The following is a 56899-nucleotide window of genomic DNA, read 5'->3' as shown; positions in this document are numbered from 1 at the left end:
GTCCGTCATCGCGTTTTTGGCGGCGAGTTTGGCCCCATAGGCCGCCATGTACACGAATTGATCGCGTCCGGTGACATCGCCCGCGCCGTAGATGTCGGGTTTTGTGGTGCGCATGTGGGCGTCCACGACGATTGCGCCGCCCGGGGACAGGGCGACGCCGATTTCCGCCAACCCCAACCCGTCGGTATTGGCGCGCCGCCCGGTGCAGACAAGGACCTTCTCGGCGTTAAGGCGTTCCCGAGCGTCGTTCTTGTCGATCTCAAGGGTAATCCCATCGGGGGTTTGCATGATCTCGTGGTAGGACAGTCCGCCGCGTACATCGACGCCCTCATCACGCAGGTATTCGCTCAGCGCGGCGCTGATTTCCGGTTCGGCCGCGGGCAGGAGGCGCGAACGGCAGACCAGGGTGACCCGGACCCCGGCGCGGGCGAACATCTGCGCCATCTCGCAGCCGATGTAGCCACCGCCGACGACGATCAGGGAGGTCGGCAATGTTTTCAGATCCAGGGCTTCGGTGCTGGTCAGGTAGGGCACGCCGTCGATGCCCGGAATGTCGGGGACGGCGGAAGACGACCCGGTGGCGATAATGATTTTACCCGCTTCGATCGCCTCCCCATCGACGATCACCACGCCTTCGCCAAGGCGCGCGCGGCCTTCGATGTAGGTCACGTTGTCGTACGAGGGCAACAGGTCTATGTATTTCGCTTGGCGCAATTGGGCGACGAGCGTGTCTTTCTGCGCCACCGTCGCCGCCCAATCGATGATCCGCGCATCGGCCTCGATGCCGTCGAAGCGCCGCGCCGCGCGCGCCTGATATTGGGTTTCGACGGCGCGAATCATCGCCTTGGAGGGCACGCAACCGACGTTGACGCAAGTCCCGCCAATGGTTCCCGCGCCGATCAGCGCGACCCGTGCGCCCGCTTCGGCGGCGGTGATCGCGGCGGAAAATCCCGCCGACCCGGCGCCGATCACGGCGACGTCGAACGGCTTTCCTTCCGTGGGGACTTTCTCATTCGGGTCGTTTTTCGGGCCTTGGGTGGGGGGGCAATCACACGTTAATTGGGGCATTTTCGGGCGTTCTTTCTCAGGTTCTCGGGACTCAAGCAGGGAGGCTATTTTTTCGGGGACGATGGGTAGCCCGCTTGAGTGGTGGCGTGGGTCAGGGCGGCCACGGAGGTTTTGGCGTCGTCGAATGTGACCACGGCGGTCTTTTTTTCCGACGAGACCTTCGCCTTGGTGACTCCGGGTACGTTCAGCAAACTTTTCTGCACGATATAGGGGCACGATGGGCAGTACATGTTTTGCACCGCGAGCGTCACCGTTTGTTGGGCGGCGAGGGCGGTGGTGGTGCTCAACGCGAGAAAAAGAATGGCGATCAGAGGGAAAGTACGTTTCATCTGCGGGAAAACCTTTCGGGCAAGATTTATTTCATCAGATAGGGGACGAGAGAGGGAAAAACGAGAGCGAGGATGACCAGCGCCGTCGAACCCCAAAGGGCGATCTTCAGGACCCGCTTGGAGGTTGGCGAGGCGCAATAGCTGCCCGCCACGCACGCCGTCTTCGGCTTGCGGTAGGCGCTGTAAAAGCCGCCGGCCAGGAACAGGGCGGTGATGGTGACGAAAATCGGTTTATAGGGATAAAGCGCGGTCAGATTACCGATCCACGCCCCGCTGATGCCCAGGGAAAACAGCACGAGAGGAAGGACGCAGCACGAGGACGCCGCCAGCGCGCCGAGAATACCGCCGGTGGCGAGCAGGCGGTCCTTGGATCGTGAAGAATCTTCCTCGGACGGCTGCGCGCCGCTCACATCGGGGGTCGTGGAGGGCAGGGTGGACGCGGCCATGTGTCCATCGGTTACGGTGTCGGGCATCGCGGTCTCTCCATTCCAGGGCGGCCCCGGAGCGGCCCCCATGGGTGATTTAGGGGCGATACAGGGGCGGTGATTTGATTGGAGACAGCATAAAACCTGTAGCGGCTACAGGTTCAAGGCCCTTTTGAGTTTTTCTCAAAAGGGCCTTGAAATGGCGCGAAACAGGGAAAGATCGACAATAACGGAGGCCTATTCCGCCGCCGAGGGATGGTAGATCTCGCCGCCTTGGTCGCGAAATTCACGGGATTTTTCGGCCATCCCCTTTTGTGCGTCGTCCTTCAGTTCCTTGCTGATGCGCATCGAGCAGAATTTCGGCCCGCACATCGAACAGAAATGGGCCTTCTTCGCCCCCTCGGCGGGCAAGGTCTGGTCGTGATAGTCGGTCGCGGTGTCGGGGTCGAGGGACAGGTTGAACTGATCCTTCCAGCGGAAATCGAAACGCGCCCGGGACAGCGCATCGTCGCGGATTTGCGCGCCGGGGTGGCCCTTCGCCAGGTCGGCGGCGTGGGCGGCGATCTTGTAGGTGACGACGCCGACCTTGACGTCGTCGCGATCGGGCAGCCCCAGGTGCTCCTTCGGCGTGACGTAGCACAGCATGGCGCAACCGTACCATCCGATCATGGCGGCCCCGATCGCCGAGGTGATGTGATCGTAGCCCGGCGCGATGTCGGTGGTCAGCGGCCCCAGGGTGTAAAACGGCGCTTCGCCGCAGGCGTCCAGCTGGCGTTCCATGTTTTCCTTGATTTTGTGCATCGGGACGTGGCCGGGCCCCTCGATGAAGACCTGAACGTCCTTGGCGAAGGCGATTTTTTGCAATTCGCCGAGGGTGTCCAGTTCGGCGAATTGAGCGGCGTCGTTGGCGTCGGCGATCGATCCCGGGCGCAGACCGTCGCCCAGCGACAGGGAAACGTCGTACTGGCGGCAGATGTCGCAAATATCCGCGAAGTGCTCGTAAAGAAAGCTTTCTTTATGATATGTCAGGCACCACTTGGCCATGATCGACCCCCCGCGCGAGACGATCCCGGTGGTCCGTTCGGCGGTCAGCGGGACGTGGGCGAGGCGCAACCCGGCATGGATGGTCCAGTAATCGACGCCCTGTTCGGCCTGTTCGATCAGGGTGTCGCGGAAGACCTCCCAGGTCAGGTCCTCGGCGATGCCGCCGACCTTTTCCAGGGCCTGATAGATCGGCACCGTGCCGATCGGCGCCGGGCTGTTGCGCACGATCCAATCGCGGATGTTGTGGATGTCCGATCCGGTGGACAGGTCCATCACCGTGTCGGCCCCCCAACGGATCGCCCAGACCATTTTATCGACCTCCTCGGCGACCGAGCTGGTGACCGCCGAATTGCCGATGTTGGCGTTGATTTTGGTCAGGAAGTTGCGCCCGATGATGGCCGGTTCCAACTCCGGGTGGTTGATGTTCATGGGCAGCACCGCGCGGCCCCGGGCGATCTCGTCGCGCACGAATTCGGGGGTGACGAAGTCGGGCACGGCGGCGCCGAAATCCTCGCCGTCGCGGGGCGCGCCCGTGGCCTGCTTGCGCCCCTCGTTTTCGCGCCCCTCGTTTTCGCGCCCCTCGTTTTCGCGGATGGCGACGTAGCGCATCTCCGGCGTCACGATGCCGCGCTTGGCATAGGCCAACTGGGTGACGCAGGCGCCGTCCTTTGCGCGCAGCGGGGAGGGCGCATCGGCGCGAAACGGCGGGACGACGCTTTTCTCGCCGTTGTCCTCGGGCTTGACGTTGCGTCCGGGGTAGCGCCGCACGTCGCCCCTGGCCTCGATCCACGGTGCGCGCAGCGGGGACAGGCCGCGGTCGATGCAAATATCTTGCTCGGGATCGGTATAGGGACCGGAACAATCGTAGACGATCACCGGGGCCTCGCCGCTGGACGGCTCCAATTCAATTTGGCGCATGGCGACGCGCACCGAAGCATCGGCGTCGTCGGCGACATAAATCTTCTTCGATCCCGGCAGCGCCCCGGTGGTGACGGAAAACGGTTTGGCGTCCATTGGAAAATCTCCCTGCAAAAAAACAAAAGGCGCAAGGAGGCGGAAATCTCGCCCGAACGATGAAAAGGCGGTGGCCCGTTCCAGTCCCTACGCCGGTATCACCCGGATCAGGTTCTAAGGGTGCTTCTCAGTCCCGGCGGTTATGGCCTTGCGGCGGTATGGCGGGACGCCCCTCGAAACGCACCCATGGTGAACCGGAGGCGGGCAAAGGTCAAGGATCAACATCTTCGCCGCCATGGGGAGAACGCGGGAACGCAATGGTGCACGCTTTGGTGGCGATGTGTTATTCTCTGCACGCGAAAGAGTGCGTCGATCGAGGAGGAGCGTCATGGTCCAGGTGTTGGGGAATATCGAAATTTACATGGGGCCGCGGGACCTCGGCGGCGACGACCTGGAGGCGGTCTTGGTCGGTTTTATCGACGCTGCGCGCAAGACGCTCGATGTTGCGGTGCAGGAGTTGGAATCGGTCCCCATCGCCCACGCGTTCGCGCGCGCGCGTCGGCGCGGCGTTCGCGTGCGCATGGTTCTGGAGGGCGATTACCTGACCACGACAAAGGCGCCCGCCGACCCCTTTTTGCCGGGGGCGATGAACGAAGCCAACCGGGAATTGTTCATGGCGCTTTTGCGTGCGCGCTGTGATGTGCGCACCGATTACAACCCCAAGATTTTTCATCAGAAATTTATCGCTCGCGATTATGGTTACAGGACGCGCGCGGTACTGACGGGATCGACCAATTTTACGCCGACGGGCCTTCACGCCAATCTTAACCACATCGTCATTGTGCGCAGTGCCCGCGTCGCGGCCCAGTACGTTGCCGAGTTCGCCGAGATTTGGGGCGGCACCTTCGGAGACAAACGCTTGCGCCACGATCCGCGTCCGTCGGAAATTTCGGTCTCGGGGGTGCGTGTGAAACCCCTGTTCGCCCCCGATCACGCCCCGGAAATGGAAATCATGAAGCAGATGTTAAAAGCCAAACGGCGGATCGACTTCGCCATTTTCACCTTCTCGCGCTCGTCGGGGATCGACGATGCGATGATGGTGCTGGTGCGCTCGGGGATTGTTGTGCGGGGAATTTTCGATCACGGGCAGGGCGTGCAAAAATGGGCGGCGACCCAGCCCTTGGCCAGGGCCGGCGCGGAGTTGTACACCGCCCCCAGGGGCCATGGCTTGAACAAGCTGCATCACAAATTGATGGTGATCGACGGAGCGTTGATTATCGCCGGAAGTTTCAATTATACCGGTCCGGCGAACCTTCTCAACGACGAGAACATCCTGGTCATCGGCGATCTCGAAGAAGCCGACCCCCAGGCGCAAGCCGATCAAAAAATTCTGGGCCAAGCGGTCGAGGACGAGATTTCCCGGATTATCCAGACCTTCGGTCGTCCGGTTTAGGTCCCGCCCCAAACGGCTCGGTCTCGGCCCTAATCGCGCTGCAGAACGGCGCAGTAAAAGCCGTCGGTGCCGTGATCGGCGGAGTTCAGGCGCAGGGTGTAGACGTTGGTCGGACACGGCGTGTCGAAGACCTCGCGCCAGACGTTGGCGATGGGCAGTAAAATAAAATCGTCGTGGCGATCGAGGAACGCCATCACCTGATCTTCGTTTTCCGATTTGAGCAGCGAGCAGGTGACGTAGATCAGCCGTCCGCCCGGTTTGACCAGCGCCTGGGCGGCGTCCAGCACCGCGCGTTGGCGTTCGAGGGCGCGGGCGATGTCTTCGGAGCGCAAGCGCCAGCGTGCTTCGGGGGCGCGCCGCCAGACCCCGGTGCCGGTGCACGGCGCATCGACCAAGACCCGGTCGGCCTGACCATCGAGGCCGGCGATCGCCTCGGGGCCGGGGCCGAGATCGACGCCTTCGATACCGTCAAGACCGGCGCGTTTCAATCGGGGAGCCATGCGTTTCAAGCGCTCGGCGTCGATGTCGCAGGCGATCAGGCGGCCCTGGGCGCGCATTTCGGCCCCAAGGGCGAGGGTTTTCCCCCCCGCCCCGGCGCAGTAGTCGATGACCGTCATGCCCGGACGGGCGTCCGTCAGCAGGGCGGTGACTTGTGCGCCCTCGTCCTGCACTTCGATCAGGCCGTCACGATAGGCGGGAAGATCGTCTAGGCGCGGGCGCGCGGCGAGGCGCAGCCCCAGCGGCGAAAGCGGCGTCGGCGCGGCCTCGATGTCCGCCGCCCCGAGTAGGGCGCGCGCCGCTTCGCGGGTGGTCTTCAGGGAATTGACGCGCAGGTCTACGGGGGCGTCGGTGTTGAGCGCCGCCATCTGGCGTACGATATCCGCGCCCAAGCTATCGCCGATGACCCGCGACAATGCCAAAGGAAGCTCCAGGCGCACGAAACGCGGCTGATCGGGATGGTCGAGGGATTGCCCCTCAAGATGTGCGACCAAAGCACGGTCTTCCGCCGTCAGGGCGGCGGCGGAGAACTTGCCACCGTCGAACAGGGCCTCGATGTCGGCGGCGGGCTGGGCGTTATCACCTAGGACCAGATCGGCGATGACCCAATGGCGCGGCGTAACGGCGAGGTCGGGCGCGGCGCGTTCGACCCACCATTGCAGGCGCGCCCGGTGACGGACGACGGCGTAAAAACGTCCGATAACGGCGCGCCGATCCTTCGATCCGGCATAGCGTCGGGCTTTAAAAAAATCGCGCACGACCCGATCGGCGGGGCGTCGAGTTTCCTCGCAAAGCGTCAAAAGCGTGATGGCGGCCTCGATGCGGGCGGCTGGGGTCATGACTTGGATTCCGGGGGTTTCTAGTGAATTGACCCCGACTTTTCGATCTCGAAACGTCGGGCCGCTCCACCGGGTTTCCTTTTTGATATGGTTTGCTTTTCTTCGACAAAGCCACCCGCCTGCCGGCGGACTCTTTTGTCTCGGTCAAACCGCTAGAGCTCGAAGCGGGGCTTGGGAAAAAGATAAGCCTCGTTTATCTTGCGTCCCGTAACGTGCCGGGCGGGCGGGCCAGGGGAAGGCGGAGGATGGCGACCGCCGCCTTCGGGGCGCGTTAGCTGTCACTGCGATAATTGGGTGCTTCGCGGGTGATGGTGACATCGTGCACGTGGCTTTCGCGCAACCCGGCGCTGGAAATACGCCGGAAGGCGCACTTGGTCTGCATATCGGCGACGGTGGCGCAGCCGGTATAGCCCATCGACGAGCGCAACCCGCCGACCAGTTGGTGGATGATCGTGCTGATCGGGCCCTTGTAGGGAACCCGGCCCTCGATCCCCTCGGGAACCAGTTTGAGATTGTCGGAAACCTCGGATTGGAAGTAGCGGTCGGCGGAACCGCGCGCCATCGCTCCCAGCGAACCCATGCCGCGGTATGATTTGTACGACCGCCCTTGATAGAGGAAAACCTCGCCCGGACTTTCATCAGTGCCGGCGAACAGCGATCCGATCATCACGCAACTCGCCCCCGCCGCGATCGCCTTGGCGATGTCGCCGGAATATTTGATGCCGCCGTCGGCGACCAGGGGAATGTTCTCCTTCACGCAGACTTCGGCGGTTTCCATGATTGCCGACAGTTGCGGCATGCCGACCCCGGCGACCATGCGCGTGGTGCAGATGGTGCCCGGCCCGATGCCGACCTTGACCACGTCCGCGCCGGCGTCGATCAGCGCCTTGGCGGCGTCGGGGGTGGCGATATTTCCGGCCATCACCTGGGTCGCGTTGGAATATTTTTTTACCGCGCCGACGGCGTCGATGACGCCGCGCGAATGGCCGTGGGCGGTGTCGATGACGATCAAGTCGGCGCCGGCGCCGATCAGCGCCTTGGCGCGTTCCAGTCCGTCGGGGCCGACGCCGGTCGCGGCGGCGACGCGCAGGCGGCCTTGTCCGTCCTTGCAGGCGTTGGGGTGGCGTTGCGCCTTTTCGATATCCTTCACCGTGATCAGGCCGACGCAGCGAAAATCGTTGTCCACCACCAGCAGTTTTTCGATCCTGTGCTGATGGAGAAGGCGCTTTGCTTCGTTCGCGCCGACGCCGTCCTTGACGGTGACCAAGGGTGCGCCCTCGCGGTGCGCGGTCATCAGTTCGCTGACTTTTTGCTTGGGGTCGTGGGCGAAGCGGATGTCGCGGTTGGTCAGGATGCCGACCAGGCGGTGCGAGCCGTCCTCAACCACGGGAATGCCGGAAATATTATGGCTTTCCTTGATCGCCAGGGCGTCGGCCAGGGTCGCGTTCGGGCTGATGGTAAGGGGGTCGATGACCATGCCCGATTCGAATTTCTTGACCTTGAGAACCTCGGCCGCCTGCTGCTCGAACGTCAAATTCTTGTGAATGACGCCGATGCCGCCCGACTGGGCCATGGCGATCGCCAAACCGCTTTCGGTGACCGTGTCCATGGCCGCCGAAATCAAGGGGATGCCCAGTTCGATCGATCGCGTCAGATGGGTTTTCGTGGATGCCTGCGCCGGGAGTACATTTGACTCGGCGGGGACCAAGAGCACATCGTCAAAAGTTAGCGCCTCGGTGATATTCATGCCGCCTCCATTTGTTGAGTTGGCACGCTATGTTACATAGAATGCTCTCGTTGCCAAGCGGCAATGAGGGTCTCGCGGCCATGTTCGTCGATAAAGAGCCATGCGGTGGGCGCATGGTGGCGCATGGTGGCGCACGGGGCGCACGGTCAAGCCGTCTTTTCCTCCACCCTGGCGTGGTTGGCGGCCGTGGTTATCCCGTGATCGCCGTGCACTGCGCCCTATGCAGGGGCGCGCCGATCGGCTAACCTGCGGGGGCTGTTTTTTACAAAAAAGCCTCTATCTCCATTGTATTTAAAGGATGTTTGTCCAGATGAAGCCCCGTTTCCTGCGTTTGTTCCTGACGGTGCTGACGCCGTTGATGTTTGCCGTATCCGTGTCTTTCCCAAACGCCCATGCGGGCGCGCCGGGAAAGATGATCATGAAAGACGTCGTTGTCGGCACGGGCGCCGAGGCCAAGCCGGGCACCCAGGTCACCGTGCATTATACCGGGTGGCTGATGGACGGCACGAAATTTGATTCCAGTCACGACCGTGGACGGCCGTTTACCTTCGCCCTGGGGGGCGGACAGGTCATTCCCGGATGGGATCAAGGTGTTGCGGGAATGAAGGTCGGGGGCAAGCGCGAACTGATTATTCCTCCCGATCTGGCCTACGGCGCGCGTGGCGTTCCGGGGGCGATCCCGCCGGACGCGACACTGAAGTTCGAAGTCGAATTGCTTGGCGTGAAACCTCCCGCCTATACCAATATCGACGCCGACACGTTGAAAAAGTTGATCGCGCGCGGGGTTCCCGTGGTTGACGTGCGCACCGCGCCGGAATGGAAAGAGACCGGCGTGATCAAGGGCAGCAAATTGATCGAATCGTTTACCCCGAAAGGCTTCAACCCGCATTTCCGCGAAAGTTTCGCCAAGGTGGCGGGCGCCGGGGACGAGGTGATTTTGATTTGTCGAAGCGGGCATCGTTCCCGCTTGCTGGCCGACGCCCTGAGCACGCAGCTGGGGTACACCAAGATTTATAACGTCGAGCATGGCATCGCCGATTGGATCAAGCACGGCGACCCCGTCACGCCGCCGAAAATCGCCGCGCCCGCGCAAGCCGCCGCGCCATCGAAAACCGCCGCGCCATCGAAATAAGGCCGATCCAAACGCGGGGGGGCTATTTTTCCGGAGCTATCCCGCGAAAGCCCAGGGCGATCACGTACATCTCCGCCGAGCCCGAACGGCTCGCCGGGGGCTTGGCGTGCTTGACGGTTTTAAAGTCTTTCTTCAATTGGGCGAGCAGCGTTTGCTCGCTTCCCCCCTGGAATACCTTGGCCAGGAAAACTCCCTCCGGGGCGAGCACCTGCAGGGCGAAATCGAGGGCGGTCTCGCACAGCGCCATGATGCGCAGGTGATCGGTCCCGGGATGGCCGGTGGCGGGGGCGGCCATGTCGCTCATAACGACGTCGGCGGCCCCACCGAGGGCGGTTTTCAGGCGTTCCGGGGCGTCGTCGTCCATAAAATCCATATGCAGGCAGTCGGCCCCGGGCAGCGGGTCCATTTCCTGAATGTCGATGGCGACGACCTTGCCGCCGCCGTATCCGGACGGGGAGGGTTTGATCCTTTCGATCGCAACCTGGGTCCAACCGCCCGGGGCCGCGCCCAGGTCGAGGACGCGGCTTCCCGGTTTTAGAAATTTAAACCGGTCGTCCAATTCGATCAACTTGAACGCGGCGCGCGAGCGATAGCCCCGGCGTTTCGCCTCGTGCACGTAGGGGTCGTTCAATTGGCGTTGCAGCCAGCGGGTGGACGACGTCTTGCGTCCCTTCGCGCTTTTCACCCGGTGGGTGATATCGCGTCCGGCCCCGCCGCTTTGCGCCGCGGAACCGCCGGCGGATTTTCTTCCTTGGGAAGGTTTTTTGCTCATAGCGCGACTTTCAGGATATACCGCCCATAAGTGGCGGGCGATCGCGGTGGATCATGGCGAGAAGAAGCCCTTCGCGAATACCGCGATCGGCGATGGATAATTTGGGGGCGGGCCATCGTCGGCTGATCGCCCCAAGGATGGCGCAACCGGGGATCATCAGGTCGCCACGCTGCCGGCCGATACAAGGATGGTTGGCGCGTTCCGCGGCGCTCATCGCCAGAATGCGCCCGGAAATATCGACGATGGCCTCAAGGGGCAGGGACAGGCCATCCACTTTTTTGCGGTCATAGCGCCGAAGGCCCAGATGGATACCCCCCAGGGTGGTCACCGTGCCCGATGTCCCAAGCATTTGAAACGTGTCGTCGTCGATGACGCGCGCGATCCGGTGGCGGCGTTCGAAAGCGTCGAGCTGGCTGTCGATTCGCGCGACGATGGCGTCGAAGGCGGCCTCGGGGGCGGGCATGTGGCGAAATTCCTCGGCGGCGGTGACCACGCCGTAGGGCAGCGATATGACCTCGATGGTTCGTGGGGCTTCGCCAGGGTCGAGGGCGACCCACGCGATTTCCGTGCTTCCTCCGCCGATATCGAACACCAGGGCGTGACGCGCGGTGGATGCGAACAAGGGGCGGCAGCCCGCCAGGGTCAGGCCGGCTTCCTCCTGGGCGGAGATGGTTTCCAGCTTCAAGCCGGTGCGGGCTTCGACCTGATCGTAAAAATCCGCCGCGTTTTCCGCGCGCCGACACGCCTCGGTGGCGACATTGCGTAAGCGGCGAACTTTCCAGGTGCTGATTTTTCCGGCGCACACCTTCAAGGCGTCGATGGTGCGCGCGATGGCGTCGGGGGCCAAACGACCGGACGCCGACACCCCTTCGCCCAGACGCACGATTCGGGAAAAAGAATCGACGACCGTGAACCCGCCGCCCTTGGCCTTGGCGATCAACATCCGGCAATTGTTGGTGCCCAGGTCGATCGCCGCGTAGGTCCGTCCCCCCTCCCCGCGGGGCGGCGTCGCGAAAGTTCCTTTGAAAGGGCGTCGTCTACGGCGGGTATAGGGCGTGTGCACGACGAAGGTCAGAGCCTTTCTTTTTGGTTTTTTGGTTTTTCATCCGGGGCGCGCCCGTTCAGGTGCGCGCGAATCCCCGACGCTTGAGCGCCAGGATATACCACTTTCAATCTTCCTAGAAGGGTTCTGCGGCGTTTTTTGGTTCGAAAAACGGAAGAAAAAAAGAAAGAAAAAAAGCCCCGGAACGGGCTACCCACGTCGCCGATGATGTGATAGATAGCCCTCGACAAGATCGCGGCGGCGTTTTATACAGTGACGCACCAACGCCGCCCGACAGCGTCGCGCCATTGCCTCCGGGAGGGAAACTTCCTTTGTCTCGGTCGGCATATCCCGGTGGGGGATAGTTTAATGGTAGAACCGCGGACTCTGACTCCGCTAGTCCTGGTTCGAGTCCAGGTCCCCCAGCCAAAAAAGTGACGGTATGTCAAGATGTTGCGGGTTCTTATTGCACTTACGTCACTATTCGCCGAGCAACGGTAGAACACATAGGCGGGGCCGCGAGTTTTAAGGACGAGACGTAAGGAATGCATCGAGCTTGTCGTGAAGTGTCCCGGCGTCTTTCAATTCGCATTCCCAAACAACGAGCACTCGCCAAGCGTTCCGCTCGAGGTCGTCGATGGTCTTGGCGTCTCGTTCCACATTCCGGGCGATCTTTACTTTCCAGTAACCCGTGTTCGACTTGGGTGTTCTGGCGCCGCGCTTACAGTCGTGCCCATGCCAGAAGCAGCCATGCACGAATATCACCGCCCTGCGTCCGGGGAAGACTAAGTCGGGCGTGCCGGGGAGGTCTTTTCGGTGAAGTCTGTAACGATAGCCGAGAGAATATATAAGGCGCCGAACAGTCATTTCCGGCCCCGTATCGGACGACTTCACCGCCCGCATAATGCGTGACCGGTCAGGGTCGGTCTTCGTTGTTCCCATTTTCGGGGCCATTTTCAACTTCTACCGTGTCGGCGCCGCCCAGTGCCGTATATCTTCGTTCCGCCAGCCATTGAAGACGGGTCGCTTGCGTCAACAGCACCCTGCGAAGGCCGCCTTGAACTTTACGTTCTGAGATCACTTGCGAGAGTTTGCTCATCGTCAACGCTCGTCTAGCGATACGCGTGTCGGGATGAGACCTTAGGCCATGAACCTCTTTACTCACAATACTCATACGGAGCGAAGGAGGTATGCTGACGTCCACAACAGCGGTGGGCGGGTCTTTTTCATTCAGTATTGCCTTAAATAGGCTTTCAGAAAGCGAGCTTTCATAAATAAGTCGTTCGAGAGCGTTCAGATGAGCCCTCGCGGCGGTGCATTCTTCGGATTTTCTCCCCTTGCAGGAAACATTCTCGAACTGAGGCAACGGCCATACTTCAATCTCAAGTACTTCGAAAGGGTCCAATACCGACATGGCGACGGCGTCCGTACGTTGGTTCGTTAGATGGCGTCTAATGCGGACTCTCAGCTTTTCGTTCGTCTGCCCGACATAGATGGGTTCCCCCTCATAGTCGTAAAAGGCGTAGACGCCCCATTTAAAGTCACCGACCTTTCTGGCGACGCCAGTCTCAGGGTCAGAGAACGGTTCGTCCAGAAACTCAGTGAGTTTCCGTCTTAGTTCCTTAGTTTCAAAGGGGGGTGTTTTTACCGAGTACGAAACGTGTTTCCTTGACACGATACCAACTCCACAATACGCCACAATAAATGTGAGAACCAGTGGATCATATGCATGAAGTATTGTCGAGCTGGTCTATTCTGCCGCAGCCAACATGATCCGATCGGAGGCGTCCAGAACCGGTTCGATCAAATTTTGGATCAGATGTCGCACAGCCGGCACGGCTACGCCGTCGCCGCAGATGTGGTAAGCCTCGTTGTAGTTTTTAGGCAGGATGTAATTGTCCGAAAGCCCCATCAAGCGGGCAGCCTCACGGGGAGATAGAAGGCGGCTACGAACGGCGCCATTCTCGACGTGTATGATCGTTTGGCGTGACGATCCGCCGGAAGGTGTCCGGAGGCAACCCGCAATATTATCGAATCTGATCTCCGCCCTTTGTTGTCCGTTTCGGGTGCGGCGGTAGACCCCCCCGACCATTCGTGATTTGTTGGCCTTTGTCGTCGCGATCGCATCATTAAGCTTTTGACGGTTGTGCGGAGCCATCAAAGAGACGAGGTATTTCGTTTCTTTCGGAGAGTGCCAATCGCAGCCGGTGGGTTTGTCTTCTATCAGGTCAATCAGGTGTTCTTTGCGGTCGGGTGGGATCGGCAAATTCCACCACATCCAATGCTTTTTGCACGCTTGAGACATTTCGCTCGTAGCGTCCACTAGAGATTCCGGATGCCATGTGTCGGTAGCTACGCCGCTGAATTCGGTAGGAATATGAATATCGCTACGAAAACCGACAAAGAATAATCTCGGGCGGCTTTGTGGGACCCAATGTCGGGCGTCTATGACGATGGCGCCAAAGTTATATTTGGCGCCGGACAGCGCCGAAGCGATCGCCCTGAAATCTTCACCTTGATTGCTCGTGATGGCGCCGTTGACGTTTTCCAGAACGATTGCACGCGGTCCACGACCCTCCGCCATAAGGTTCTTCATAAGATGCCAAAACGGCCAAAACGTACCGCTCCGTTTTCCGTCGAGACCTACATAATCACCCGCCAAAGACAGGTCTTGGCAAGGGAAGGAAGCCCACGTCAAATCAGCGTGGCCGGGAAGTTGATCGGACGTGACGTCGGCGACGTCGGCGACCAAGAGAGGATCGCCGCCCCAGTTAGCCGAGTAGGTCGACGCTTTCTTAGGGTCGAAATCGTTCGCAAACATGCAGTTCCAATTGGCGCCGAGGCCCGCACGCGCCATGCCGCCACCTGCGAAAAATTCATAAAATCCTCGCACAATATCTCTCCTGGCCTTCGATGTATGTTCTAGTTTTGTTCTTGTTCGTCAAGGTGACATATCAATCAAATCGTGTCCATCCTTTATACCAATTTCATACACGATATCGTGACTAACGTGAATAATAGGTTACCTAGCTGTTCACTCTTATCATGAAGCGCTTTTAATTCGTTGGATGCCTAGGCTATTCCACTTTTCGCCACCGTTCGAACTCGGTGTAATGATGCCATTTCGTTGTTGGCGTGCTTGCCCACCTTGTCGACCATCTCGATATATTCAGGCATGCTCCATCGGTGACCTCGCTGTTGCGCCAGACCCGTCGATCATGTCATATACGCGAGGACAGCGGGGTTGGGGCTGGATCCTTTAATGGCAAGAGACGACGGGGTATAAGGGTATTGGAAAACAAGAAAATCGCGGTCGTTCTGCCGTGTTTTAACGAGGCCGCCGTGATCGCGAACGTGGTGTGCGATTTCAAGACAGTGCTGCCGGGCGCCACGGTTTATGTCATCGACAACAATTCGACCGACGAGACGGCGGATGTCGCGCGCCGGGCGGGGGCGATCGTGCTGCACGAGGCCTTGAAGGGCAAAGGCAACGCCGTGCGCCGGGCCTTTTGCGAGATCGAGGCCGACGTTTACATCATGGCCGACGGCGACGGCACCTATGACCACACCCGCGCAGCGCAATTGGTGCGGACGATGTTCGATAACCATCTCGACATGGTCGTCGCGACGCGCCATACCGAAAGCAAGGACGCCTACCGGCGTGGCCATCAGTGGGGGAACATCCTATTCAACGCGGTGCTGAGGTTTTTGTTCGGGGAAAAATTCACCGATATTTTCTCCGGCTACCGGGTTTTTTCCCGCCGCTTCGTGAAGACTTTCCCGGCGCTGTCGTGCGGCTTCGAGATCGAAACCGAACTGAGCGTGCACGCCATCCAAATGGGCATTCCGTGCCGGGAAGTGCCGACGGTCTATTTTGATCGGGCGGCGGGCACGGTGAGCAAGTTGAAGACCTATCGCGACGGTTGGCGCATCTTGCTGACGATGGTCAAGTTGATGAAGCACGTCCGCCCGATGGCGATGTTCGCGGCGATCGGCGGCGTTTTGGCCGGGCTGTCCTTGTTGATCGGGGCGCCGGTCATCGTCTATTTTCTGCAAACGCATACCGTCCCGCGCATCCCCAGCACCGTCGCCGCCGCCAGCCTGATGATCTTGAGCGCGATCAGTTTCGTCACCGGGATTATTCTGGACAGCATCACCTATGCCTCGACGGTCAACAAACGTCTGATGTATCTGTCGCATCGTTCGCCCTATGAACTGAAGCAAGAGGCACCCGTCAAGGGAGACGGTGCGTAAATGTCCTCTTCCTTGGTGATGTACATTGTCGTCGGCGGCGTCGGTTTCGTGATCGACGGCGGCATCATGTCGGCGCTGCATGGGTTTTGGTCGTGGTCCCCGATGGCGGCGCGCGCGGTCAGTTTCCCGGCGGCGGTCAGCGCGACCTGGATGTTGAACCGCCATTGGACTTTTGGGCGCGGTGGCGTTATCGCGCCGCGCCGGCGCTATGGGCCTTATGTCGCGGTTCAGGTGATCGGCGCGCTGATCAACCTGGGTGTGTTCGCCCTCGCCGTGCGCTTGAGCGAACCGTTGGCGGCCTATCCCATCATGGCCTTGGCGGTGGCTGCGGTTCCGGCGTTGGGGTTTACCTATGGCGCGTCCCGTTTTTTCGTTTTTCGCCAACCCGTTTCCTAGGGTAAATCTCACCCTAAAAGGACAGAACATGCCCTCGAATTGGACCTACTCCGGCGTCGATAATCTCGAGGTGATGAAAAACGCCCGGCGTTATAACGCGTATCTGGTGGCCTTGGTCAATCGCTTCGCCCCCCGGCAAGGGACGCTTTTGGACTTCGGCGCCGGGGCCGGAACGTTCGCCCGCGCCCTCGGCGCGGCGTCGCGCACGGTGGCGTGCGTCGAGCCCGATCCGGCGCTGCGCGAAAGGCTCGTCGGGGACGGTCACGCCGCCTTCGCCGATATCGCCGACATTGCCGACGGGCGCTATGATTTCGTGTATTCCCTCAACGTCCTCGAACACATCGAAGACGACGGCGCGGCGGTGCGCGAGCTGCTGCGGGTGCTGAAACCCGGTGGGCGCTGCCTGATCTATGTGCCCGCGCTGCAAATCCTATATTCGTCGATGGACAGCAAGGTCGGCCATTTCCGCCGCTACACCAAGGCGGGCCTGAAAGACCTTTTGCAGGGCGCCGGATTTTCCGTGCAGTGGGCGGGGTATGCCGACAGCCTCGGCTTTTTCGCCACCCTCGCCTTTAAAATGTTGGGCAATGCCGACGGGGCGATCAATCCCGGGGGGCTGGTGCTCTATGACCGGCTGATTTTCCCTCTAAGCCGGGCGCTCGACGCGATCGCTCATCCTTTTTTCGGCAAGAACGTCGCCGCCGTGGCGGTCAAGCGCTGAGGGAGCGTCCCGCCGAACGCCCGCCCCAGGGCGGATAAGAGGGCGTATAAGAACTGCGCCATGATCAGGGCGTAGGGGATGACGAGGGCGAGGTTGTAGCGGTGGATGCTGACCGATACCAGGGCATGCACGCTGACCATCAAGGTCAAGGGGAGGGCGATCAGCAAGATGCGCCGACGAACGCGGGCGTTCGAGAAATAAAGCACCGGCCCCGCCAGCACCAGCCCCACCAGCCCCATCAGGTTGCCGACGAAGACGCCCCGCCACGCCAGAAGGGCGGTCACCGCCGCGCTTTTGAACGGGGCGTTGAAGAAATTATGGCGCAGCAAATAGCCGCCCGCGCCCTCGGGCGAACTGGCCATGACGGCGTGATGGTGCAGGATATCGCGCCCGTATACATAATAGCTGTCCGGACCCCAGGCGAGCCGATCCACCCCGGCGTGGCCGAATAGGGCGCGGGCCGCCTTGTCGCCGAAATCGGGCAGATAAAATAGCCACCCCCGGGCCCATTCGGCCCAGGTCATGGCGTTGTAAGCGGCCCGATGGGCGAGCGAAATCCCAAGATAGGAGGGATCGCTCAGACCCCAATGGTTCAGTTGGATCACGTTGCGCACGAACAGCGGGGCGAGGACGAGGACGGCCCCGAAAACGAAGACCGCCGCCGGACGGACGGCGCGGGCCCGCCGCGCGGCGGGCCGCAGCAGGGAAACCCCCGCCAATACGCCGAGACCCGGCAGTAGCGCCGCCCAGGCCGGTTTCACCAAAACGGTCAGCCCCAGCGCCGCGCCGCACCACAGCCAGGCTTTTAGGCGCTCGGGGCGCACCCAGGCGTAAAGCCATAGAAGCACGAACAGCGCCGCCGTCATCATGTAGGCGGGCTCGGATAAAATTGTATTGGCGTAGGCCCTGGTGTCCTTGAACGCCAGGGACAGCAGCACCGCCAATGCCGCCTTGATGTCGTTAGCGAAAACCAGGCGGGCAATAAAAAACACCGCGACGTGAAAAATGAAAATTTCCAACGTGTAGAAGACCTTCAGGGCGGGAATATCGACCGCGCAGGATGAAGCGTCGGGGTGGGTCGCGATGCACGCCAGGCTGTCGTGGGTCGTCTTGTCGATAAGGCTGGCGGCGGCGATTTCGAAGGCGGTTAGCGCCCCGCCCGCGCCGAAACCGGGTTTGGGCGGCGTGTTCGGCGCATAGCCCCGGCTCGACAGCGTACCGTACTCGGCGACGTTTAGGCCCATGGCGATATAGCGATGAGAATCCGGGGATACCGCTGTATTGGGCAAAAAGACGCGCAGCGCCACCGTGACGAAAAGGGCGATAAACAGGGCGGTTTTGAGGAAGGTTTTTGCTGTGGGCATGGGACCGCTGGGCTGTGGATGCGCATAAAAAGCCCGTCGCCTTTTCGCTTGCGCTGGGTTGGAAAAATCCGCCTTCACAATAGTATTGTGCGGGGCGGCTTGGAAAGGGGCTTTTGTTGGGGGATAAAAAGAGGCGTGGACGCGACCCTAGTGGTTTGAGTTTAACATTTGAGTCCGATGCAATTGGACACAAATGTGTGAAGAAATCAAACTGCAACAAAAAGATAGATAGTGGTCGGCCCGATGGTTCGCGGGAGCGAAACGTCGGAGTCGATCCACTAGCGGCGAAACGCGGCGGCGTCGAAGGTTTCGATGAACGTGCCGATCACGTCGATGGCGGCGGCGGCGTCCACCGCGCTGATGCTTTCATCGGGGCGGTGGCTGACGCCGTCCTTGCAGCGCACGAACAACATGCCGGTTTCGCAAGGGTCGATCATCGCCATGGCGTCATGGCCCGCGCGCTGGGCAGGCGATGGGGGCGAAGGCCGTGGGCCGCGATCGCATTCTCCAAGGCGTCCATGATCTTGGGGCTGAGGTCGCAGCCCTCGGCGGCATACACCGTTTCGATGCGCACGGCGACGCCGCGCTTTCGGGCGATGCCGTGGATGGCGTCGGTGATCGCCTTGATGGCCTTGCTGCGCGCCGCCGCCGGGGCGCGCACGTCGAGAGAGAAGACCTCCGCGCCGGGGATCACGTTAATCGCCCCCGGCGCGGCGTCGATCATGCCGGCGGATTTACGAAATGCCGCAACCGGAATTGCGTCGGCGCGGGCGCAATTACCAGATCGAATTGCTGGATGCGCTACGCGTCGGCGATCCCGACCGCGCCCGTTTGGTGATGTCCGAGCACATGTGCGAGGCCGAACGCCTGATGGTCGAGCGCGAGGCGGTGATCGAAAACCGTTTTTTCCGCGCCGAGGATTTTTAAGGCGGGTTACCGAATTGTAATCGCGCAGACATGCGTGCGTTAAGCGCACTCATCCATCATGTGGAAACCGTCCGGGTATTCCCGGCACTCCCCACCTGAAGGAAGGATCATGCGCATGCTGTCCGATCGTCGTATACGCCTTGCCGCCGCCCTGTTCGCCCTGACGGCGTTGCCGATGGCGACAATTTCTCCCGCATTCGCCGCCCAGACCGTGGAAAAGGCGATCGCCGCGGAGAAAAACCCCCCGGGAGATATCCCCGATAGCCAAGTCTTCATCGACTATACCGCCCCCGGCGGGGCCCGCCTTCGCGTCCCCGAGGGATGGGCGCGCAGCGACGCGCCCGATGGGGCAAGCTTTGTCGATAAATTCGACGGCGTCGTCTTGAGTGTCCAACCGGCCGCCCATCCGCTAAGTCTCAAAGAGGCGAACGAGATAATGGTTCCCCGCCTGAAAAAAGAGGCACGGGCGGTTAAGGTGGCCGCCGTGCGTGTGGTTCACTTGCCCGCGGGAAACGCCGTGCGCATCGTTTACAGTTCGAATTCCGAACCTAACCTTGTCACCGGCAAACAAATTCGCCTGGAAAATGAGCGCTTTCTCTTTTTCAAGAGCGGCAAGCTGGCGACGCTTACCTTATACGCGCCGTTCGGGGCGGATAACGTCGATCAGTGGCGTTTGATGTCTTCATCGTTTCGGTGGCCTTGATATGAAAGAGCGTCAAAATATCCTGACGGCTCACGAACTGTATCGTTTTTATCATACGGGCGATGATGAAACCGCCGCTTTGCGCGGTGTCAGTTTGGCTATCGTCAGGGATGAGATGGTCGCCGTCATGGGTCCTTCTGGAAGTGGTAAATCGACGCTGCTGTCTTGTCTCACGGGGCTTGACGAGCCCGATGGCGGGTATGTGTGCGTCAATGGTCGGCGCATCAGTCGGCGTCCCGAGAACCGGCGGTCCGCAATCAGGGCGCGTGCGTTCGGGATTTTGCCCCAGTCGGGAAATTTGATCGGGCAGCTATCCGTGCGCGGAAATATCCGCCTGCAATGTGCGATTGCCGGCGTCGGCGTCGATCATGTTGACGCGCTGATCCGGTCGGTGGGGCTTGAGCGCCGCGCGGATGCGCTGCCTGGCGAGCTGTCCGGCGGGGAAACCGCGCGGGCGGGGTTGGCGGTGGCGATGGCGGCGGCCCCTCCCGTTCTTATCGCCGACGAGCCGACCGCCGAGGTCGATGAGAGCACCGAGAGTCAAATCCTTGAGATTTTCGCCGCTCGACGTAGGGCCGGGCTGGCGACGGTGTTGTCCACCCACAGCGAAGCCTTGGCCGAACATGCCGATCGCATTTTACGTTTACACGATGGGAAACTGGTAAATGTCTGAACCTTTTGTTGTTTTTAATGGGGTGTCGCGGACGTTCGTCGCCGGCGATGGCGCGGCTAACACGGTGTTGGAAAAGGCGAGTGGTGCGATCGCTCCGGGCGCCCGGATCGTGCTGTCCGGTCCGTCTGGAAGTGGGAAATCCACGCTGTTGAATATCCTGGGCGGGCTTGATGCGCCATCGGGCGGAGATGTTTCATGGCCCGCTCTTGGGCGGATCGGCGATTTGCGCCCGCGCCAACTGGCGTTCGTCTTTCAATCGCCCAGTCTTTTCCCCGCTCTCGACGTGCTCAACAATGTTTGCCTGCCCGCGATGCTCGACGGCGCCCAGGACGCGCGTTCGCGTGCGGAGGCCCTGCTGGCGGATCTGGGGCTTGAGGATGTGGCGCGTAAATTTCCCGATGATTTGTCGGGCGGTCAGGCGCAGCGTGTGGCGATCGCCCGGGCGTTGATTCTGTCTCCCCGCCTGGTTCTCGCCGACGAACCGACGGGGCAGCTTGACGGGGAAACGGCAGGGCGCGTCATCGACGTTATCCTCGCCGGTCTGGAGAAAACCAATGCCGCGCTTCTTGTCGCGACGCACGACCCCGCCGTCGCCGCCCGTTTTGCAACCCACTGGTCCATCGCGCATGGCCACCTGAACGTATCGTGAGGATGAAAATGGCCTTGATCAAACTTTGGCTTGGCGGCCTGATCGCTCATCGCGCGGTGCGGGTCGTCGGCGTTGTCGCGGGCATATCCCTCGCCGTTTCCCTGCTTATGGCGTTGGGCGCGTTCGTGGTTTCCAGCAGCGTGTCGATGAGCGCGCGGGCCGTTTCCGCCGTGCCTATCGACTGGCAGGTCGAACTTGTTCCCACGGCCAGTCCGAGCCGGGTCGAAACGGCGATAAAAAAGGCGGCGAAAATTCAGGCATTGCATACGGTTCGCTATGCCCAAGTCGCGGGGCTGGTCGCATCGCCGGGCAAGACGACCCAGACGACGGGACCGGGCAAGGCGATCGCCTTCGACGCCGGCTACGCCAAGGATTTTCCCAAGGAAGTCCGTCTTCTCGCCGGAAAATTGGATGGCGTTCTCATCGCCCAACAGACGGCGGCGAACCTTCATGTCCGTCCCGGCGATACGGTGCGCATCAAGCGGGTCGGTCTTGCTCCGGCGTCGGTTGTGATCTCCGGCGTCGTCGGCTTGCCCGACGCCGACGCCTTGTTTCAGGGTGTCGGTCTCCCCAAGCAGGCCGCCCCACAGGCGCCGCCCGACAATGTTTTGATCTTGCCCGAAGCGCAGTGGATGAAAATTTTCGACCCCCAGCGGCAGGTGCGCCCCGGTAGCGTTCGCCTCCAGTTTCACGTCCGTCTGGCGCGCGCGCAATTGCCCGCCAATCCCGAAGCCGCCTTTGTTTTCGTCACCGGCGCGGCGCGCAATCTTGAGGCCCGCGTCGCCGGCCAGGCGCTGGTATCCGACAATCTGGGGGCGCGTCTCGACGCGGTACGCGGCGATTCCCTGTATGCTCGCGTGCTTTTCTTGTTTTTGGGGGTGCCCGGTGTGGCCTTGGCCGCGATCATGACCATGGCGGTCACCACGACCAACGCGGGCGAGCGCCGCCGGGAACGTGCGGTGTTGCGCACGCGTGGGGCGTCGCGCCGTCAGATTGTTATCTTCGCCGCCAGTGAAGCGGCATTTTGCGGCATCCTCGGGGTGCTGATCGGGATGGCGATTACGGTCGGATTTCCCGCCCTGACCGGCCATGCCCCCGTCATGCCCGATGGGTTGTCGTTGGCGCTCTCGTGTGCGCTGGCCCTCGGCGTGGTGTTTCTGGCGCTCGTCCTGCCCGTGCTCAGGGAAGGGCGCAGCACGACCATCGCCGCCAGCCGCGCCGCCGCGCCGCTTCAAGGGACGCCCTTGTGGGCGCGCACCTATGCCGACTTGGCGTTGCTCGCCCTGGCGGGGTTGTTTTTTTGGCAATCGGCGAGCACCGGATATCGGATCGTGCTCGCCCCGGAGGGCGTCGCAACGACCGCCGTCGATTACAAGGCGTTTATTTCTCCGGCTCTGTTTTGGCTGGGGATCGTTCTTTTTTCCCTACGGATTACCCGCCTCGCCCTGCGCCGGGGCGGCGGCGTTTTGACGGCGGCATTGCGGCCCTGGGCGGGCGCCCTTGCCCCGGCGGTGAGCGCCGCGATGACGCGCCAGTCGTTCCGGCTCTCCTTTGGCGTCGCCATGTTGGCCCTGGCCATTTCCTTCGCCGTATCGACGTCGATTTTCAACAAGACCTACAATGGACAAGCCCGGGTCGATGCCGAACTGACCAACGGGGCCGACGTCACGGTCTTCGGCAGCACGGATCGGCCTGCGGCGGCCTATTTTAATCGTCTCAAAGCCCTTCCCGGGGTCGCCTCCGGGGCCACCATGGCCCACCGTTTCGCCTATGTCGGTGCGGATTTGCAGGATATTTACGGCATCGATCCAGCGACGATCACCAAGGCGACCCATCTCGCCGACGCCTATTTTGTCGGGCAATCGGCGCAATCAGTCCTCGAAATCCTTAAAAGGACGCCGAACGGCGTGCTGGTTTCACAAGAAACCGTGCATGATTTTCAGTTGACCCTGGGCGATACTCTAAACCTACGCCTGATGGACATGCGCACCCACCAGTATCGGGCGATCCCCTTCGTTTTCGTCGGCGTCGTCCGGGAATTTCCGACCGCGCCTAAGGATTCATTTCTGGTCGCCAACGCGGCGTACCTAGCCCAAATGACCCGCTCAAGCGCCCGCGAGGACGTCTTGTTGAAAGCCAAGGGCGACCCCGCCGCGTTGGCTGGTCGGGTTAAATCCCTGCTCCGTGACGCGCCGTCGCTGCGGGTTACGGATATCGGTCAGGCCGCGCACATCATCGGTTCCAACCTTGCCGCCGTGGATTTGCGTGGGCTGACGGGAATCGAGCTGAGCTTCGCCGCGATCATGGCGGCGAGCGCCTCGGGGCTGCTGCTCTTGCTCGGTCTTTTCGAGAGACGCCGAGCGTTCGCCGTCCTCAACGTGATCGGCTCCAAACCGCGACAGCTTGCCGTCTTTATTTGGAGTGAGGGTCTCTTCGTTCTCGCCGGAGGGCTGTTGTTCGGGGTTGCGGGCGGCGTCGTTATCGCCGCAATGCTGGTCAAACTGCTGACCGGGGTGTTCGACCCGCCGCCGGAAGTCTTGGCGTGGCCTCTGGACTATCTTGTTACGATCGTGGGGTTCGCCGCGGTGTCGCTTGCCGCCGCCCTGGTCGTCACGACCCGTCGCGCCTCGCGTTCATCCGCCGATTTGTTGCGCGAAAGGTGAACTTTGACGATAATGGATGGTGAAATCCGGTTGCGACATCGACACGGCTCGTGGCGGGAGAAGCGTTTCCAACAAGCCGTCCCGCAGGGATTTGTGAAAAATGCCCCAGGAACGTCGTCGAAGACTTTTGAAAGTGAACGGCACTTCCGGCAAGTCTTCTCCTAGGCTTGTGACATTTTTCACAAACCAGACGCATCAGATAAAGAGGCCCTGACCCTAGGGGGGGGATTTTCCTCGCTTGGCCGGACGTCGTTTGTTTGCTTTTCCCCGTTGGCGAGAAGGTGATACCGTCGCGGTGTTTTTGTTTGGTAAAATTTAAACAAGGTTAGGCGATGTGCGATAAACATGCGGGCGATCTTTTGGACAGGAATAAGGCGTGGGCTTCGGCGAAGATTGGTGAGGACGCGCAGTTTTTTAGTCGGCTTTGCGGGGTTCAAAATCCCGAATATCTGTGGATCGGATGTTCGGACAGCCGGGTTCCGGCCAACGAAATCGTGGGCTTGCAACCGGGTGAGATGTTCGTTCACCGGAACATCGCCAATGTCGTTCCTCATAGCGATTTAAACTGCCTGGCCGTCATCCAGTTTGCCGTCGAGGTTCTCAATGTGCGCCATATTATCGTCACGGGCCATTATGGCTGCGGGGGGATCGCGGCGGCGATGGACCATTGCGATCACGGTCAAATCGACAATTGGTTGGCGCACGTCAAGGAAATATATCGTCACCACTATGATGAGATCGCAATGATCGATAATTCCGAAGCGCAAAGGGACCGATTGTGCGAGCTGAACGTGGCGGCGCAGGTCCACAATGTGGCGAAGACGCCGATCGTACAAAATGCCTGGCGTCGAGGAAAAAAGGTGATGGTCCATGGCTGGGTTTATCGTCTTCAAGACGGTATCTTACACGATCTCAATGTCGGTATATCCGCCCCCGAACAGTTGCATCGGGTCTATCAAATCGACGGCGACGGGCAAACGGCGTGAGCCGCGGCCTCAAACGGTCTAAAAAATTACGATTGCTTGGAGCGCGACCCACACTTAGGCGAATAGGTTCATCACCGACCCGGGTTGAATGTCGAGGGGGCCGAAAAGCGACGACGACAATTTTTCGGTCAAGGCGGCGTTGCTTTCATAGGATAACGAAATCGCATTGAGAAACTGGCTGTACTGTCGGCGCAGTTTTTCGACTTCGTTGGCCTTCTCGGCGTCATTGGCGACGCGCACGGCCTCCAACTGCAAAATGGTGCCGTTGAGTTTGCCTTGGGTTTTCGAACGCAGGTTTTCGGCGGCGTCCTGATTGAAAGAGAGAACCTGAGAGGTCGTGCCGAGATTGTTGAAAGCCTGATTGATGGCGGCCGTGGCGTCGGCGTCGGTGGCGAAATCGCTACGTTGGGTGGCCCGGGTCTGGGTGCCTGCGTTGTTATACTGCACCAATCCGGGACTTTGAAGCTTGGTAACGCCGTCATCGACGACAATGCCGATGGGCATGCCGTTGGCCTGGGTCATCATGTCGGTGACTTGGTTGATGCTTTTAAGGACCTGATTGAAGGTCGTCGTGTCGTTGGCGGCGAGGGCGGCGCTTAAGTCGTTGAGTTTCGTCGTCAACGCGTCGGCCGTGATCATATTGCGACCATTATCGAAAATGTATTTTTCCGTTTGAAAGGAAAAATCGCTGAGCTTTTTCTTTTGGCTGCTGAGATAAGCATCGAGGGTGCTGTTCTTCAGGTCTTTATCGGCGTTGACGGCGCTGATTTTCTCATTGAGACGCTTGATGACGGCGTTCTGCAAGATATTGACCTGGTACTCCAAATTCGGGCGCACGGCGCTCTGCGCGGTTTGCGCAAATCCGGCGGAAAAATCGCCTCCCGAATAAATGTCTGCAATGCCAGCCATATCCGCCTTTTCCGATGCGGCGTCGTTTAGAAGAATGCCCTATACACACCCACAAGATGGCATATAGGGGCGCGAACCATAAAAAACAAAGCCATCATAACATATTTGGGCTTTGTTATCAGCTTTATTGTCATCGGCGGAATACACCATTCCCGTTCCCCGCTACTTACATGTTCCTTTATTTTCGGACGCTATTGAGGGCGGGTCTCGTATTTTCCATCCTGCTCGATCTTTTCTTCGAGGTAATCGTAAAATTCCAGCATGGTGTCGCGGATGGTACGCACCAGATGGGAAAATTCGTCGCGGGCGATTTCGGCGTAGACGGCGCGTTTTTCCGGGGTGGGTACGCGGCTGTAGTAATAGGTCACCAGCGACAGAAACATCAGACCGGATCCGCGTAAATAGTGGATTTCGGCGCTCTCGCCATCCTCTCCGGTGATAAAGGTGTGGATGACCTTGAAGGTGAATTCGAGATCGTGGGTGTTTTCATTGCGCCTGGCCGCGAGGGTGCTTTTATAACATTTGCGCAAGATATTTCCGGCGACCTTTTTGAGTTCCCGGCGCAGGTCGTATCTGTTCCACGACCACTCGAACAGCTCGGGGGTGTATGCGGGAAAACGTGACCAGATCGCGTCAACCGTGGCCTTTTTGTCGGTCGAGGGACCCAGCAGGACCGAGGACGACAGCTTGGGCAGCGCGCCTTTGATATGCACGCCGTCGGAACAGTTGACATACATGCGTAGCGGAAAGCGCTTCATCGCCAGTTCGAGAGTGTTTTTGGACCATAGGTAAATTTTTTCGCTTTGGACCTCGCCACCGAAATTTCCCGGAGTCGGGACATTGATCGTCGTGGTGAATTCCAATTCGCCGTCATTGTAAGGGGCGTCGGAGGCATGGTGTTTCTCCGGGTTGCGCGCGCCCAGATCGACCCCGAAAAGGTAAATCTCGCGCGCCCCGAATTCCTGGGCGAAGGAAAAACCGAGATTGGTTACCGTGGGGGTGCTGTAGGGAATGCCACACTTGGGGGCGACGGAGAAAATCGGCGAACTGGAAATTCCCGTGCGGATGTAATAAACGACCTGTTCAAAGTGCGGCGCGACGCCGGGATCTACGGTGTTGGAAGCGACGAGTTTGATGCTCGACAGGTCGTAATCCTTGCTTAAGGCGCGCATCAGTTCGGTGACGGCGGGCACGTTTTCCATTTCCATTTGGAAATCGGGGACAATGCCGTTGCGCAGCAGGACGCGCAGCACCGTTCCGCAGGACACAACGATCGCCTTGTCGGCATTGTCGCGTATGAATTTCAGGTCGTTGTCCAGTGACGGTCCCGAGCCGATAACGAAAACCGGATGGGGGATCAGCTCCTCCTCATGGGTTGCGTAGTACTTTCCCGTGAAGTTTTTTAAGTTGCGATAACTGTTTCGGATCATGTCGATCTCATCTTCGAGAAAGCCAAGGCCGATGTTGAACAGGTCGCGGTTCTTGATGATGTTTTCTTGGGCGGCGTGCATCAATGAGCTTTGGTAGCTTTGAAACAGAAGTAGCCCATCGACGAAAGCCGGGTTGTCGAGGCGGACGTACCCGATGCAAAGCTCCATGATCCGGGTTGGGTCCGTCACGTTGATAATGACGACCTCGCGGTGATGGCGGCGCGCCTCCCGGTAAAAGGCGGTCCAGTCAAACAGGTAGCAGGACCAATACAGAAACTCCAAATTGGGTTCGACCAGCAACAGGTGGCGGCAACGCGTTACCTCGGCCAGGCGGTTCAAGTGAAAGCCGAGTCCGATCCCGAAAGCGATGACATGGTAGGCTTCCAACGTGTTGGGTGCGTTGAGAAAATGGATATCGGCATCGACCGCGCGCTTCATCATGCGATAGGACGCGAGGTTCGATTCGTCGTCCAGGTTCGCGCTGTCGATGGGCGCCATTTGTAACCGTTTGAGGCCGCCGCGGACGTGAAACTTATCCATTCGTTGTTCGGCCCAGTCCAGGTGGCCCGCGTCCTGAAGCGCCGCGCCGCGAAAGTGGATATCGTACTGGCCCGCGTCGTTAACCATAAGCGTAGCGTAGGTTTCCTTGAGCGCCTTTAGTTTGTCTGCGATCTCGGGTTGTCGGCGGGCGATCGCGGCGAGGTTTTTTTTGAATAGGGCGCGGTTCAGATTCTCGGCCGGCACGGCGTGAAAGGTGTCCGGCATTATTTTTTTGGCGCGGAGGGCCTTCTTGGATTCGGTCATGTCGTGTCCGGGTCCTCTCGAAACGAAGGGATGAAACTTGAAAATACCGCGTTAACGCCCGCACGACAATCAAAAGGGGGGCATGGCAAAAGGGGGAAGGCCAAAGGCCTTCCCCCTTTTGTTGATTTCCAGGTGAGTTTTCTCGAACCCCGCGCTCCCGACCTTAAAAGTCCAGGAGACGTTGGGATTAACGGAACAACCCGAGGATCGCCTGTTCGGACTTCCCGGCGAACGACAGGGCCTGAATACCCAACTGCTGGCGGGTCTGCAACGCAAGCAGGTTACCGCCTTCCTGGTTGAGGTCGGCCAAGGTCAACTTGCCCGAACCGGAGGTCAGGGTGTTGACGTAGTTCTTGGTGAAGTCGAGACGGGTCTGCAACAAGGCGACGTTCGAACCCAGGGTCTGCGACCGGCTGCGCAGCGTCGTCAAGGCGCTGTCCAGGTTGGTGATCGCGTTGCTGAGGTCGGTGGCGTAGCCGACGCCGACCTGACGCACGCCCGCACCCTCGGAAACCGAAACCGAACTGGCGGCGATATTGAGCAATTTGGTGGTCGTCGTCGTGGTCGCCGAAACGGCGGTGAAGGTGATGCTGTCACCGATCGAATAGGTGCCCGCCGACAGCAGGTTCGCCGCCGAGCCGGTCGCCGAGGAGGTCACCGTGACGGTGAACGTCTGGGTGCCGTAAGACAGCGTGAAGGTATCGCCGACCGTCAAGGTGTTGGCGGACTGCCCACCGATGGTCACCGCGATCGAACCGCCGGCGGTAATCGTTCCCGCCGAGATGGCGCCGCGGTTGAAGTTGATCCCCTCGGTGCCGCGCGACAGCACGGAAACGTCGAGGCCGGTGCCGCCGGCGCGAATATCGACGGATTTGACGTTGAGGATGCTGGCGGTGTCGTTACTGAAGTTGACCGTCAGGGTGCTGCCGGTGCCAGCGACCAGGTTGAGGCCCTGATAGGACGCGTCGTTGACTAGGTTGTCGATCTGCGCGCGCAGATCGTTGAACTGGCTGGCGATGTTGTCGATCTGGGTGGTGGTGGTCGAGGACTTGGCGTTGGTCGCCAGACCCTTGAGCTGCTGAACCAGGGATTCGACGGCGGTCACGGCGTCGGTCGCCGCGGTTAGCGAGCTGACGCCCTGATCGATGTTGTCCTTCTTTTCGCTGAAATCGGTGGCGCGATCGGTCAGGCCTTTGGCCTGGAAGAACGACACCGGATCGTCGATCGGGCTGGCGACGCGCAGGCCCGTGGACAGCCGGTTCTGTGTGCGGCCGATCAACTGGGTGGTGGATTGCAGGGAAAGAAGGTTCTGCCGCACGGAGGCGGAAAGGGTAATATCGGACATCGTTTTTTACTCCGTTCTAGAGTTTTTGTTGTAACGGCCCATTTCTATGGGCCGTTTTCAAAATTTTTCCCGGTAAGTCCACACCGGAAAAATTAACTGGACCTTTTAATGCGCCCGAAAGCGAAAGGTACGCCATCAAATATAGAGATGAACGTCACGGGTGGCAATGAATAAACGTATCGGCGTGAATAAAAATTACTATAATGTAGTTACGGTCTTGTTTTTAAAATTCTTTTGCGATCGCAGCACGCCGCTTCATTTGAAGATTTCGGCGAATTCGACGCCGGGCCGCGCCTCCCCGCCCTTAACTTAAAGTCGGGGAGGCGTTGGGATTAACGGAACAACCCGAGGATCGCCTGTTCGGACTTCCCGGCGAACGACAGGGCCTGAATACCCAACTGCTGGCGGGTCTGCAACGCAAGCAGGTTACCGCCTTCCTGGTTGAGGTCGGCCAAGGTCAACTTGCCCGAACCGGAGGTCAGGGTGTTGACGTAGTTCTTGGTGAAGTCGAGACGGGTCTGCAACAAGGCGACGTTCGAACCCAGGGTCTGCGACCGGCTGCGCAGCGTCGTCAAGGCGCTATCCAGGTTGGTGATCGCGTTGCTGAGGTCGGTGGTGTAGCCGACGCCGACCTGACGCACGCCCGCACCCTCGGAAACCGAAACCGAACTGGCGGCGATATTGAGCAATTTGGTGGTCGTCGTCGTGGTCGCCGAAACGGCGGTGAAGGTGATGCTGTCGCCGACCGAATAGGTGCCCGCCGACAGCAGGTTCGCCGCCGAGCCGGTCGCCGAGGAGGTCACCGTGACGGTGAACGTCTGGGTGCCGTAAGACAGCGTGAAGGTATCGCCGACCGTCAAGGTGTTGGCGGACTGCCCACCGATGGTCACCGCGATCGAACCGCCGGCGGTAACCGTTCCCGCCGAGATGGCGCCGCGGTTGAAGTTGATCCCCTCGGTGCCGCGCGACAGCACGGAAACGTCGAGGCCGGCGCCGCCGGCGCGAATATCGACGGATTTGACGTTGAGGACGCTGGCGGTGTCGTTACTGAAGTTGACCGTCAGGGTGCTGCCGGTGCCGGCGACCAGGTTGAGGCCCTGATAGGACGCGTCGTTGACCAGGTTGTCGATCTGCGCGCGCAAGTCGTTGAACTGGCTGGCGATGTTGTCGATCTGGGTGGTGGTGGTCGAGGACTTGGCGTTGGTCGCCAGACCCTTGAGCTGCTGAACCAGGGATTCGACGGCGGTCACGGCGTCGGTCGCCGCGGTTAGCGAGCTGACGCCCTGATCGATGTTGTCCTTCTTTTCGCTGAAATCGGCGGCGCGGTCGGATAGGCCCTTGGCCTGGAAGAACGCCACCGGGTCGTCGATCGGGCTGGCGACGCGCAGACCGGTGGACAGCCGGTTCTGTGTGCGGCCGATCAACTGGGTGGTGGATTGCAGGGAAAGAAGGTTCTGCCGCACGGCGGCGGAAAGGGTAATATCGGACATGGTTTTTACTCCATTCTAGAGCGCTGATTCCGACGTCAAGTGCGTCGATCAGGCTACGCCCCTCTGTATTTTCTCTCGTATGCGCCATCTTCGATGGCGCTGTCACCAAGACGCCATTACCAACACGAAGGGCATACGGCATTCGCTCACATGCCTTCGTGTTGGCGCGCAGGCGCGCCCCTCTCCGTTCGACACGCCGCGAAAATGCCTCACGGCAACACGTGCGGGAAAACGAAATTATGTTCACTCGCATAGATATAGATATGGTACCGCGCACTCTCGGGGGAAACAACACATATGTGCTCAAGCGAGTGTGCTCAGGCGAGGACAACGCCAAAGGCCGGGCGATGAAGTTTTCCATCGCCCGGCCTCATCACCAAAAGGAAACTCCCGGTCTTAAAGGGCCGAGAGGTGCTGGGATTAACGGAACAACCCGAGGATCGCCTGTTCGGACTTCCCGGCGAACGACAGGGCCTGAATACCCAACTGCTGGCGGGTCTGCAACGCAAGCAGGTTACCGCCTTCCTGGTTGAGGTCGGCCAAGGTCAACTTGCCCGAACCGGAGGTCAGGGTGTTGACGTAGTTCTTGGTGAAGTCGAGACGGGTTTGCAACAAGGCGACGTTCGAACCCAGGGTCTGCGACCGGCTGCGCAGCGTCGTCAAGGCGCTGTCCAGGTTGGTGATCCGCGAGCTGAGTTCAGTGGCGAAGCCGACGCCGATCGCGCGTTTGGCCAGTGTCGCGGTGACCGTGACCGAACTGGCCCCCAGGTTCAATAGTTTGGTGGTCGTCGTGGTGGTCGCCGAAACGGCGGTGAAGGTGATCGTATCGCCGACCGAATAGGTGCCCGCCGACAGCAGGTTCGCCGCCGAGCCGGTCGCCGAGGAGGTCACCGTGATGGTGAACGTCTGGGTGCCGTAAGACAGCGTGAAGGTATCGCCGACCGTCAAGGTGCTGGCGGATTGCCCGCCGATGGTCACCGTGGCGCTTCCCCCGGCGGTCACTGCGCCGGCGGAAAGATAGGCGACGTTAAGCGGAATGCCGCCGCCGCTGTAGGCGCTGAGTTGGGCGATGTCTAGGCCCGTATTGGCGGCGCGGATATCGACGGATTGAACGTTGAGGATGCTGGCGGTGTCGTTACTGAAGTTGACCGTCAGGGTGCTGCCGGTGCCGGCGACCAAGTTGAGGCCCTGATACGACGCATCGTTGGCCAAATTGTCGATTTGCCCGCGCAAATCGTTGAACTGGCTGACAATATTGTTAATCTGAGTGGTGGTGGTCGAGGATTTGGCGTTGGTCGCCAGACCCTTGAGCTGTTGAACCAGGGATTCGATCGCGGTCACGGCGTCGGTCGCCGCGGTCAGCGAGCTGACGCCCTGATCGATGTTGTCCTTCTTTTCGTTGAAGTCGGTGGCGCGATCGGTCAGGCCTTTGGCCTGGAAGAACGACACCGGGTCGTCGATCGGGCTGGCGACGCGCAGGCCCGTGGACAGCCGGTTCTGTGTGCGGCCGATCAACTGGGTGGTGGATTGCAGGGAAAGAAGGTTCTGCCGCACGGAGGCGGAAAGGGTGATGTCGGACATGGGGTGTACTCCATTCTAGAGTGCATATAAGGCGATCCGATTCTCCGAATCGCTCACAAACGAAGCCTGACGGGACGAAAAACTAAAGCCCCGACCCTACGGCGGCCTCCCAGCCCTACGGTAGCCCCAAAGGCAAGGTAGCCACATAGTCCCGGCAAGATTAGTCTGGAAGGGATGAAAATGCAACTTTTAAAAAAAATATGCCGACATATGCACGTTTAGAGTTAGTCTAAAGTGAAAATTTGTTGTCCCGGCGAAAGAAGTTTGGAAGGTCTTATCTCAAACCTAATGCGCCAAAAAATTAAGGGAGATATGACGTCCCGTGGGTGGACGTTTAATTCAAGAAGATAAAGGGGCGTTGGCGTAGGCGGAACGAGAAAGCCGGGCGATGAGGGTACTCATCGTCCGGCGGAAGGATAGAATGAGATTTTCCGACCGATGTTAGGCCGAGAGGTGCTGGGATTAACGGAACAACCCGAGGATCGCCTGTTCGGACTTCCCGGCGAACGACAGGGCCTGAATACCCAACTGCTGGCGGGTCTGCAACGCAAGCAGGTTACCGCCTTCCTGGTTGAGGTCGGCCAAGGTCAACTTGCCCGAACCGGAGGTCAGGGTGTTGACATAGTTCTTGGTGAAGTCGAGACGGGTTTGCAACAAGGCGACGTTCGAACCCAGGGTCTGCGACCGGCTGCGCAGCGTCGTCAAGGCGCTGTCCAGGTTGGTGATCGCGTTGCTGAGGTCGGTGGCGTAGCCGACGCCGACCTGACGCACGCCCGCACCCTCGGAAACCGAAACGCTGGCGGCGCCGATATTGAGTAATTTAGTCGGTCCTGTCGATAAGGCGGCGGAAGCGATCGTGAAGGAGATCGTATCGCCGACCGAATAGGTGCCTTGAGAAAGGAAGTTCGTTGTTGTCGCCGTTGCCGTGGAGGAAATAGTCACAGCGAACGTCTGGGTGCCGTAGGTCAGCGTGAAGGTGTCGCCGACCGTCAAGGTGTTGGCGGACTGCCCACCGATGGTCACCGCGATCGAACCGCCGGCGGTAACCGTTCCCGCCGAGATGGCGCTGCGGTTGAAGTTGATCCCCTCGGTGCCGCGCGACAGCACGGAAACGTCGAGGCCGGTGCCGCCGGCGCGAATATCGACGGATTTGACGTTGAGGATGCTGGCGGTGTCGTTACTGAAGTTGACCGTCAGAGTGCTGCCGGTGCCGGCGACCAGGTTGAGGCCCTGATAGGACGCGTCGTTGACCAGGTTGTCGATCTGCGCGCGCAGATCGTTGAACTGGCTGGCGATGTTGTCGATCTGGGTGGTGGTGGTCGAGGACTTGGCGTTGGTCGCCAGACCCTTGAGCTGTTGAACCAGGGATTCGACGGCGGTCACGGCGTCGGTCGCCGCGGTTAGCGAGCTGACGCCCTGATCGATGTTGTCCTTCTTTTCGCTGAAATCGGTGGCGCGATCGGTCAGGCCTTTGGCCTGGAAGAAGGACACCGGGTCGTCGATCGGGCTGGCGACACGCAGGCCCGTGGACAGCCGGTTCTGTGTGCGGCCGATCAACTGGGTGGTGGATTGCAGGGAAAGAAGGTTCTGCCGCACGGAGGCGGAAAGGGTAATATCGGACATCGTTTTTTACTCCGTTCTAGAGCGTATGACAGGCAATTCATTTCTCTGAATTGCGTACCGCCGAGGTCCGGCAAAGCAAAACGCGGCGCGGACCCCACTTCGAACTGCCCCCCCCACGGAAAACGCCTTCTCGGCGTGTCCGCAACCGGGAGCAACCACGTAACGGCCTCGATCTTACGCCGCAAGATAAGAAAGCACAACGATAAAAAGTATTTAAGATCAATGCATTAGTTTGTATTTATTCTAAATTTGAAAGACCCATTCTCGCTGGTTTCCGTCATCGGCGGGCGGGTCTTGGAAAACTCTCTATTTTGGAACTTAATGTGTTAAAAATTCGAAGGGATGCGTTCTTTTCCGCCTTTGTTATGAGCGAGTCCTTTAACGAAAGGGAACGGGGAGAGTGATGTGAGCGATTTGCAACATCTTCTGGCGTCGGGGTTGTCCCTACATCAATCCGGACGTTTGGGCGAGGCGGCGAAGGTTTACGAGAAAGTTCTCATCGAAGAGCCGAACAACGCCGACGCCTTGAACCTTCTGGGGTTGATTTTCCAGGCCGTTGGGGAGCTAGATACGGCGATTTCATTGCTGTCTCAGGCGGGCGAGGCGGCGCCCGATTACTTCGCGCCCTTCGTCAACCTGGGCAATGTCCTGCAACAAGCCGGACGCCTCGATGAGGCGCTCGACGCCTTTCGGCGGGCCATTTTACTCAATCCCGAGGCGGCCCCGGCGTATAACAATCTGGCCAGTTGTCTGAATGCCCTGGACCGTCATCAAGAAGCGATGGAGGCCTGCGTCCAGGGGCTGGCCCATGATAAAAGCCTGTCCGACCTTTCGGTCAACATGGCCAACGCCCTGCTTGGCCTGGACCGCCCTGAAGAGGCTCTGAAAACCCTCGAAAAGGTCATGCCCCACTGCGGCGATAACGCCAATGCTTGGTTCAATTTAGGCCTTACGCATATGGATTTGGGCCAATACGAAGACGCCAGGGACGCCTTGTCCAAGGCGACCGCGCTTGAGAGCGGGAACGAGACGGCCCACTATAACCTCGCTTTGGCGTCGTTGAAATTAGACGCCTTCGACGCCGCCGTCACCGCGTTCGAGCGCGCCATAGCCCTGCGCGAGGATTATGTTGACGCCTATTGCAATTTGGCCAGCGCGCACCAATCCAAGGGCGACAGCACGGCGGCGATCGAATGCCTGCGTACGGCGTTGACCTTCGAGCCGGAAAGCGTGGACCTGCACTGGAATTTATCGTTGGCGCTGTTGCAGGCGGGACGGTACCGCGAAGGTTGGAAGGAATACGAATGGCGCTGGCGTACGCCGACGTTCGCGGCCTTCAAACGTAATTTTTCGACGCCGCAGTGGGATGGCGGCCCCTTGGCCGGGCGCACCATCGCGTTGCTTGGCGAGCAGGGCTTCGGCGACGCCATTCAGTTTATACGCTACGTCGCTATGGTGCGCGAACGGGGCGGGCGCGTCATCGTCGAATGCCGTGCCGGACTCGAGCGCCTGTTTTCCGGGATCGACGGTGTCGCGCAGGTCGTTACCCTGGGAGACCCTCTGCCGCCGTTCGACGTCCAAGTTCCGCTGATGAGCCTGCCTCATCTCCTGGGCACGACTTTGGAGACGGTCCCCGCCGAAACCCCATACCTCGCGCCGCCCGGCGAAAGCGCCGTTCCGCGCGAGCTGTTCGAGGTCTCGGGGTTGAAAGTCGGTCTGGTATGGGCAGGCAGTCCGACACGGCGGGACAATCACAAGCGTTCGTGCGCGCCGACGTTGCTGCAGGGTTTGTTGAATGTTCCGGGGACGACGTTTTATAGTTTGCAGGTCGGCCCCTTCAGGGACGACGTGAGAGCGCTATCGGAAGCGTCCCCGGGAGGCGCGAACCTCATTGATCTTGCCGGTTTTCTGGAAGATTTCGCCGATACCGCGGCGGCGTTGGATGCTTTGGATTTGGTGATTAGCGTGGATACCGGGGTGCTTCATCTGGCAGGGGCGCTGGGCAAGGAAGCCTGGGCGTTGATGGCGCAGCCGACGGGCTTTTTGTGGATGGATGAACGCGCCGACAGCGTTTGGTATCCGACGATCCGCCTTTTTCGTCAGTCTCACCCCGGAGATTGGGGCGGCGTTCTCGATGCCGTCGAGGCGGCATTGCGTGAAAAAATCGAATAATCTTGACTGTTGCGCCTCGGTGTCGTCCGTCATAGGCTTAGCCTCCTGATCCTTACCGCTTTTTTGCAATATAGTTTAGCTGTAAAAGCGATATGCCGTTCTTTATATGAAGAACCTGAAGGCCAACGTTTTTGGAGAAGCGTCATGTCCGAACAAGCGCCGTTGGGCGAAAACGACGAGACCGATCTCGCGCTCGAATGGTTTTCGGCGATGTGGGACGAAGCCATTAAGCGCGGCGTTTCGCCGCAGAGTTTGAGTTTGGTCATTCTGTCCGCCTCGGTAAGTAAGCTGGTCGATATTTATGGAGAGCAATCCGCCGCGGAAATGTTGGAGGCGTCGCGTAAAAATGTCGAAGCCGGGGGGTTTTCGAGCGCCAATTAAAGGGCCGGACGGCAAGGCGTCGTCCCCTCGGGGCGCGCCGAAATCCGAGTGCTAAATTCGGTCGCTTCGCCTCGCCGTCGGCGCTTCTTTATCGCCGCCGCCGCCGTCGCCATTTCGGAAAAAAACGCCAGCCGGCATTGCATATACCGACAGGGCAAAACGAAGGAGTTTTATTCTTGAATTCCACACCCCATTACCCGTCGTCTTTCTCGTTGGATGGAAAATCCATTTTGGTCACCGGCGGCACCGGTTCGTTCGGCCGCCAGTTTATTAAGACGGTTCTCGAACGTTTCGCGCCGCGCCGCCTGGTGATCTACTCGCGCGACGAGTTGAAGCAGTTCGAAATGCAACAGGAATTCAATCCGGCGGACTATCCGTGCTTGCGTTACTTCATCGGTGACGTCCGCGATCTCGAACGCCTGAAAATGGCGCTCAGGGACATCGAATACGTCGTTCATGCCGCCGCCCTGAAACACGTCACGGTGGCCGAATACAACCCCACCGAGTGTGTCCACACCAACATTACCGGCGCTGAAAATATCGCGATGGCGGCGATCGCCTGCGGGGTCAAAAAGGTGATGGCGTTATCGACGGACAAGGCGGTTAACCCGATCAATCTTTATGGCGCGAGCAAGTTGGCGTCGGACAAAATCCTTATCGCCGCCAACAGTCTCAGCGGGAAAGGCGGCGCGATTTTTTCGTGCGTGCGTTACGGCAACGTCGTCGGCTCGCGCGGCAGCGTGGTGCCGTTATTCCAGAATCTGATTCGGGATGGCGCGACGGAGTTGCCGATCACCGATGAGCGCATGACCCGTTTTTGGATAACGATCCAACAGGGGGTCGATTTCGTGCTGTCGTGTTTCGAGCAGATGAACGGCGGCGAGGTTTTCACCCCGAAAATGGCGAGCATGCACGTGGTCGATTTGGCCGACGCCCTGAAACCGGGGATCTCGCGCAAGGTGATCGGCATTCGCCCCGGCGAAAAACTTCACGAAATGCTGATTTCCCCCGATCATTCGCCCAATACCCTGGAATTCGACGACCGCTTCGTGATCTTGAACCGCTTGGTGTCGCAGGGGGACAATGGTGTGGGCAGGCCGGTCGGCGACGATTTTTCCTATTCCAGCGACAACAACCCCCAGTGGCTCGACCAGGATGGTTTGCGGGCGTTGATGGAACTGGATAAAAAATGAGCGCTTCGGGCCCGTTTTTGCCCTATGGGCGCCAGGCGGTCGATGACGATGACATCGCCGCGGTCGTGGCCAGCCTGAAAAGCGATTGGTTGACCACCGGGCCCGCCGTCGGGAAATTTGAAAATGCGTTCGCGGAAAAAACCGGGGCCCGTCATGCGGTGGCCTGCGCCAACGGTACGGCGGGGCTGCATCTGGCCTTGCTGGCCTTGGGGATCGGGCACGGCGATCGGGTGATCGCGCCGACGCTGACCTTCCTCGCTACCGCCAATGCGGCGCGTTATGTCGGCGCGGATGTGGTGTTCGCCGACGTCGATCCCGACAACGGGTTGTTAACTCCGCAGACACTGGAGGACGCCTTCGCCCGGGCGGGCGGCGTGGTCAAGGCGGTGCTGGCGGTTCATCTGGCGGGTCAGCCCGCCGACATGGCGGCCTTGTCGGCGGTCGCGGCTGGGCACGGCGCGGTGCTGGTCGAGGACGCCTGCCACGCCATCGGCGGATCTTACCTTGTCAACGATGATCCGAAGGGGGCGGAGGGACGTTGGACGAACGTCGGCGCGTGCGCGCACGGCGCGATGGCCGTATTTTCCCTGCATCCGGTGAAAACCATCACCATGGGCGAGGGCGGCGTGGTCACCACCAACGACGACGCCCTGGCGGCGCGGTTGCGCCGGGCGCGAAGTCACGGCATGACCCGCGACGCCGACGCCTTCGTCAACCGCGGCCTGGCTTTCGGCGTGGATGGGGCCGCCAACCCGTGGTACTACGAAATGGCCGACATCGGCTATAATTACCGCGCCACCGACATGCAGTGCGCCTTGGGGGCGTCCCAGTTGGCCAAGCTCGATCGCTTCGTCGCCCGGCGCGGCGAACTGGTCGCGCTTTACGACCGGGCGATCGGGGACCTCGGCCATCCGGCGCTTGACTTCTTGAAACGACGGCCAGATTGCCGCGCGGCGTGGCACTTATATGTCGTGCTGGTCGATTTTTCCGTCCTGGACGGGGACCGCGCGGCGCTGATGAACGCCCTTAGTGAAAAGGGCGTCGGCACTCAGGTGCATTATCTGCCGGTGCACATGCAGCCCTATTACAAAAAGCTCTATGGCGATCTCGCGTTGCCGGGGGCGTGGCGCTACTACAGCCGCTGCCTTTCCCTACCGCTGTTCCCGGCGATGGATGACGATGACGTCTTGCGCGTCGTGGCGGCGCTTGGCGACGGCCTCGACACGGTCGAGAGGGTGTGAAATGGGGGGGTGCGCCGTCATTATCCAGGCCCGCCTGGGATCGAGCCGGCTTCCCGGTAAGGTCCTCAAGCCCTTGGCCGGGCGTACCGTTCTCGCCCATGTGCTCGAACGCGCCCGCGCCATCTCCGGCATCGACGTCGTTTGTTGCGCGGTGCCCGAAGGCGTCGCGGACGATCCCGTCGCCGACGAGGCCCGCCGCCTTGGCGTTCATGTCTTTCGCGGTTCCGAAAAAGACGTTTTGGACCGCTATGTTCGCGCCGCTCGGGAGCTGAGCGCAGATGTCGTGATGCGCGTGACCAGCGACTGTCCCGCGATCGATCCCGCCGTGTGCGGCGGGGTTCTGGCGGCGCTGATCGACCGAAACGCCGATTACGCCAGCAACAACACGCCGCCCAGTTGGCCTCATGGATTGGATTGCGAGGCGGTGCGCTTTTCCTGGCTCGAACGCAGCGCCCGCGAGGCCACGCTGCCTTCCCAGCGTGAGCACGTCACGCCCTACGTGCGTGGGCATCCCGATGTGCGCCAAGCCCACTATCCCTGCCCGGTGGCGGGCCTCGCCGAATACCGCTGGACCTTGGACACGGCGCGGGATTACGATTTTTTATGCGCCCTTTTCGAAAGACTTCCGCCCGGCCCGGAAGGTTGGGATTATCGCGCCGCTTTGGCCGTTGTGGACGCCAATCCCGACTTACGGGCGATCAACGCCGGTCAGGATCGCTACGCGGGCCTGAAAAAATCGCTCGCCGAGGACGGAAAAGGTCCTTTAGGAACGGGAGGACCACGATGACGATGTTTGATCCCGACAGGACGTTCATCATCGCCGAGGCCGGGTCGAACTGGCGCATGGGGACCGCGGCGCGCGACCTGGCGATGGCGAAAACCCTGATCGACATCGCGCGGGAGGGCGGCGCCGACGCGGTCAAGTTCCAAACCTACCGCGCCGAGACGGTCTACGTCGCCAACGCCGGCAGCAGCGATTATTTGAGCAGTTCGGGGATCGAAGACGACATCCAGGATATTTTCAGCGATCTCGCCATGCCTTACGAGATGATCGGCGAACTCGCCGCTTATTGCAAAGGGCAGGGCATTGCGTTCATGTCGTCGCCGTTTTCCCCGGCGGATTTCGCCGCCGTCGATCCTTTCGTGCAGGTACACAAGATCGCGTCCTACGAGATTTCCCACATCCGCCTGATCGAATTGGCGGCGCGAACGGGCAAGCCGTTGGTGATATCGACGGGGGCCAGCACCGAGGACGACATCGCCTGGGCGGTCGGGCATTTTCGCGCCCACGGCGGCGGGGAATTGGCGTTGCTCCAGTGCACGTCGCGTTATCCCGCGCCCTTGGACAGCCTCAACCTGCGCGTCATCCCCTGGCTGCGCGATCGTTTCGGGGTGGTGGCCGGATTGTCCGATCACAGCCGCGAGCCGGCGATTGCGCCCGCCGCCGCTGTGGCGTTGGGCGCGCGGGTGATCGAAAAGCATTACACCGTGGACAACCGCCTGCCCGGGCCGGATCACGCCTTCGCCCTGTTGCCCGGCGAACTGAAGGAAATGGTCGATCACATTCGCGCCGTGGAAAGGGCGCTGGGTGACGGCGTCAAGGCGGTGCACGCCGTCGAGGACGAATTGGCCGCCTATGCCCGCCGAGGCGTCCAGGCGATCCGTGATATCGCCCCGGGCGAGCGGTTGAGAGAAGACGAGAATTTCGCCATCCTGCGCCCCGGCAAGCAAATTCTGGGGAGCCATCCGCGCCACCTCGATCGAATCGAAGGCCATACCGCCCGCCGTGCGATCGCCCAGGGCGAGGGGATCGCGCCGGACGATTGTGAACCGTAACGCCCGTCGCCGTCGCGAATCGTGGGCGCACGCGCGCCGTGGAGAAAACAACCGATGACCCTAAAATCCCCCCGCACCCTGGCCACTATCGAGGCGCGCATGACCTCGTCGCGGTTGCCCGGAAAAGTCTTGAAGCCCGTGTTGGGGCGACCGATGCTGGCGTTGATGGTCGAACGTCTGCGCCGGGTCTCGGCGTTGGACGGCATCGTCATCGCGACCACGGTGAACGCGACCGACGATCCACTGGTCGATCTTGCCGAAAATCTGGGGGTCGGCGTTTTTCGCGGCAGTGAGGACGACGTTATGGGGCGGGTCCTGGGGGCGGCGCGCGCCCATGGCGCCGACGTCATCGTCGAAACCACCGGCGACTGCCCGTTGATCGACCCCGCCATCGTCCAGCGCTGTGTCGAGGCTTACGCGGCGGCGGATGTCGATTACCTATCCAATGTGCTGACCCGAAGCTATCCGATCGGCATGGATACCCAGGTTTTCGCCGCCGATATTCTAGCCGACGCCGCGGCGCGCACGGACGATCCCCGCGACCGCGAGCACGTCAGTTTGTATATCTACAATCACCCCGAACGCTACCGCCTGCAAAACGTCGCGGCCCCGCCCGCCCTGCGCGATCCCAATCTCGCCCTGACCTTGGACACGGCGGAGGATTTGGCCCTGATCGCGGCGGTGTTCGAGGCTTTGTATCCCGAAAATCCCGACTTCCGCCTGGACGATATTCTCCGGCTGCTGGCGCGCAAACCCGAACTTAGAGAGATCAACCGCCATGTCCGGGAGTGACGCCACATCCGGCGGTGATAAACCGCCCGTGCTCAGGGCGTTGATCGTCGGCTGCGGGGCGGTTGCCGGAGGCTATGACGAAGACGGCCCGTCGGACGGCGGGATTCTCACCCATGCCGGAGCCTATCGCGCCCATCCGGAGTTTGATGTGGTGGCCTGCGTCGAGCCGGATTCCGCCCGCCGCCGGGCGTTCATGGACTATTGGGCGGTGCCCCACGGGTTCGCCACCCTGGACGACTATGCCCAAAGCGCCGTGCGCGCCGATGTCGCCAGCGTGTGCGCGCCCACCGCGCTGCACGAATCGATGCTGATGGGGCTTCTCGATATCGGGGTGACGGCGGTGCTTTGCGAAAAACCCCTTTGCGCGGACATTGCGGACTCGCGGCGGGTCGTGGACGCCTACCGGGACGCCGGGGTCGGTCTGCTGGTGAATTACCTGCGCCGTTGGACGCCCGGCATCGTGGACTTGAAAAAAGAAATCGTCGCCGGGCGCTGGGGCGCATTGCAAAATGCGGTGGGCAGTTACAATAAGGGAATCCTCAACTGCGGATCGCACATGATCGATCTTCTCCACTTTTTAATCGGGCCGATGACGCCGCGCGCCGTCCTGCGCGCGCGCGCGGGACTCGGTCCCCACGACCCGACCCTGGACGCCCGCCTCGATGCGCCGGGCGGCGCGCCGGTCTATTTGATCGGCAGCGATCATCGGTATTTTTTCACCTTCGAGCTGGAACTGACCTTCGAAAACGGTCGCGTCGCGTTCGAGGACCTGGGCCGCGCGGTCCGGGTGCGAACCTTAAGCGAGGACCGCGAGTTCCCCCAAAGGCGGACGTTGCAACGCGGCGCGTGGCGCGAAACCGGCCTCGGCGAGGCGATGGCGCGCACGGTCGATAATCTGTACCGCCATGTGCGCGCCGCCGCGCCGGTGGCGTGCGACGGCGCGGCGGCGCTCGATGCGGAAACGGTGTGCCACCGCTTGATCGCCATGGCGCGCGGCGACAAAATATCGGGCCTGGAAATCGGGCCTGGAAATCGGGCATGAGAAAGGAAACGTAACGCCATGACCGAGTTGGCCTTGTTGGGGGGTAAGCCCCTCCGCGAAAAGCTGTTTCCGGCCTACCGTCCGATCGGCGAGGAGGAACGGGCGGCCGTTGACGCGGTGATGCGCGGCGGCGTGCTGTCGCGCTTCTTAGGGGCGTGGCACGACGATTTTTACGGCGGCGATCAGGTCCGCGCCTTCGAGGCACGCTGGGCCGAGGCCTTCGCCGTCAAACACGCCGTCAGCGTCAATTCCGCGACCGGCGGCCTGTACGCCGCTGTGGGGGCGACGGCGGTCGGGCCCGGCGACGAGGTCATCGTCAGCCCCTACACCATGATCGCGTCGGCGACGGCGGCGCTGATCTTCAACGCCGTTCCCGTGTTCGCCGATATCGATCCGCACACCTTCACCCTGGACCCGGCGTCGATCGAAGCGCGCATCACGCCGCGCACCCGGGCGATCGTCGTCGTGCATATTTTCGGTCAGGCCGCCGATATGGACCCGATCATGGCGCTGGCGAAGACACATAAACTGAAAGTCATCGAAGACTGCGCCCAGGCCCCGTTCGCCACCTACAAGGGCCGCCCCGTCGGCGCCCTCGGCGACATCGGGGTGTTCAGTTTGAATTATCACAAGCACATCCACACCGGCGAGGGCGGCGTGGTGACCACCAACGACGACGATCTGGCCGAACGGGTGCGCCTGATCCGCAATCACGGCGAGGCCGTGGTCGGGGGTATGGGGCGCGCCGATTTGGTCAACATGGTCGGCTTCAATTTTCGCCTGGGAGAGCTTGAGGCCGCCATCGGTCAATGCCAGTTGGACAAGGGGCCGGGCCTGATCGCCCAGCGCCGCGACAACGTCGCCTACTTGGAGGGCCGCCTGAAAGGCATTCCCGGCCTGACGCCGTGCGCCGAGCGCCCCGGCGACCGTCATGTCTATTACGTGCACCCCCTGCTTTACGACGCCGACGTCATGGGGGTGTCGCGCGAGACCTTCGTCGCCGCCGTGAAGGCCGAATTGCCGGCCTCCGAGATGCGTGAAAAGGACGGACCCCTGATCGGCCAGGGCTACGTGCGCCCGCTTTATCTGGAGCCGATCTTTCGCGAACGGATCGCCTATGGCGGCGGCGGATGTCCGTTTACCTGCCCCCATTACGACGGCGTCGCCGATTATCGCGAGGGGCTGTGTCCGGTGTGCGAGGACGCCCACGCCCGCACCTTGATCACCCACGAGTTGATGCGCCCGGGAATGACCCGGCGCGATCTGGACGATGTCGCCGATGCCTTTCACAAAGTCGCCGATGCACGCGACCAGTTGCGCGCGCATGACGCGGCGGCGGGCTAGGCGATGGCCCGCTTCGCCTTCGCCGCCCACGACCCCGGCGGGGCCAACGCCCTGCTGGCGGCGGCGGTGGGCGCGCGGGCGCGCGGCGATACGGTGATCTGCTTCGCCGCGGGTCCGGCCGCGGCGCTATGGCGGGCGGCGGGCGAGACCTGCCCGAGTACGCTTGAAGAACTGTTGGAGGCCCACCGGGAGACGTCGTTCGACCTTTTGGTGAGCGCCACCGGATTTTCCGATTTCGAAAAAAACATGTGGCCGGCGTGCCGCGCCCACGGGCTGGCCAGCCTCGCCGTGATCGAGGCGTGGAGCAATTTCAAGGCGCGCTTCGAGGCGGCGTCGGGCGATCTCGTTCTGCCGGACGCCATCGCCGCGGTCGATGAGGAAAGCCGTCGGGTCCTTGCCGACGCGCCGTGGTGCACGGTCCCCGTTTATGTCGTCGGCCAGCCCCATCTCCAACGCGTGGCCCAGGACCTGCGCGCCGCCAGGGCGGGTCGCATCCGTGGCGACGTCCCGCTGTTGGCCTTTTTTTCCGAACCGATCGACGACGACTATGGCCGCGCCCGGCGCGGTTTCGATCAATTCGAGATCGCGGCGCATCTGGTGGCGACGGTGGCGCGCGCCGGAGACCGACGGATTGCGATCAAGCCCCATCCGCGCGAGGATGCCGGGGCGTGGCGGCGCTGGCTTGATGCTTCCCTGTCGCAAGGTGTGGCGACGTTAGACGTGTCAGACACCTCTGATCTTCTGATCCGCGCCGACGCGGTGATCGGGATGACATCGATGGTTTTGCTTGAGGCGGCGCTGGGCGGCGCGCCGACGCTGTCGGTTCAGATCGGGCGCGCGGAAACGGTCCACCCGATCATCGAACGCTGCTTGCCGGTGGTGACGCGCGACGCGCAATTGGCGCGGGCGATGACGGCGTTGGCGGCCCGGATCGGAAAGGGCGCGCAAACCCCGATCGCACCGCCCCTTTTGGCGCTGATCGACGATGCCCGGGCGCGTTTCCTGGCGGCGCTCGACGCGTGCATGGCGGGGGCTGGAAAAACCACGGGGTTATGACGGTGGCGGGGCGTGGAGCGTCCAGGTTAGGGTCAGACGGCAACGCGCGACGAAGCCTTTCTTGAAAAAGCCGATCCGCACGTCTTTGTCGGGCGCGCCCGCCCCGCGCGGGACGATCTCGCCCAAATCATAGGCGCCGATACCGCGCCGCGCCGCGCGAACCATGGCGTCGAACACCGGGAAGTGGGCCAGAGGCTTGTCGAACAGGTCGCGATCGTAAACCCCCGAGGCGTAATAGCCGGTCTTTCCCGCCGATACGCTATATGTGGCGCACACCAGGGGCGGGCCGTCCTTGAGTGCGGCGAGGGACAGCTCCCCGTTCCCGGCGGCGATGGCGTTCCAAAACACTTCCCAATAGGAGTCGGGATAGGTCTGGCCGCCCGACACGCGCGCATGGAAGGCGCAAAAGGCGTCGAAGGCCGTGCGGTCGGGAGTGTCGGCATTGACATAGGTCATGAGCAGATTGTCGCGCCCCCAGTTGACCAGCGAGCGGAAGCTTTTACGCAGTCCGCGATGGAGCGCCTCCTCGCCGTCGCCGAGATCGGCCACGGCGTGAATGCGCACGCCGGGACGGGCGAGACGGGCGAGACAGGCGTCCTCCAGGGCGTCGGGCGCGTCGGCGGTGGTGCGCCCCAGGACAAATGCCGACGGGGTGGGGCGCGTCCGGGCGAGGGCTTCGAGATGGTCGAGGGCGCAGGCCACGGCGCGCCGTTCCACCTTGGGGGCGAGGTCCCGGGCGATGGCGGGGACGATCGGCAGGCCATAGTGCGTTATTCCGTCCTCGGACGCGGTGCACGGCACGATGGCAAGTAGGCGATCGTCGCCATCGGCGACGGCGAACGAACAGATGCGGTGGCGTTCGACCAATTTCGCGACATTGGGATAGAGCGCCCGGGTGAACGCGCCAAACAGAGGATGGCCGTCCCAGGCGGGAAAGGCCGCGGCGTCAACCCCCCGCGACAGGTGGCGGTTCAGTTCTTCGGTGTCGAGAAGACGGAGCGTCATGGTCGTGCGGATCCTGTCCTGCGGTTCGGGAACGCCGCGGCGGCGGCGGACAGATATATCTTACACATCAATGGGAAAATCGGTACTATTGAAGAACGAGATGATGGTGGACCCACGCTTTTTCGCTGGGATCGTGGGCCGTGGTCGTTCGAGTGGGTCAAGTTCGTTCGAGGGTATTTTCTGGGCAAGGGGGCATCGTGCCGTTACTGATTGATTTCAAAGAAGGCGACCGTCTAATCATCAACGGCGCGGTAATCGAAAACAACGGGGCCCACACCCGCATCCTGGTGCACAATCAGGCCGCCATCTTGCGCGGCAAGGAGGTCCTGTCCGAAGAGGAAAGCCGGACCCCCGCCTCGCGGGCCTATTTCGCCCTGCAATGCGCGTATATTTTTCCCGATAGGCAGGAAGAGTACTTGCAGGCGTTCGACGGTTATCTAAACGACTACGTCGCCGCTTGCCCCAGCGCCCTGCCGATTTCCGAGGAGATTCGCGAAAGGCTCGCCGGCGATCAAATTTACAAGGCGATGAAAAGTGCTCAGAAATTGATTTTTCACGAGAACGGCGTCTTGAAATCCCTTGAAGGGGATCTGGAAAACTTGCAGCGGGAAGGCGAGGGCGTCGCCGACGCGTCGAGCGATCCCTCCTGACGATCTCTTAGAAAATCGGAAATCCGAAATCGGGAAACGAGAGGGGCCGGGAAACGGGGCGCGGGTTCTCGCGCCATGCTCTTCGGACGCTCCCCGGGCGAAAGGCATCCGGCCCTAGATGAAACGTACCCGGTTCGTGAATGGCCCGTCTCAGATGTCCTCATCGAAAGAAAGCGGCGCCGCGAGCGGCGGCGTTTTTGCTTTTGCCGTAGGTTTTGGCGCGTCGTCGCCTCCGGTGGATTGTCCGTTGGGAAGGGGCTCGTTCCGCTCCTCTTGGGCCTGGGCCTCCTGGGGTTGAGGTTCTTTGGGGGCCGGGTTGTTGCGAATCGAATCGAGAAGTCCGCTGGCGATGTTGCGGTTGATCTCGACCAAAACCATGACTTTTTCCGGGTGCGGAGAGGAAATAGTCTCGACCGTATGTTTATCGACGAAGTTGCACAATGAAAGCATGTTCTGGCGAATTTCGACGGGGACGGCGCCGTCGTCTTCCAAGCTGAGTTCGGTTTGGAATATGGTCCACAATCGCCAATTTAAGCGCAACGTCTCGCGGACGAGGTCCCTGGCGGCCTTATCGTCCACCGTCTGCTTATCGGCGGCGTCGGACATGCGCCGGGCGGCCTCGATCAGGGCCCAGGCCTCGGTATAACGGGGATTCCCGCTATTGGGCACGTTGCCGTAACCGGAACCGGGATAACCTGAAGTTTTTTTAGGCGAGTTCATGGCGTTGCTACTCTGTCCTCATCACGGTTGCCACCACGCGCCCCACGGACGGACGAAAGCCGACAATCCCGAAGGTTATATACTACCCCCGCCTATCGGTGGGGGCAACATTCGCGCATATGGAAGGTATATGGGTGGTGCGTAAATGAAAAAAACATTCTCGACGTCTTTTTTTCAACCGAGCGGCTTTTTATCGAGCATGGAGTGTGAAACGAAAAAAAAGCGGGCGACGACGATACCGCCCGCCCGGCTATGGTTACATGTATTTACTCAGGCTGAGCTGACGAATACGCGCCAGAGTCTGGTATGACGCCTCCAATGCGCGCTGATCGTCGAGGACCTGGGTTAGGGTTTTCAGCGGGTCGGAGTTTTCCGTCTTGGCGATCTGAGCCTCCAGAAAACCGGAAAACTTTGTGTGCCCGTCGGTCGCCTGTTTGAGCAAGACCTGGGCGTAGCCGACCTGAATTTTGCGGTCGTTGACGTTGCCCGCCAGTTCTGCGCCGTAGGGCGACGCGCCTGCTCCGGATCCGTCGATCGCGTCGCTTAGAAGGTACATGGCGTCGTTGCCCCGTTTCAAATTTTGATCCAGCCCGCCTTCGGTGCCTAATTTTCCCTGGGCGATGAGCGCTAGCGCCCGAATGCCCTTCTCGAAGGCGGGGCTGATCGCGGTGACGTCCAGCTTGAAATCGCGCTTGTCATCGACGCGATGGGTCAGCGTTAGGTTATCGCCGCTGTAATAATGGACCGAGGAAACGGCGCCGTCGGCGTTGGGGACCGACGCGGTGGAGGCGCCGGGGGTGACCTCGGTGACCAAGGTATCCTCGCGCACGCCGATGGACGAGCCGTCGGCGGCCACCGAGGTGACGGTGAAGGTGTTGTTGTTTGCGGCGTTGGTGGCCCCGGCGATGGTGATGCGCATGCCGGGCGTGACGTTTGAGAAGGTGCCCGCCCCCGCGGCGATGGTGTCGTCGGCGCCGACGACGTGGGTGATCGTCATCGATCCCGTATAGGCCAGGGTGGGGGTAGCGGCGGTGCCCTCGTCCACCATTTTTTTGGGCACGATGGTCACCGTCGTTCCCGCAGTATTGCCGGCCACGGTGTAGGTGCCGTTGTTCTGTGCCGTTCCGGACACGGTGAAGGTCGATCCCACGGCGAGCGAGGACAGCGATCCCGCGGCGGCGGCGGTGATCGAATCGCCGGCGCGATTGAAGGTCAGGTCCGTGAACTTACTGCTGTCCAAGGTGGTGCCGTCGGGCAGGGTGACCACCGCCGGAACGACATTGTTTTCATTGGTCAGCATTCGGGTTTCGACCTGGATCGTAGTGCCCCCGCCGGTGATCGCCTTGATGGTGTAGGCGCCGTTGTTGTTGGCGGTGCCGGTCACGTCGATGGTGGAACCGACCTTGAGGTTGGCGAACTGAGCCGTCGTCGCGGTGATCGAACTGACCCCCGCCGTGGCGGCGTTGCCGTCGTCGTCCTGCTTGAAGGTGAGCCAGTTGGCTTGGTTGTTGGCGTCCCGGTTTAGGCTGAAATTGGCGATGTCGGCGTCGCGGGTGGTCGGATAGGTCACCGCCGCGCCGTCATATTTGGCCTGAAAGTCGGTCAGGCTGCCGCTGCCCAGATCGACGGGCTTGGTGTTGGCGCGCGCGCCCGAGAAGACGTACTCGCCACCGACCGAAGTGTTCAGGTAGGCCTGAATCGACAGCAAGGAACGATAGGCCGAATCCTGAATATTTTTAATATCCTGTTGTGATTTTCCAGTCTGGGCGTTGAAGGTGCCGAGGAGCTTTTTGAAGTCACGGAAGGTGCTATCGATCCCGTCCATTGCCGAGGAGGTAACGTCGAGGCGCGTGTTCATGATGTCGTTGTTTTTCATGTACCCGGCGATCGCATCGTTTTTGTTCTTTAGGCTGAGCAGGTATTTCGAACTGCCGGATATACCCTTGAAATCGGGAGACAGTTTTTGCGACGTCATCTGGTACTGCAGGTCCTGCAGGCGCGTCTGGGTTTTATATAGGTAGCTCAGCAACTGCGTGTTGGAGGCGCGCGTGGAAATGCGGTTTACCATGAGGTTTTCTCCATCTCGGCCCTCTACTTAACGATCTGATCGAGGACGTCGAACATCTTCTGGATCACCGACACCACCCGGGCGCTGGCGGAATATCCTTGCTGAAAAACCATCAAATTGGACATTTCCTCGTCCAAGTTGACGCCGCGAAAGGTGTCGGACTTATTCTTCAGGCTGTCGCTCAAATCCTTCTGATAAGTATGCTTACTATCGTTGACCGCCGCAAGGTTGGCGTTAAACGCGACAATTTGCGCGGCTTGATTGGCGAACGTCCCGTTGGTCGCGGTGAGCCCGCCGGCGGCGTTAAACGCGGTGGGCGTGGCGAACATCTGGGCCATAGAGGTGATCGATGTCGCGTCGGCCGAGCTTTGAAAATATTCTCCGGCGGCGCCGAGCGAGGCGTCCCACTGCATGGTTCCGCGCGTAACCTTGCCGGGGGTTTGCACGATGTCGGAGCGCACCTCAAGTTGCTGACCGACACGCACGTCGGCGGAATGCATGGAGACGTCGTTCAAGAACGTATCGCCGCCGGCGACATTCTGAGTGATCGCCAAGTTCAGACCGTTGTTGTGGGCGATGCGTAGGCGGAAGCCCGAACCGTCGGGCACCGCCGTCGCCGTCACGCCGATATTGGCGAGGTTGATGTTGCTGGCGATGGTCGAAATGCTGTCTCCGGCGGCGACCGCCACCGTGCCCAGCGGCGCGCCCGACACCGGCACCGTCGTGGTGTCGTAAAATTTCAGCGTCGCTGCCTTGGGGCTGGTGTAGCCGGGGTCCATCACATTGGTTTCCCAAACGTTATCGGACAATTTATCGACATAGTAATCGTTCAGTCCGAAGAAATTGGAAAATCCGCTGACCGTCTGATCGACACCGCCGTCGGCGTTGGCGTCGAACTTGATGGTGGCGTCCGCCGCCGTGCTGCCGGGTGGCGAGGGTACGGTGCCCGCGGAATTGACCTCGTCGCGAAAACCCAAGGCATATGTCGTCGAATTCAGATTGATGTTCAGTTTTCCGGTGTTGGCGTCAACCGCCGCCGTGGCTCCCGCCGCCCCGTTGGCGCGCAGCCAGTCTTGTACCGTCGCGGCGACGGAATTGACCGTCCATGCCCCGTTCAGGGGCTGCGATGCGCCGCCGTAGGACGCCGAGTTCATGATCGCCTGCAGGGTCGTCGTGTTATGTTGATTGCCGCTATTATCGAACAGGGTGATGCGTACGTCGCTGTTGTTGCCCAGTTGAATCGTTTGCGTCGCCGGGTCGATGAAGGCGCGGGTGCCGTTCATCTCGGTCATGCCGGGGAACGGGGCGCCCCGGTTATGGATTTGGTTGACGCTGTCGCGTAGTTGGGCGGCCACGGCGTCGATTTGGCTTTGCAGGTTGGGCAGGGTCGAATCGCGCAGCGTGATCAGCCCCTTGAGGCGGCCGTCGCGAATCTCATTGGTGATATCGTTGGCGGCGACCTTGGTGCCGACGTAAATCGGGTTAAAATCGCCCTCGGCGTGGGTCGTCGTCGGTGCGACGTTGCTGGCGGCGATGTGTTCGACCGTCGCCGAGCTGTTATCGACCAGGGTGCGCCCGCCCTTGGTGAAGACCACGACATCGCCGCCGCCGCGGTAGAAATAGGAAATATCGACCAGCTTCGAAAGCTGATCGAGCTTGGCGTCGCGCTGATCGCGCAAATCCGTAACATCGCTCTTGATCGCCGAATTGCGGATGATCTTGTTGTTCAGATCGACCAACTGGCTGGAGATCGAGTTGATCTGATTGACCGCATCGCCGATTTCCTGGTCGGCCTGAAGACGGAGCTCCTGGACGGTGTCGCTCATTTGCTTGAGCTTGGAGGCGGCTTCCTCGCTCTGGCGGACGAACTCGCTTTGCTGCAAACTTTGATCGGGCGCTTGAGCCAATGACTCGGTGGCCTTGCCCAAATCGGTCATGATCTGGGCGATCGAGGTGTTGTCGCCGGGTGCGCCGAACATGTCCTGCATGCGCGCGAAATAGCTCTTCTGGGCGTCGTAATTGTTAAACGTGCTCTGCTCCAGGCGCATGCTTTTAAGCAGGCCTTCATCGACCGCGCGGGAAACATCGGACAACTGCACCCCGGCGCCGACGCCGGAGACCACGCGCTGTTCGAGATTGACGATCTTGCGCGAATAATTTTCCGTGTTGACGTTGGCGACGTTGTTGGCGACCGCATCCAAGGCGCTCTGGTGGGTCAGCAATCCACTTTGCGCCGTTCTCAGGGCGAGAGTCAGACTTCCCGACATCGCAAATTCCTTTCTGGTGCGTATCGTGTGGAGATCATGGAACAATTGTCCCGAGGTCTTATTTTTATAATATTTTTCATGACGTTAACGCACTTTATAACGTTAAAGAGTCTCGTCGAGGGTGAGCGCCGGATTGTCCGCGGGCGGCGCCTTGGCGCCACCGCCGACCTGCCCGTTGGCGCCGTAAGCGCCGGTCCCCGGTTTGGCGTTCTGCACCGCATCTGCGACCGAATCCATGAACTGGCGACTGACTTGGAGCGAGATCTTGAGCAGATAGGCGTTTTCCTCGATCAGCGCTTCGACCCGCCGGCCGGTGTCGCGCAGCGCCTGAATGTCGTCGGGATCGATGTCCTCGATCCCTTTTTCATCGGCATCCATCCCCAGAACGCGGGTCTCGTAAGCCCGGCTTAAGCTGGTCTTGCGTTCGAGCAAGGATTTGACGACGTCGAGCTTGTTGCGTTGAAGTGCGATGTTTTCCTGTTCCAGCAAATCGGCGAGATGGCGGGTGATGAACAAGAGGTCCTCCAACCGGTTTTGCGCATCCATGATTATTTGCCCTCCTGCGTGGTTTCGTGTCCGGTTTTTTGTCCGGCTTCCTGAGCCTTCAGCATTTGGCGCATCACGGCGTCGGCGATGCCGATACCGCCGGACTTCGCAATCGCCTTGCCATATTCATCGACCTGCAGCGAGCGCCACATATCTTCGCCGGGCCCTCCGCCAAAGGGACCGTCCGTCTTCAGGTTGGCGAACATCGGGCGGAGCATCTGGCCGATGAAGACGGCCTCGAAATCCTCGGCCTTTTGGCGCATCAGGTGGATATCGGCGTTCTTGGGAATTTTGGGCAGTCCCTTGGCCTGTCCCGCGCTCAGGGCGTTTTGCGCCATGGTGTCGAAAAGAACGTTGCCCATCACATCACCTCGATTTTGGCTTGCAGCGCGCCGGCCGCCTTGACCGCCTGCAAGATGGTGATCAGGTCGCGCGGACCGATGCCCAAGGCGTTGAGCCCGTTGACCAGATCCTGCAAGGTGACGCCATTGGGCAACACCGCCATCTTCTTGTCCTTGCCTTGGCTTACGGCGATGGTGGTGCGCGGTACGGTGGTGGTGGTTCCCGCCTGGGCGAAGGGGCCGGGCTGGGAAACCTGGGGGGTCTCGGTGATGCGCACCGTGAGGTTGCCTTGGGCGATGGCGACGGTGGACAGGCGGACGTTCTCGCCCATCACGATGGTGCCGGTTTGCTCGTCGATCACGACCCGGGCCTGTTGGTCGGGTTGAATGCGCAGCTGTTCGATATCGGTCAACAGGCCGACGACGTTCTTGGCGTAGGCCTTGGGAACGTCGATATCGACGGTGCTGGGATCCGTGGGATGGGCGGCGGCGGTGCCGAGGAAGGCGTTGATCGCCTGGGAGATCCGCCGCGACGTGGTGAAATCCGGATTACGCAAGTTCAATTTGACTTGCTTTAGGGAGTTGAGCTTAAAGCCGACCTCCCGTTCGATGATCGCCCCGCTGGCGATCCGTCCACTCGTCGGGACCCCTTTGGTGACGGTTTGTCCGGCCCCGGCGGCGGCAAACCCGCCAACCGCGAGTTGGCCCTGGGCGACGGCGTAAACCGCGCCGTCGGCGCCCAGCAGCGGGGTGACCAGTAAGGTGCCGCCCAGCAAACTTTTGGAATCGCCAAGCGCGCTTACCGTGACGTCGATCCGCGCGCCGCGCCGGGAAAAGGGGGGCATCGTCGCCGTCACCATCACGGCGGCGACATTCTTGGAATCCAGACCCGCCGCCGTCGGTTTGACGCCGAGGCGGTTCAGCATCGATTGCAGGCTCTGTTTGGTGAATTGACCGTCTTTCAGGGAATCTCCCGTGCCGTCTAGACCGACGACCAGGCCATAGCCGACCAGCATATTGTCGCGCACGCTTTCAAATTGAACGATATCCTTGATCCGTGAAGATGCCTCGGCAAAAGGCGCGCCCAGCATCGAAGCCATGCAAAACGTCGCGACGACGCCTCCGATAAACCTTTTGAAGCGCCTAAAATCAAAATGCGTGCGTGGTGTAAACATGGTCTTTTTTTCCCGTTTTTCATCTTGCGCCCGACTGCGGGCTAAGATCTGACCCCGTCTCACGCGGGCGGTCTTAAATCTTAATTTTACGATGCGAATTTCATGCCAAGATGTTTTTTGCTTAACGGTATATAAAACAACGTATTTTTCGACATCTTTCGAAATTTCTCGGGGCGTCGTCGGCCCAGGGTTGCCGCCGTGGGCAAAAAATGCCGGGTGCGCGCGCCGCGCCGGAGGGGGCGGGGACGACGCTAGCGCTTCAAGTCCCGCGCCACCGTCAGCATTTCATCGGTGGTTTTGAAAACCGTCGAGGAGGCATTATACGCCGTTTGGGTCAGCATCATGCGGGTAAATTGCTGCCCCATATCCACGTTGGACAATTCGCGGGCGTTCGGTGTGAACGTCGCATAGCCATCGGCGTTGGCCGTTGTCGTCACGACGGGTCCGGAATCGGGTGTTTCGACGAAAACGTTGCCGTTCTTGCGCTCAAGGGCGTTGGGGTTGGAGAAGACGCCGAGGGCCAATTTGTATACGGGGCGATGCGTGCTGTCGTCGAAAGTACCGACGAGTTGGCCGTTCTCGTCGAAGGTGTAGTTTTTCATGTTGGCGCTGCCATAACCATCCTTGGTGTAACTAAGAGGGACGAATTGGCCGAAATATTGCGTCACCTTGCTGATGTCGAGAGACACGTTCGCCGTGCCGCCGCCGTTGAACGACAGCGCCAGGGCGATTGCTTTGGGCGTGTTGACGGTGCCGTCGCTGTTGAAAGTAATGGCGGTCGGCGTCGAGGTTTGGGTGGTCGGCACGTTGGCCGTGGTGGTGGCGCTGGCGGCGGTGTTGTCGGCGAAGCCCCCGCCGTTGGCGGCGCTGGCGGTCGAGGTGAAAGATTGCCCTGCGCTTTTCGCCGTCAAGGTGATTTGCCCCGTTCCCCCGGCGGCGGCGGTGACGGTGGTGCTCAAGGTGGGATCGGCGTTGATCTTGGCGACCAGGGCGTCGCGAATGACGTCCAGCGACGCCTCGCCGCCGGTGGTGGTGTAGGTCACCGAACTGCCGTTGACGGTGGTGGTGTAGGTATCGCCGGCGTCGCCGGGGGTGCCCGCCATGGTGACGGTGTCGATTTGGGCGGTCGGGGTTTGCGAGGTGGTCGAGGTGACCTGCCACTGATTGGCGGCGGTTTTGGTGAAATTCAACTGGTTCGATTGCAAGGCGCCGGCGGAATCGTATACCGACATGTCGTAGACGTGGCTGTCGCCGACGGCGTCGCCGGCCGGAATGTTCAGTCCCAGATAGGCGTTTGTCGTGGCCTGAAATTGATTGAGGAAGGCGAACTGATCGACACGCAGTCCCGTTGGTTTCGCGGTGGTGGCGTAGGTTCCGGCTTGGTTCGCCCAACCCATGACGAAATAACCGTTTTTATCGGTCAGGTAACCATCCTTGGTGGTCAACGGAGTGCCGCCGGGGCCGGTCACGGTGATGTCGTTGACGGCGCGCGCCTCCAACGAACCGTCACGGCCATAGAGTGTTTGACCGGAGCCGTCCGCCTTGGTGTTGAGAACGAGAAACCCGCGCCCGGAAATGGCGACATCCGTGGCTTCCGCGCTGGCGGTAACGGTGCCTTGCTTGGAGATCAGCTGGACGTCCTTGGGGTGGACGCCGCCGATGTCGGACTGTTCTTGTATGGTGCGTCCGAGAACGGTTTGAAAGCGGGTGTCCGTTTCCTTGTAGCCGCCGGTATTCACGTTGGCGATGTTCTGTCCAATCGTGTTCAAGGCGTAGGTTTGGCTCATCATCCCTAAGGTGCTGATCGAAAAGGCGCCGTATACGGCCATTGGTCCAAGCTCCTGTCGTAACGCCGATTTTTCGGCATGGCTATCCACGGCGAACTCAGCAAAAAGAATGCCAATTAGGGGGTAGTTCGTAACATATTGAATAATATGTATTTTTAATGCGCCGCAGTCAGGATAGGCTCCTCTGAGGGAGGTAAAGTTGGTTGTGTCATGCAAATTTTGCCGAGTAGGGCGGCTCCGACGTTTCGCTCCCGCGAACCATCGGGCCGACCGCTATCTATCTTCTTGTTGCAGTTTGATTTCTTCACGCATTTGTGTCCAATTGCATCGGACTCAAATGTTAAACTCAAACCACTAGGGTCAGGAGAGGAGAGGAAATACAAAAGCTTGCCGTGGATCGGCGCGCAGCGTGACGAGAGTGTTTTCCTCGGGCGCGAAAACGCTATCGACACGTGCTTGGACGATCGGCGCGTCTCCCTCGATGTTCTCTAACGTCAGATGCAAATGGGCGGACCGCCCGAGGAGGCGCGCCGAAAGAACGCGCGCACGCGCGGCTCCCGTGGCGGCATGCCCCGGGGGGGATTTATGATCGAAGACGGAGATCCCCTCGGGACGAATCAGCACCTGGGCGGGACTTCCGTTTTCCAATGTTCCCGCGGCGACGTCGCCCAGGGGCGTCGCGACGACGCCGTTTCGAACGGCGGCGGTGAACGCGTTCATGGGTCCGAACAGGGCGGCGACGAAAGGGGCGTTCGGCTGAAGGTAAATTTGCGCCGGGGTTCCGTCTTGGATGATCCGACCGTCGTTCATCACGACGATATGATCGCCCATAAACATGGCTTCCTCGGGGTCGTGCGTAACCATGAGGGTGGCGACGCCGGTCGCTTTGAGTAGGTTTCGCGTTTCTTCGCGAATTTGAACGCGCCGCGTAACGTCGAGCCCCGAGAACGGCTCGTCCAACAGGAGCACCCTCGGATTCGGCGCCAATGCGCGCAGTAAGGCGACGCGTTGCTGTTGGCCGCCGGAAAGCATGTGCGGGTAGCTATTGGCGTGGGCGGCCAAGCCCGTTCTCGTCAACGCTTCGGCGATCCATTCGCGGCGTTTCTCTCGCCCTCTGGAAGACAGCCCAAAGGCGATGTTCTCAAAAATATTGAGGTGAGGGAAGAGGGCGTAATCTTGAAACATCAAGCCGACGCCGCGTTTTTCAGGAGGCATCTCATGGCCGCGATCTCCGTCGGCCACGATGCGCCCGCCGATCGCTATGCATCCGTGCTGGATCGGTTCCAGTCCGGCGGCCAGGCGCAAGAGGGTCGTTTTGCCGCAACCCGAAGGGCCGAGCAGACAGGCGACCTTGCCGCCTTCGACCGTCAGGGAAACGTCTTTCAGCACGGGGTGGCGCGCGAAGCCGTGCGCGATACGGTCCATGGACAAACCGCCGAACGGTGGGTTGGGCGTCATGACG

52 protein-coding genes, 1 tRNA gene, 1 pseudogene and 1 riboswitch (2 of these 55 running past the window's edge) are annotated in these 56899 nt (G+C 60.7%); of the genes and pseudogenes, 23 read left to right on the top strand and 31 right to left on the bottom strand.

The window, feature by feature from the left end:
• From merA to thiC, 4 genes are all read right to left on the bottom strand, one after another.
• Positions 1-1068, bottom strand: the 5' portion of a protein-coding gene (merA, locus tag P3M64_RS06300; RefSeq protein WP_132938709.1) for a mercury(II) reductase. It extends 405 nt beyond the left edge of the window; the window shows 1068 of its 1473 coding nt (coding positions 1-1068); it begins with the start codon at positions 1066-1068; its stop codon lies beyond the left edge, outside the window.
• A 44-nt stretch (positions 1069-1112) separates the two neighbouring features.
• Positions 1113-1397 (bottom strand): mercury resistance system periplasmic binding protein MerP, encoded by a 285-nt coding sequence (gene merP / locus P3M64_RS06295; protein ID WP_132938710.1) that lies wholly within the window; start codon positions 1395-1397, stop codon positions 1113-1115.
• A 26-nt stretch (positions 1398-1423) separates the two neighbouring features.
• Positions 1424-1870 carry a mercuric transporter MerT family protein gene (locus P3M64_RS06290; protein ID WP_243644743.1) on the bottom strand — a complete coding sequence of 149 codons (447 nt, stop codon included), beginning with the start codon at positions 1868-1870 and terminating at the stop codon, positions 1424-1426.
• A gap of 189 nt (positions 1871-2059) precedes the next feature.
• On the bottom strand, positions 2060-3880 hold the full coding sequence (gene thiC, locus P3M64_RS06285; RefSeq protein ID WP_132938711.1) for a phosphomethylpyrimidine synthase ThiC: 1821 nt from the start codon (positions 3878-3880) through the stop codon (positions 2060-2062).
• Positions 3881-3946: 66 nt separating this feature from the next.
• Positions 3947-4064, bottom strand: a riboswitch (TPP riboswitch).
• 144 nt (positions 4065-4208) lie between these two features.
• Between thiC and P3M64_RS06280 the strand changes: the two genes are divergently transcribed.
• Entirely contained in the window at positions 4209-5273 is a 1065-nt protein-coding gene (locus P3M64_RS06280; RefSeq protein ID WP_165886276.1) for a phospholipase D-like domain-containing protein, read from the top strand.
• Between the two features lie 29 nt (positions 5274-5302).
• On the opposite strand, the gene P3M64_RS06275 is transcribed toward P3M64_RS06280, so the two are convergent.
• Together P3M64_RS06275 and guaB are read right to left on the bottom strand one after the other, a co-directional pair.
• Positions 5303-6610, bottom strand: a complete 1308-nt coding sequence (locus tag P3M64_RS06275) for an RsmB/NOP family class I SAM-dependent RNA methyltransferase (RefSeq protein WP_132938713.1) — start codon at positions 6608-6610, stop codon at positions 5303-5305.
• A gap of 271 nt (positions 6611-6881) precedes the next feature.
• Entirely contained in the window at positions 6882-8357 is a 1476-nt protein-coding gene (gene guaB / locus P3M64_RS06270; protein ID WP_132938714.1) for an IMP dehydrogenase, read from the bottom strand.
• A 310-nt stretch (positions 8358-8667) separates the two neighbouring features.
• Here guaB and P3M64_RS06265 point away from each other — a divergent pair, with 310 nt between their 5' ends.
• Positions 8668-9489 (top strand): FKBP-type peptidyl-prolyl cis-trans isomerase, encoded by an 822-nt coding sequence (locus P3M64_RS06265; protein ID WP_207893133.1) that lies wholly within the window; start codon positions 8668-8670, stop codon positions 9487-9489.
• 22 nt (positions 9490-9511) lie between these two features.
• Here P3M64_RS06265 and P3M64_RS06260 read toward each other — a convergent pair whose 3' ends face one another.
• Positions 9512-10261: an RlmE family RNA methyltransferase gene (locus P3M64_RS06260; RefSeq protein ID WP_132938715.1), complete on the bottom strand. Its 750-nt coding sequence runs from the start codon at positions 10259-10261 to the stop codon at positions 9512-9514.
• Between the two features lie 10 nt (positions 10262-10271).
• Positions 10272-11324, bottom strand: a complete 1053-nt coding sequence (locus tag P3M64_RS06255) for a Ppx/GppA phosphatase family protein (RefSeq protein ID WP_243644744.1) — start codon at positions 11322-11324, stop codon at positions 10272-10274.
• A 334-nt stretch (positions 11325-11658) separates the two neighbouring features.
• On the opposite strand from P3M64_RS06255, the gene P3M64_RS06250 reads away from it, so the two are divergent.
• Positions 11659-11732, top strand: a tRNA-Gln gene (locus P3M64_RS06250).
• A 96-nt stretch (positions 11733-11828) separates the two neighbouring features.
• Here the strand turns inward: P3M64_RS06250 and P3M64_RS06245 are convergent.
• The 4 genes and pseudogenes from P3M64_RS06245 to P3M64_RS06235 all read right to left on the bottom strand — a co-directional run bounded on the left by P3M64_RS06245 (position 11829) and on the right by P3M64_RS06235 (position 14196).
• Positions 11829-12170 carry a very short patch repair endonuclease gene (locus P3M64_RS06245; RefSeq protein ID WP_243644760.1) on the bottom strand — a complete coding sequence of 114 codons (342 nt, stop codon included), beginning with the start codon at positions 12168-12170 and terminating at the stop codon, positions 11829-11831.
• Positions 12171-12219: 49 nt separating this feature from the next.
• Complete coding sequence (locus P3M64_RS06240) at positions 12220-12717, bottom strand: hypothetical protein (protein WP_243644745.1); 498 nt, start codon at positions 12715-12717, stop codon at positions 12220-12222.
• Positions 12718-12732: 15 nt separating this feature from the next.
• Positions 12733-12978 (bottom strand): annotated as a pseudogene (locus P3M64_RS14415) (GIY-YIG nuclease family protein); the annotation flags it as partial.
• A 75-nt stretch (positions 12979-13053) separates the two neighbouring features.
• A complete protein-coding gene (locus P3M64_RS06235) occupies positions 13054-14196 on the bottom strand; it encodes a DNA cytosine methyltransferase (protein ID WP_132938716.1) in 1143 nt (380 codons plus the stop codon).
• A gap of 398 nt (positions 14197-14594) precedes the next feature.
• Here P3M64_RS06235 and P3M64_RS06230 point away from each other — a divergent pair, with 398 nt between their 5' ends.
• From P3M64_RS06230 to P3M64_RS06220, 3 genes are read left to right on the top strand one after another with little or no spacing between them, the layout of a single operon-like run.
• Positions 14595-15557 carry a glycosyltransferase gene (locus P3M64_RS06230; RefSeq protein WP_132938717.1) on the top strand — a complete coding sequence of 321 codons (963 nt, stop codon included), beginning with the start codon at positions 14595-14597 and terminating at the stop codon, positions 15555-15557.
• Positions 15558-15953, top strand: coding sequence for a GtrA family protein (locus P3M64_RS06225; protein WP_132938718.1), 396 nt, complete (start codon positions 15558-15560; stop codon positions 15951-15953).
• Between the two features lie 28 nt (positions 15954-15981).
• Entirely contained in the window at positions 15982-16674 is a 693-nt protein-coding gene (locus P3M64_RS06220) for a class I SAM-dependent methyltransferase (protein ID WP_165886277.1), read from the top strand.
• Here P3M64_RS06220 and P3M64_RS06215 read toward each other — a convergent pair.
• The 3 genes from P3M64_RS06215 to P3M64_RS06205 all read right to left on the bottom strand — a co-directional run bounded on the left by P3M64_RS06215 (position 16626) and on the right by P3M64_RS06205 (position 18762).
• Entirely contained in the window at positions 16626-18038 is a 1413-nt protein-coding gene (locus P3M64_RS06215) for a hypothetical protein (protein ID WP_132938720.1), read from the bottom strand. The genes P3M64_RS06220 and P3M64_RS06215 overlap by 49 nt on opposite strands.
• A 278-nt stretch (positions 18039-18316) precedes the next feature.
• On the bottom strand, positions 18317-18475 hold the full coding sequence (locus P3M64_RS06210) for a M20 family metallo-hydrolase (protein ID WP_165886278.1): 159 nt from the start codon (positions 18473-18475) through the stop codon (positions 18317-18319).
• Positions 18472-18762 carry a hypothetical protein gene (locus P3M64_RS06205; RefSeq protein WP_132938721.1) on the bottom strand — a complete coding sequence of 97 codons (291 nt, stop codon included), beginning with the start codon at positions 18760-18762 and terminating at the stop codon, positions 18472-18474. Before P3M64_RS06205 ends, P3M64_RS06210 begins: the two co-directional genes overlap by 4 nt.
• A gap of 17 nt (positions 18763-18779) precedes the next feature.
• Here P3M64_RS06205 and P3M64_RS06200 point away from each other — a divergent pair, with 17 nt between their 5' ends.
• From P3M64_RS06200 to can, 6 genes are all read left to right on the top strand, one after another.
• On the top strand, positions 18780-18965 hold the full coding sequence (locus P3M64_RS06200) for a hypothetical protein (RefSeq protein ID WP_132938722.1): 186 nt from the start codon (positions 18780-18782) through the stop codon (positions 18963-18965).
• A gap of 109 nt (positions 18966-19074) precedes the next feature.
• Complete coding sequence (locus P3M64_RS06195; RefSeq protein ID WP_207893135.1) at positions 19075-19668, top strand: hypothetical protein; 594 nt, start codon at positions 19075-19077, stop codon at positions 19666-19668.
• A gap of 1 nt (position 19669) precedes the next feature.
• Positions 19670-20341: an ABC transporter ATP-binding protein gene (locus P3M64_RS06190; protein ID WP_132938723.1), complete on the top strand. Its 672-nt coding sequence runs from the start codon at positions 19670-19672 to the stop codon at positions 20339-20341.
• The gene (locus P3M64_RS06185) at positions 20334-20990 is read left to right on the top strand and encodes an ABC transporter ATP-binding protein (protein ID WP_132938724.1); all 657 of its coding nucleotides are present in this window, start codon (positions 20334-20336) and stop codon (positions 20988-20990) included. Before P3M64_RS06190 ends, P3M64_RS06185 begins: the two co-directional genes overlap by 8 nt.
• A gap of 8 nt (positions 20991-20998) precedes the next feature.
• Positions 20999-23653 carry an FtsX-like permease family protein gene (locus tag P3M64_RS06180; protein ID WP_132938725.1) on the top strand — a complete coding sequence of 885 codons (2655 nt, stop codon included), beginning with the start codon at positions 20999-21001 and terminating at the stop codon, positions 23651-23653.
• Positions 23654-23985: 332 nt separating this feature from the next.
• Positions 23986-24639: a carbonate dehydratase gene (gene can / locus P3M64_RS06175; protein ID WP_132938726.1), complete on the top strand. Its 654-nt coding sequence runs from the start codon at positions 23986-23988 to the stop codon at positions 24637-24639.
• A 54-nt stretch (positions 24640-24693) separates the two neighbouring features.
• Here the strand turns inward: can and P3M64_RS06170 are convergent, their stop codons facing one another.
• From P3M64_RS06170 to P3M64_RS06145, 6 genes are all read right to left on the bottom strand, one after another.
• Positions 24694-25548 carry a hypothetical protein gene (locus tag P3M64_RS06170; protein ID WP_132938727.1) on the bottom strand — a complete coding sequence of 285 codons (855 nt, stop codon included), beginning with the start codon at positions 25546-25548 and terminating at the stop codon, positions 24694-24696.
• A 191-nt stretch (positions 25549-25739) separates the two neighbouring features.
• The gene (locus tag P3M64_RS06165; protein WP_132938728.1) at positions 25740-27782 is read right to left on the bottom strand and encodes a 6-hydroxymethylpterin diphosphokinase MptE-like protein; all 2043 of its coding nucleotides are present in this window, start codon (positions 27780-27782) and stop codon (positions 25740-25742) included.
• Between the two features lie 187 nt (positions 27783-27969).
• The gene (locus tag P3M64_RS06160; RefSeq protein WP_132938729.1) at positions 27970-29127 is read right to left on the bottom strand and encodes a flagellin; all 1158 of its coding nucleotides are present in this window, start codon (positions 29125-29127) and stop codon (positions 27970-27972) included.
• Positions 29128-29459: 332 nt separating this feature from the next.
• Positions 29460-30617 carry a flagellin gene (locus tag P3M64_RS06155; protein WP_132938730.1) on the bottom strand — a complete coding sequence of 386 codons (1158 nt, stop codon included), beginning with the start codon at positions 30615-30617 and terminating at the stop codon, positions 29460-29462.
• 420 nt (positions 30618-31037) lie between these two features.
• Complete coding sequence (locus tag P3M64_RS06150) at positions 31038-32198, bottom strand: flagellin (protein ID WP_132938731.1); 1161 nt, start codon at positions 32196-32198, stop codon at positions 31038-31040.
• A gap of 462 nt (positions 32199-32660) precedes the next feature.
• Positions 32661-33821 (bottom strand): flagellin, encoded by a 1161-nt coding sequence (locus P3M64_RS06145; RefSeq protein WP_132938732.1) that lies wholly within the window; start codon positions 33819-33821, stop codon positions 32661-32663.
• Positions 33822-34226: 405 nt separating this feature from the next.
• On the opposite strand from P3M64_RS06145, the gene P3M64_RS06140 reads away from it, so the two are divergent.
• The 10 genes from P3M64_RS06140 (at position 34227) to P3M64_RS06095 (ending at position 44878) form a co-directional block, all read left to right on the top strand.
• Positions 34227-35993: a tetratricopeptide repeat protein gene (locus P3M64_RS06140; RefSeq protein ID WP_132938733.1), complete on the top strand. Its 1767-nt coding sequence runs from the start codon at positions 34227-34229 to the stop codon at positions 35991-35993.
• Positions 35994-36137: 144 nt separating this feature from the next.
• Positions 36138-36374, top strand: coding sequence for a hypothetical protein (locus tag P3M64_RS06135; protein WP_132938734.1), 237 nt, complete (start codon positions 36138-36140; stop codon positions 36372-36374).
• A 176-nt stretch (positions 36375-36550) separates the two neighbouring features.
• Positions 36551-37567, top strand: coding sequence for a UDP-N-acetylglucosamine 4,6-dehydratase (inverting) (gene pseB, locus P3M64_RS06130; RefSeq protein WP_207893136.1), 1017 nt, complete (start codon positions 36551-36553; stop codon positions 37565-37567).
• Entirely contained in the window at positions 37564-38808 is a 1245-nt protein-coding gene (pseC, locus tag P3M64_RS06125; RefSeq protein ID WP_132938735.1) for a UDP-4-amino-4,6-dideoxy-N-acetyl-beta-L-altrosamine transaminase, read from the top strand. Before pseB ends, pseC begins: the two co-directional genes overlap by 4 nt.
• Positions 38747-39595, top strand: coding sequence for a cytidylyltransferase domain-containing protein (locus P3M64_RS06120; protein WP_243644746.1), 849 nt, complete (start codon positions 38747-38749; stop codon positions 39593-39595). The genes pseC and P3M64_RS06120 overlap by 62 nt, the downstream gene beginning before the upstream one ends.
• Complete coding sequence (locus tag P3M64_RS06115) at positions 39592-40644, top strand: N-acetylneuraminate synthase family protein (protein WP_207893155.1); 1053 nt, start codon at positions 39592-39594, stop codon at positions 40642-40644. Before P3M64_RS06120 ends, P3M64_RS06115 begins: the two co-directional genes overlap by 4 nt.
• A 54-nt stretch (positions 40645-40698) precedes the next feature.
• On the top strand, positions 40699-41436 hold the full coding sequence (locus P3M64_RS06110) for a cytidylyltransferase domain-containing protein (RefSeq protein WP_132938736.1): 738 nt from the start codon (positions 40699-40701) through the stop codon (positions 41434-41436).
• The gene (locus P3M64_RS06105; protein ID WP_132938737.1) at positions 41423-42478 is read left to right on the top strand and encodes a Gfo/Idh/MocA family protein; all 1056 of its coding nucleotides are present in this window, start codon (positions 41423-41425) and stop codon (positions 42476-42478) included. The genes P3M64_RS06110 and P3M64_RS06105 overlap by 14 nt, the downstream gene beginning before the upstream one ends.
• Before the next feature lie 18 nt (positions 42479-42496).
• Positions 42497-43822: a DegT/DnrJ/EryC1/StrS family aminotransferase gene (locus P3M64_RS06100; protein WP_132938738.1), complete on the top strand. Its 1326-nt coding sequence runs from the start codon at positions 42497-42499 to the stop codon at positions 43820-43822.
• 3 nt (positions 43823-43825) lie between these two features.
• Positions 43826-44878, top strand: a complete 1053-nt coding sequence (locus tag P3M64_RS06095) for a glycosyltransferase family protein (protein WP_132938739.1) — start codon at positions 43826-43828, stop codon at positions 44876-44878.
• On the opposite strand, the gene P3M64_RS06090 is transcribed toward P3M64_RS06095, so the two are convergent.
• On the bottom strand, positions 44873-45883 hold the full coding sequence (locus P3M64_RS06090; protein ID WP_132938740.1) for a GNAT family N-acetyltransferase: 1011 nt from the start codon (positions 45881-45883) through the stop codon (positions 44873-44875). The genes P3M64_RS06095 and P3M64_RS06090 overlap by 6 nt on opposite strands.
• A gap of 197 nt (positions 45884-46080) precedes the next feature.
• On the opposite strand from P3M64_RS06090, the gene P3M64_RS06085 reads away from it, so the two are divergent.
• Positions 46081-46533: a flagellar biosynthesis repressor FlbT gene (locus P3M64_RS06085; protein ID WP_132938741.1), complete on the top strand. Its 453-nt coding sequence runs from the start codon at positions 46081-46083 to the stop codon at positions 46531-46533.
• A 150-nt stretch (positions 46534-46683) separates the two neighbouring features.
• Here the strand turns inward: P3M64_RS06085 and P3M64_RS06080 are convergent, their stop codons facing one another.
• The 9 genes from P3M64_RS06080 to P3M64_RS06040 all read right to left on the bottom strand — a co-directional run.
• Complete coding sequence (locus P3M64_RS06080; RefSeq protein WP_132938742.1) at positions 46684-47253, bottom strand: flagellar biosynthesis regulator FlaF; 570 nt, start codon at positions 47251-47253, stop codon at positions 46684-46686.
• Positions 47254-47509: 256 nt separating this feature from the next.
• On the bottom strand, positions 47510-49321 hold the full coding sequence (locus P3M64_RS06075) for a hypothetical protein (RefSeq protein ID WP_132938743.1): 1812 nt from the start codon (positions 49319-49321) through the stop codon (positions 47510-47512).
• A 23-nt stretch (positions 49322-49344) separates the two neighbouring features.
• Positions 49345-51588: a flagellar hook-associated protein FlgK gene (flgK, locus tag P3M64_RS06070; RefSeq protein ID WP_132938744.1), complete on the bottom strand. Its 2244-nt coding sequence runs from the start codon at positions 51586-51588 to the stop codon at positions 49345-49347.
• Between the two features lie 102 nt (positions 51589-51690).
• Positions 51691-52134, bottom strand: coding sequence for a hypothetical protein (locus P3M64_RS06065; RefSeq protein ID WP_132938745.1), 444 nt, complete (start codon positions 52132-52134; stop codon positions 51691-51693).
• A gap of 2 nt (positions 52135-52136) precedes the next feature.
• A complete protein-coding gene (locus tag P3M64_RS06060; RefSeq protein ID WP_132938746.1) occupies positions 52137-52496 on the bottom strand; it encodes a rod-binding protein in 360 nt (119 codons plus the stop codon).
• Positions 52496-53575 (bottom strand): flagellar basal body P-ring protein FlgI, encoded by a 1080-nt coding sequence (locus tag P3M64_RS06055; protein ID WP_165886293.1) that lies wholly within the window; start codon positions 53573-53575, stop codon positions 52496-52498. Before P3M64_RS06055 ends, P3M64_RS06060 begins: the two co-directional genes overlap by 1 nt.
• 326 nt (positions 53576-53901) lie before the next feature.
• Positions 53902-55479: a flagellar hook-basal body complex protein gene (locus P3M64_RS06050; protein WP_132938748.1), complete on the bottom strand. Its 1578-nt coding sequence runs from the start codon at positions 55477-55479 to the stop codon at positions 53902-53904.
• A gap of 318 nt (positions 55480-55797) precedes the next feature.
• On the bottom strand, positions 55798-56895 hold the full coding sequence (locus tag P3M64_RS06045) for an ABC transporter ATP-binding protein (protein ID WP_132938749.1): 1098 nt from the start codon (positions 56893-56895) through the stop codon (positions 55798-55800).
• Positions 56892-56899: the final stretch of an ABC transporter permease gene (locus P3M64_RS06040; protein WP_132938750.1), read on the bottom strand. 1696 nt of this gene lie beyond the right edge of the window; 8 of the gene's 1704 nt are visible here — the last part of the coding sequence; its start codon lies beyond the right edge, outside the window; the stop codon is at positions 56892-56894. The genes P3M64_RS06045 and P3M64_RS06040 overlap by 4 nt, the downstream gene beginning before the upstream one ends.

This window comes from Varunaivibrio sulfuroxidans (assembly GCF_029318635.1).
Lineage (GTDB): Bacteria > Pseudomonadota > Alphaproteobacteria > Rhodospirillales > Magnetovibrionaceae > Varunaivibrio > Varunaivibrio sulfuroxidans.
This window is presented reverse-complemented; position numbering and strand designations above follow the sequence as displayed.

Bases quoted from the DNA above. Each gene is read 5' to 3' on its own strand.
- P3M64_RS06080 (WP_132938742.1), bottom strand. From the start codon at position 47,253: ATGAACTCGCCTAAAAAAACTTCAGGTTATCCCGGTTCCGGTTACGGC.
- P3M64_RS06090 (WP_132938740.1), bottom strand. From the start codon at position 45,883: ATGACGCTCCGTCTTCTCGACACCGAAGAACTGAACCGCCACCTGTCG.
- P3M64_RS06045 (WP_132938749.1), bottom strand. From the start codon at position 56,895: ATGACGCCCAACCCACCGTTCGGCGGTTTGTCCATGGACCGTATCGCG.
- P3M64_RS06210 (WP_165886278.1), bottom strand. From the start codon at position 18,475: ATGATCGACCCTTGCGAAACCGGCATGTTGTTCGTGCGCTGCAAGGAC.
- P3M64_RS06155 (WP_132938730.1), bottom strand. From the start codon at position 30,617: ATGTCCGATATTACCCTTTCCGCCGCCGTGCGGCAGAACCTTCTTTCC.
- pseC (WP_132938735.1), top strand. From the start codon at position 37,564: ATGAGCGCTTCGGGCCCGTTTTTGCCCTATGGGCGCCAGGCGGTCGAT.
- guaB (WP_132938714.1), bottom strand. From the start codon at position 8,357: ATGAATATCACCGAGGCGCTAACTTTTGACGATGTGCTCTTGGTCCCC.
- flgK (WP_132938744.1), bottom strand. From the start codon at position 51,588: ATGTCGGGAAGTCTGACTCTCGCCCTGAGAACGGCGCAAAGTGGATTG.
- P3M64_RS06205 (WP_132938721.1), bottom strand. From the start codon at position 18,762: ATGATCGACGCCGCGCCGGGGGCGATTAACGTGATCCCCGGCGCGGAG.
- P3M64_RS06275 (WP_132938713.1), bottom strand. From the start codon at position 6,610: ATGACCCCAGCCGCCCGCATCGAGGCCGCCATCACGCTTTTGACGCTT.
- P3M64_RS06165 (WP_132938728.1), bottom strand. From the start codon at position 27,782: ATGACCGAATCCAAGAAGGCCCTCCGCGCCAAAAAAATAATGCCGGAC.
- P3M64_RS06290 (WP_243644743.1), bottom strand. From the start codon at position 1,870: ATGCCCGACACCGTAACCGATGGACACATGGCCGCGTCCACCCTGCCC.
- P3M64_RS06150 (WP_132938731.1), bottom strand. From the start codon at position 32,198: ATGTCCGACATCACCCTTTCCGCCTCCGTGCGGCAGAACCTTCTTTCC.
- P3M64_RS06100 (WP_132938738.1), top strand. From the start codon at position 42,497: ATGACCGAGTTGGCCTTGTTGGGGGGTAAGCCCCTCCGCGAAAAGCTG.
- P3M64_RS06215 (WP_132938720.1), bottom strand. From the start codon at position 18,038: ATGCCCACAGCAAAAACCTTCCTCAAAACCGCCCTGTTTATCGCCCTT.
- P3M64_RS06185 (WP_132938724.1), top strand. From the start codon at position 20,334: ATGTCTGAACCTTTTGTTGTTTTTAATGGGGTGTCGCGGACGTTCGTC.
- P3M64_RS06145 (WP_132938732.1), bottom strand. From the start codon at position 33,821: ATGTCCGATATTACCCTTTCCGCCTCCGTGCGGCAGAACCTTCTTTCC.
- P3M64_RS06200 (WP_132938722.1), top strand. From the start codon at position 18,780: ATGCCGCAACCGGAATTGCGTCGGCGCGGGCGCAATTACCAGATCGAA.
- P3M64_RS06265 (WP_207893133.1), top strand. From the start codon at position 8,668: ATGAAGCCCCGTTTCCTGCGTTTGTTCCTGACGGTGCTGACGCCGTTG.
- P3M64_RS06240 (WP_243644745.1), bottom strand. From the start codon at position 12,717: ATGTCGGTATTGGACCCTTTCGAAGTACTTGAGATTGAAGTATGGCCG.
- P3M64_RS06120 (WP_243644746.1), top strand. From the start codon at position 38,747: ATGACGTCTTGCGCGTCGTGGCGGCGCTTGGCGACGGCCTCGACACGG.
- P3M64_RS06060 (WP_132938746.1), bottom strand. From the start codon at position 52,496: ATGGGCAACGTTCTTTTCGACACCATGGCGCAAAACGCCCTGAGCGCG.
- P3M64_RS06075 (WP_132938743.1), bottom strand. From the start codon at position 49,321: ATGGTAAACCGCATTTCCACGCGCGCCTCCAACACGCAGTTGCTGAGC.
- P3M64_RS06055 (WP_165886293.1), bottom strand. From the start codon at position 53,575: ATGGCTTCGATGCTGGGCGCGCCTTTTGCCGAGGCATCTTCACGGATC.
- P3M64_RS06280 (WP_165886276.1), top strand. From the start codon at position 4,209: ATGGTCCAGGTGTTGGGGAATATCGAAATTTACATGGGGCCGCGGGAC.
- can (WP_132938726.1), top strand. From the start codon at position 23,986: ATGTGCGATAAACATGCGGGCGATCTTTTGGACAGGAATAAGGCGTGG.
- P3M64_RS06170 (WP_132938727.1), bottom strand. From the start codon at position 25,548: ATGGCTGGCATTGCAGACATTTATTCGGGAGGCGATTTTTCCGCCGGA.
- P3M64_RS06180 (WP_132938725.1), top strand. From the start codon at position 20,999: ATGGCCTTGATCAAACTTTGGCTTGGCGGCCTGATCGCTCATCGCGCG.
- P3M64_RS06095 (WP_132938739.1), top strand. From the start codon at position 43,826: ATGGCCCGCTTCGCCTTCGCCGCCCACGACCCCGGCGGGGCCAACGCC.
- merP (WP_132938710.1), bottom strand. From the start codon at position 1,397: ATGAAACGTACTTTCCCTCTGATCGCCATTCTTTTTCTCGCGTTGAGC.
- P3M64_RS06105 (WP_132938737.1), top strand. From the start codon at position 41,423: ATGTCCGGGAGTGACGCCACATCCGGCGGTGATAAACCGCCCGTGCTC.
- P3M64_RS06115 (WP_207893155.1), top strand. From the start codon at position 39,592: ATGACGATGTTTGATCCCGACAGGACGTTCATCATCGCCGAGGCCGGG.
- P3M64_RS06245 (WP_243644760.1), bottom strand. From the start codon at position 12,170: ATGACTGTTCGGCGCCTTATATATTCTCTCGGCTATCGTTACAGACTT.
- P3M64_RS06220 (WP_165886277.1), top strand. From the start codon at position 15,982: ATGCCCTCGAATTGGACCTACTCCGGCGTCGATAATCTCGAGGTGATG.
- P3M64_RS06160 (WP_132938729.1), bottom strand. From the start codon at position 29,127: ATGTCCGATATTACCCTTTCCGCCTCCGTGCGGCAGAACCTTCTTTCC.
- P3M64_RS06065 (WP_132938745.1), bottom strand. From the start codon at position 52,134: ATGGATGCGCAAAACCGGTTGGAGGACCTCTTGTTCATCACCCGCCAT.
- thiC (WP_132938711.1), bottom strand. From the start codon at position 3,880: ATGGACGCCAAACCGTTTTCCGTCACCACCGGGGCGCTGCCGGGATCG.
- P3M64_RS06260 (WP_132938715.1), bottom strand. From the start codon at position 10,261: ATGAGCAAAAAACCTTCCCAAGGAAGAAAATCCGCCGGCGGTTCCGCG.
- P3M64_RS06225 (WP_132938718.1), top strand. From the start codon at position 15,558: ATGTCCTCTTCCTTGGTGATGTACATTGTCGTCGGCGGCGTCGGTTTC.
- P3M64_RS06050 (WP_132938748.1), bottom strand. From the start codon at position 55,479: ATGGCCGTATACGGCGCCTTTTCGATCAGCACCTTAGGGATGATGAGC.
- P3M64_RS06190 (WP_132938723.1), top strand. From the start codon at position 19,670: ATGAAAGAGCGTCAAAATATCCTGACGGCTCACGAACTGTATCGTTTT.
- P3M64_RS06110 (WP_132938736.1), top strand. From the start codon at position 40,699: ATGACCCTAAAATCCCCCCGCACCCTGGCCACTATCGAGGCGCGCATG.
- P3M64_RS06195 (WP_207893135.1), top strand. From the start codon at position 19,075: ATGCGCATGCTGTCCGATCGTCGTATACGCCTTGCCGCCGCCCTGTTC.
- P3M64_RS06135 (WP_132938734.1), top strand. From the start codon at position 36,138: ATGTCCGAACAAGCGCCGTTGGGCGAAAACGACGAGACCGATCTCGCG.